General features: G+C 62.0%; 50 protein-coding genes (1 of these 50 cut by a window edge). 9 read left to right on the top strand and 41 right to left on the bottom strand.

Going from position 1 to position 57,671, the window contains the following annotated elements:
• The 7 genes from C5F71_RS12600 to uvrD form a co-directional block, all read right to left on the bottom strand.
• Nucleotides 1–1,415, bottom strand: partial view of a surface lipoprotein assembly modifier gene (locus C5F71_RS12600; protein WP_104911233.1) — the 5' portion only. Its footprint begins 85 nt before the window's first position; only the first 1,415 of its 1,500 coding nucleotides appear in the window; its start codon is at nt 1,413–1,415; its stop codon lies off the left edge, out of view.
• A 93-nt stretch (nt 1,416–1,508) separates the two neighbouring features.
• The gene (locus C5F71_RS12595; protein WP_166647881.1) at nt 1,509–2,270 is read right to left on the bottom strand and encodes a Slam-dependent surface lipoprotein; all 762 of its coding nucleotides are present in this window, start codon (nt 2,268–2,270) and stop codon (nt 1,509–1,511) included.
• Between the two features lie 87 nt (nt 2,271–2,357).
• The gene (locus tag C5F71_RS12590; RefSeq protein ID WP_256588135.1) at nt 2,358–5,423 is read right to left on the bottom strand and encodes a TonB-dependent receptor domain-containing protein; all 3,066 of its coding nucleotides are present in this window, start codon (nt 5,421–5,423) and stop codon (nt 2,358–2,360) included.
• Between the two features lie 172 nt (nt 5,424–5,595).
• The gene (locus C5F71_RS12585) at nt 5,596–6,576 is read right to left on the bottom strand and encodes a FecR domain-containing protein (RefSeq protein ID WP_256588134.1); all 981 of its coding nucleotides are present in this window, start codon (nt 6,574–6,576) and stop codon (nt 5,596–5,598) included.
• A 43-nt stretch (nt 6,577–6,619) separates the two neighbouring features.
• The gene (locus tag C5F71_RS12580) at nt 6,620–7,117 is read right to left on the bottom strand and encodes an RNA polymerase sigma factor (protein WP_029290050.1); all 498 of its coding nucleotides are present in this window, start codon (nt 7,115–7,117) and stop codon (nt 6,620–6,622) included.
• A 185-nt stretch (nt 7,118–7,302) separates the two neighbouring features.
• A complete protein-coding gene (locus C5F71_RS12575) occupies nt 7,303–8,169 on the bottom strand; it encodes a Tim44 domain-containing protein (RefSeq protein ID WP_104911231.1) in 867 nt (288 codons plus the stop codon).
• Between the two features lie 226 nt (nt 8,170–8,395).
• Complete coding sequence (gene uvrD, locus C5F71_RS12570; RefSeq protein ID WP_104911230.1) at nt 8,396–10,579, bottom strand: DNA helicase II; 2,184 nt, start codon at nt 10,577–10,579, stop codon at nt 8,396–8,398.
• A gap of 279 nt (nt 10,580–10,858) precedes the next feature.
• On the opposite strand from uvrD, the gene C5F71_RS12565 reads away from it, so the two are divergent.
• From C5F71_RS12565 to C5F71_RS29320, 3 genes are all read left to right on the top strand, one after another.
• Complete coding sequence (locus tag C5F71_RS12565) at nt 10,859–13,741, top strand: EAL domain-containing protein (protein ID WP_070996656.1); 2,883 nt, start codon at nt 10,859–10,861, stop codon at nt 13,739–13,741.
• 153 nt (nt 13,742–13,894) lie between these two features.
• Nucleotides 13,895–14,761 (top strand): transcriptional regulator HexR, encoded by an 867-nt coding sequence (hexR, locus tag C5F71_RS12560; RefSeq protein WP_029290040.1) that lies wholly within the window; start codon nt 13,895–13,897, stop codon nt 14,759–14,761.
• 341 nt (nt 14,762–15,102) lie between these two features.
• Nucleotides 15,103–15,300, top strand: coding sequence for a PA3496 family putative envelope integrity protein (locus tag C5F71_RS29320; protein WP_104911229.1), 198 nt, complete (start codon nt 15,103–15,105; stop codon nt 15,298–15,300).
• On the opposite strand, the gene C5F71_RS12550 is transcribed toward C5F71_RS29320, so the two are convergent.
• On the bottom strand, nt 15,230–16,204 hold the full coding sequence (locus C5F71_RS12550; RefSeq protein WP_029290038.1) for a LysR family transcriptional regulator: 975 nt from the start codon (nt 16,202–16,204) through the stop codon (nt 15,230–15,232). The two genes, C5F71_RS29320 and C5F71_RS12550, sit on opposite strands and share 71 nt — an antisense overlap.
• A gap of 195 nt (nt 16,205–16,399) precedes the next feature.
• On the opposite strand from C5F71_RS12550, the gene C5F71_RS12545 reads away from it, so the two are divergent.
• A complete protein-coding gene (locus C5F71_RS12545; RefSeq protein ID WP_029290035.1) occupies nt 16,400–17,815 on the top strand; it encodes an acetyl-CoA carboxylase biotin carboxylase subunit in 1,416 nt (471 codons plus the stop codon).
• 11 nt (nt 17,816–17,826) lie between these two features.
• Nucleotides 17,827–19,635: a sodium-extruding oxaloacetate decarboxylase subunit alpha gene (gene oadA / locus C5F71_RS12540; RefSeq protein WP_029290033.1), complete on the top strand. Its 1,809-nt coding sequence runs from the start codon at nt 17,827–17,829 to the stop codon at nt 19,633–19,635.
• 65 nt (nt 19,636–19,700) lie between these two features.
• On the opposite strand, the gene C5F71_RS12535 is transcribed toward oadA, so the two are convergent.
• Nucleotides 19,701–20,969, bottom strand: a complete 1,269-nt coding sequence (locus C5F71_RS12535) for an autotransporter domain-containing protein (RefSeq protein ID WP_104911228.1) — start codon at nt 20,967–20,969, stop codon at nt 19,701–19,703.
• Nucleotides 20,970–21,157: 188 nt separating this feature from the next.
• A complete protein-coding gene (locus tag C5F71_RS29075) occupies nt 21,158–21,412 on the bottom strand; it encodes a hypothetical protein (protein ID WP_177410388.1) in 255 nt (84 codons plus the stop codon).
• Here C5F71_RS29075 and C5F71_RS12530 point away from each other — a divergent pair.
• Nucleotides 21,311–22,585 (top strand): type II toxin-antitoxin system HipA family toxin, encoded by a 1,275-nt coding sequence (locus tag C5F71_RS12530; protein WP_104912616.1) that lies wholly within the window; start codon nt 21,311–21,313, stop codon nt 22,583–22,585. The genes C5F71_RS29075 and C5F71_RS12530 overlap by 102 nt on opposite strands.
• Nucleotides 22,586–22,593: 8 nt before the next feature.
• The gene (locus C5F71_RS12525) at nt 22,594–22,860 is read left to right on the top strand and encodes a helix-turn-helix domain-containing protein (protein ID WP_371128935.1); all 267 of its coding nucleotides are present in this window, start codon (nt 22,594–22,596) and stop codon (nt 22,858–22,860) included.
• Nucleotides 22,861–22,863: 3 nt separating this feature from the next.
• Here the strand turns inward: C5F71_RS12525 and C5F71_RS12520 are convergent, their stop codons facing one another.
• Complete coding sequence (locus C5F71_RS12520; protein WP_029290023.1) at nt 22,864–23,694, bottom strand: amino acid ABC transporter permease; 831 nt, start codon at nt 23,692–23,694, stop codon at nt 22,864–22,866.
• Nucleotides 23,691–24,512 carry an ABC transporter substrate-binding protein gene (locus C5F71_RS12515; protein WP_104911227.1) on the bottom strand — a complete coding sequence of 274 codons (822 nt, stop codon included), beginning with the start codon at nt 24,510–24,512 and terminating at the stop codon, nt 23,691–23,693. The genes C5F71_RS12520 and C5F71_RS12515 overlap by 4 nt, the downstream gene beginning before the upstream one ends.
• A gap of 111 nt (nt 24,513–24,623) precedes the next feature.
• Here C5F71_RS12515 and C5F71_RS12510 point away from each other — a divergent pair, with 111 nt between their 5' ends.
• A complete protein-coding gene (locus C5F71_RS12510; protein ID WP_092232259.1) occupies nt 24,624–25,523 on the top strand; it encodes a homocysteine S-methyltransferase family protein in 900 nt (299 codons plus the stop codon).
• A 100-nt stretch (nt 25,524–25,623) separates the two neighbouring features.
• Here the strand turns inward: C5F71_RS12510 and C5F71_RS12505 are convergent, their stop codons facing one another.
• From C5F71_RS12505 to C5F71_RS12495, 3 genes are read right to left on the bottom strand one after another with little or no spacing between them, the layout of a single operon-like run.
• A complete protein-coding gene (locus C5F71_RS12505; RefSeq protein ID WP_092232256.1) occupies nt 25,624–26,295 on the bottom strand; it encodes a GNAT family N-acetyltransferase in 672 nt (223 codons plus the stop codon).
• Nucleotides 26,296–26,331: 36 nt separating this feature from the next.
• A complete protein-coding gene (locus tag C5F71_RS12500) occupies nt 26,332–26,778 on the bottom strand; it encodes a GNAT family N-acetyltransferase (RefSeq protein WP_092232253.1) in 447 nt (148 codons plus the stop codon).
• Complete coding sequence (locus C5F71_RS12495) at nt 26,765–27,412, bottom strand: FMN-binding negative transcriptional regulator (protein ID WP_104911226.1); 648 nt, start codon at nt 27,410–27,412, stop codon at nt 26,765–26,767. Before C5F71_RS12495 ends, C5F71_RS12500 begins: the two co-directional genes overlap by 14 nt.
• A 101-nt stretch (nt 27,413–27,513) precedes the next feature.
• On the opposite strand from C5F71_RS12495, the gene C5F71_RS12490 reads away from it, so the two are divergent.
• The gene (locus tag C5F71_RS12490) at nt 27,514–29,040 is read left to right on the top strand and encodes a PLP-dependent aminotransferase family protein (protein ID WP_104911225.1); all 1,527 of its coding nucleotides are present in this window, start codon (nt 27,514–27,516) and stop codon (nt 29,038–29,040) included.
• 3 nt (nt 29,041–29,043) lie between these two features.
• On the opposite strand, the gene C5F71_RS12485 is transcribed toward C5F71_RS12490, so the two are convergent.
• The 26 genes from C5F71_RS12485 to C5F71_RS12365 all read right to left on the bottom strand — a co-directional run bounded on the left by C5F71_RS12485 (nt 29,044) and on the right by C5F71_RS12365 (nt 57,367).
• The gene (locus C5F71_RS12485; RefSeq protein WP_256588131.1) at nt 29,044–33,417 is read right to left on the bottom strand and encodes a dermonecrotic toxin domain-containing protein; all 4,374 of its coding nucleotides are present in this window, start codon (nt 33,415–33,417) and stop codon (nt 29,044–29,046) included.
• Nucleotides 33,414–33,662 carry a hypothetical protein gene (locus tag C5F71_RS29315; RefSeq protein ID WP_256588130.1) on the bottom strand — a complete coding sequence of 83 codons (249 nt, stop codon included), beginning with the start codon at nt 33,660–33,662 and terminating at the stop codon, nt 33,414–33,416. Before C5F71_RS29315 ends, C5F71_RS12485 begins: the two co-directional genes overlap by 4 nt.
• Before the next feature lie 120 nt (nt 33,663–33,782).
• Nucleotides 33,783–34,874 carry a polyamine ABC transporter substrate-binding protein gene (locus C5F71_RS12480; protein ID WP_070996675.1) on the bottom strand — a complete coding sequence of 364 codons (1,092 nt, stop codon included), beginning with the start codon at nt 34,872–34,874 and terminating at the stop codon, nt 33,783–33,785.
• Nucleotides 34,871–35,905: a histone deacetylase family protein gene (locus C5F71_RS12475; protein ID WP_104911224.1), complete on the bottom strand. Its 1,035-nt coding sequence runs from the start codon at nt 35,903–35,905 to the stop codon at nt 34,871–34,873. The genes C5F71_RS12480 and C5F71_RS12475 overlap by 4 nt, the downstream gene beginning before the upstream one ends.
• Before the next feature lie 136 nt (nt 35,906–36,041).
• Nucleotides 36,042–37,034, bottom strand: coding sequence for an AraC family transcriptional regulator (locus tag C5F71_RS12470; protein WP_029290004.1), 993 nt, complete (start codon nt 37,032–37,034; stop codon nt 36,042–36,044).
• A gap of 50 nt (nt 37,035–37,084) precedes the next feature.
• The gene (locus C5F71_RS12465) at nt 37,085–38,062 is read right to left on the bottom strand and encodes an asparaginase (protein WP_104911223.1); all 978 of its coding nucleotides are present in this window, start codon (nt 38,060–38,062) and stop codon (nt 37,085–37,087) included.
• Between the two features lie 77 nt (nt 38,063–38,139).
• Nucleotides 38,140–39,591 (bottom strand): sodium:alanine symporter family protein, encoded by a 1,452-nt coding sequence (locus C5F71_RS12460; RefSeq protein WP_029290000.1) that lies wholly within the window; start codon nt 39,589–39,591, stop codon nt 38,140–38,142.
• Nucleotides 39,592–39,959: 368 nt separating this feature from the next.
• Nucleotides 39,960–41,186: a hypothetical protein gene (locus C5F71_RS12455; protein ID WP_092232230.1), complete on the bottom strand. Its 1,227-nt coding sequence runs from the start codon at nt 41,184–41,186 to the stop codon at nt 39,960–39,962.
• Between the two features lie 582 nt (nt 41,187–41,768).
• Nucleotides 41,769–42,728 carry a PDR/VanB family oxidoreductase gene (locus C5F71_RS12450; RefSeq protein WP_092232227.1) on the bottom strand — a complete coding sequence of 320 codons (960 nt, stop codon included), beginning with the start codon at nt 42,726–42,728 and terminating at the stop codon, nt 41,769–41,771.
• Entirely contained in the window at nt 42,721–43,152 is a 432-nt protein-coding gene (locus C5F71_RS12445; protein WP_104911222.1) for a Rid family hydrolase, read from the bottom strand. Before C5F71_RS12445 ends, C5F71_RS12450 begins: the two co-directional genes overlap by 8 nt.
• Nucleotides 43,149–44,183 carry an aromatic ring-hydroxylating dioxygenase subunit alpha gene (locus tag C5F71_RS12440; protein WP_029289992.1) on the bottom strand — a complete coding sequence of 345 codons (1,035 nt, stop codon included), beginning with the start codon at nt 44,181–44,183 and terminating at the stop codon, nt 43,149–43,151. Before C5F71_RS12440 ends, C5F71_RS12445 begins: the two co-directional genes overlap by 4 nt.
• Nucleotides 44,184–44,204: 21 nt before the next feature.
• A complete protein-coding gene (locus C5F71_RS12435; RefSeq protein WP_029289990.1) occupies nt 44,205–44,432 on the bottom strand; it encodes a recombinase-like helix-turn-helix domain-containing protein in 228 nt (75 codons plus the stop codon).
• 1 nt (nt 44,433) lies between these two features.
• A complete protein-coding gene (locus C5F71_RS12430; protein WP_029289988.1) occupies nt 44,434–44,751 on the bottom strand; it encodes a hypothetical protein in 318 nt (105 codons plus the stop codon).
• A 2-nt stretch (nt 44,752–44,753) separates the two neighbouring features.
• Nucleotides 44,754–45,896, bottom strand: coding sequence for an FAD-dependent monooxygenase (locus C5F71_RS12425; protein ID WP_070996685.1), 1,143 nt, complete (start codon nt 45,894–45,896; stop codon nt 44,754–44,756).
• 13 nt (nt 45,897–45,909) lie between these two features.
• Nucleotides 45,910–46,875, bottom strand: coding sequence for a VOC family protein (locus C5F71_RS12420; protein ID WP_104911221.1), 966 nt, complete (start codon nt 46,873–46,875; stop codon nt 45,910–45,912).
• Nucleotides 46,875–48,368, bottom strand: coding sequence for an aldehyde dehydrogenase (locus C5F71_RS12415; protein ID WP_104911220.1), 1,494 nt, complete (start codon nt 48,366–48,368; stop codon nt 46,875–46,877). Before C5F71_RS12415 ends, C5F71_RS12420 begins: the two co-directional genes overlap by 1 nt.
• A 10-nt stretch (nt 48,369–48,378) precedes the next feature.
• The gene (locus C5F71_RS12410) at nt 48,379–49,182 is read right to left on the bottom strand and encodes an aspartate dehydrogenase (RefSeq protein WP_104911219.1); all 804 of its coding nucleotides are present in this window, start codon (nt 49,180–49,182) and stop codon (nt 48,379–48,381) included.
• A gap of 10 nt (nt 49,183–49,192) precedes the next feature.
• Nucleotides 49,193–50,875, bottom strand: a complete 1,683-nt coding sequence (locus C5F71_RS12405) for a thiamine pyrophosphate-binding protein (RefSeq protein WP_070996688.1) — start codon at nt 50,873–50,875, stop codon at nt 49,193–49,195.
• Nucleotides 50,868–51,665 (bottom strand): SDR family oxidoreductase, encoded by a 798-nt coding sequence (locus tag C5F71_RS12400; RefSeq protein WP_029289975.1) that lies wholly within the window; start codon nt 51,663–51,665, stop codon nt 50,868–50,870. The genes C5F71_RS12405 and C5F71_RS12400 overlap by 8 nt, the downstream gene beginning before the upstream one ends.
• A 1-nt stretch (nt 51,666) precedes the next feature.
• Nucleotides 51,667–52,500, bottom strand: a complete 834-nt coding sequence (locus C5F71_RS12395; RefSeq protein ID WP_029289973.1) for an IclR family transcriptional regulator — start codon at nt 52,498–52,500, stop codon at nt 51,667–51,669.
• Nucleotides 52,497–53,375, bottom strand: a complete 879-nt coding sequence (locus C5F71_RS12390) for an alpha/beta fold hydrolase (RefSeq protein ID WP_104911218.1) — start codon at nt 53,373–53,375, stop codon at nt 52,497–52,499. The genes C5F71_RS12395 and C5F71_RS12390 overlap by 4 nt, the downstream gene beginning before the upstream one ends.
• 4 nt (nt 53,376–53,379) lie before the next feature.
• Nucleotides 53,380–53,919: a cupin domain-containing protein gene (locus C5F71_RS12385; protein WP_029289969.1), complete on the bottom strand. Its 540-nt coding sequence runs from the start codon at nt 53,917–53,919 to the stop codon at nt 53,380–53,382.
• A 13-nt stretch (nt 53,920–53,932) separates the two neighbouring features.
• Nucleotides 53,933–54,697, bottom strand: a complete 765-nt coding sequence (locus C5F71_RS12380) for an SDR family oxidoreductase (protein WP_371923387.1) — start codon at nt 54,695–54,697, stop codon at nt 53,933–53,935.
• On the bottom strand, nt 54,697–55,470 hold the full coding sequence (locus C5F71_RS12375) for an ABC transporter permease (protein ID WP_029289965.1): 774 nt from the start codon (nt 55,468–55,470) through the stop codon (nt 54,697–54,699). The genes C5F71_RS12380 and C5F71_RS12375 overlap by 1 nt, the downstream gene beginning before the upstream one ends.
• 28 nt (nt 55,471–55,498) lie before the next feature.
• Entirely contained in the window at nt 55,499–56,491 is a 993-nt protein-coding gene (locus C5F71_RS12370) for an ABC transporter substrate-binding protein (RefSeq protein ID WP_104911216.1), read from the bottom strand.
• A gap of 39 nt (nt 56,492–56,530) precedes the next feature.
• A complete protein-coding gene (locus C5F71_RS12365) occupies nt 56,531–57,367 on the bottom strand; it encodes an ABC transporter ATP-binding protein (protein WP_050492657.1) in 837 nt (278 codons plus the stop codon).
• Nucleotides 57,368–57,671: the final 304 nt, after the last annotated feature.

Below are 57,671 nucleotides of genomic sequence, written 5' to 3'. Positions count from 1 at the left end.
TTGACCGTCAGACTGGGCACCACATCCATCACCGCCAGGCGTGGGGCGCGCAGGATAAAGGTGTAGCCCTGTTCATCGTCGCTGCGTCGGTCATCGACAATGGCGCTGTAGGCATCGTATTGGCGTTTGCGGTATGACGCGAACAGCACAGCGCTGACTCCCACCTCGAAATCCTTGGCGACGCCCAGCCGCACGCCTTTTTGCAGGTAAGCCTGGGTGCGATCCCGGGCGTTGCGCTGGCTCAGGTCGACGCCGCCGAACAACGTCCAGCGCTGGGGCAGGGCCTGCCACAGAGTGGCGTAGACCGAGCTAATGCCGCCGTCGAGGTTGCTGTTGAGGTCGTGCTTGTAGGCCATGTCCTTGTATTCGCCTTCCAGCTTGAACATGCGCGTAGCCGATAACGTGTGAATCCATTCGCCCCGCAACCCCCAGGCGCTGTACATGGCGTTGTCGGCGATGGTGTTGAACTCATACGATGGCCCGAGGGAGTACTGGTTTTTCGCATCGTGATAGCTGTAGCCGGCGTTGTTGATAAGGGTGCTTTCGTTGTACTTGCTCTCCTTTTCATACGCCTGGCCGTACAACAGCGAGCGCATGAACACCCCGTGATGACCGCTGAGGGCGATGCGTTTGTTGAGCGTGGCCTCGTAATCCGCGCCGTGGGCAGACACAGCCTTGGGCAGCGAGCGTTGGACCAGAATGGTTTCTTCGGCAGTGACGTAGCGATACGTCACTGTGCTTTCGGGGGACTGATTGAGGTTTTTGCCCCAGGTTGGGCCAATGGCGAAGGAGCCTTGCCAGTCTTCGCGGTGATCCAGGGCCTGCTTGAAACTGTCGACGGTCTTGCCCAGGCCCATGGCCTGCGCGTCGGAGGGGCTGAGGCCACTGCTGATCTGTTGGAATACGGCGTTGGACTCGCCATCCTTGCGGTTCTCGAACAGCACCCGCGCCAGCTCCAGGCGGCCCGGCAGGAAGTCGGACTGTATCGCCAGCAATTGGCGGTAATAATCTTCGGCTTGCTCCAGGTCGCCATCGGCGCGGGCCAGGCCACCCTTGGCATAGGCGGTGAGCATCGGATCGTGGCCGGGCAGGGCGGTGTAGCGTTTGAGATAGTCCCTGGCCTGTGGCCAGTTCTGGCGTGAGAGGGACACGTACACCGCGCGGCCCAATTCATCCAGGTTGTTGCCGACGGTGTAGTCCTGGCCGTCGATGTTCAAGAGTGGCGCGGCGCCGTCGCTGGGCAATTCATCCTTGAGCAACTCGCGCTCTTGCTGATTGGCGCGGTACTCGATGGTCTGGTTCAGACGCAAGCTGGTGTCCTGGTCGGCAGCAAATAGCGCAGGGGCCATGAACAGCAGCAGGGAAAAGGGTAAAGCGTGGAGCGTGAGGGATCGCTTGCAGTAGGGCTGGGGCATTACCGGGCTCTCGGGATCGCTTCAAAACGCCAAAAGCAAGTGCCTGGGGGCAGGCACTTGCTTGGGTGGTGCTACAACAGGTTCAACCGGCGATTACTTGGCGACGCCACCGAAAGCGGTGTCGTAGTTGCGATCGGAGAACTTGGCGATACCGGCCAGCGACGCGGTGGAGCCTGCGCCGAAGAAGCTGCCTTGGGTGGTGCCGGTTGAGAGGCTTGCATTAGTGACTGCATCGCGCGCTGCAGCGTTGCCGGCAAAGCTGGCGTCGGCGGTGTTGATGTTGGCCGCCAACTGGACCTTCAGCGTGCTGTTGCTCAGCGAACCGACCAGAGTCGGGGCCGCTGTGCCGAAGGATGCGGTCAGGTCGCCAGACAGCACGTTAGCCCCGGAGTAGTTGTTGATGCCCTGTACCGCGTAGGTCACGCTGGCCGTTGGCAGTACGCGGCCAGCGGTATCGCCGGAGTAGTACACGACACGGCTTGGGTCATTGTTAGCACCAGTCTGGGACCACTCTCCGTAGTACACCTGTTGGTTGGCAACTTGTTTGAAATCGAAGTTGCCCAGTGTGGAGTGAGAGGGTGGCATCATCGCGGTAGTAATAGTGGAGACGCCATTGGCATCGGTGGCAGCCATGCCTTTCAAACCACTGAAAGCGACTTTCGTGCCGTTGTAAAAAGCCTTAACGCCAATGGCCGGCTGGCCCGCGGAACCTGGGTGATTGGTTGAGCCTGAACCACTGGAACCGTCAACGACGATCGTGCCATCGTAACTTTGACCAGAAGAAGTGGCTGCTTGAGCAACGCCAGCCAGACCCAGAAGTGCCATTGCCAATACTGTGTAGTTGAAAGATTTCATTTCATCATCCATTGAGTGATTTAAATTAAGTCAACACGTCAAGCGTTTGCCAATTTCTTCTTAGCCTCCCATGCAATACCTCCAGGATTAAAAAGTAGCGGTGAAACCGAGCTTCAAAGTTCGACCCGGCGCAGGCATGGCCGAACGCGTCAGTGGGTCGATGTAATAAAGGTTGCTCAAGTTGGTGCCGGTTAACTCGATGGATGCGTCATCGGTCAACTTGTAGTTCACGTAGGCGTCATAAGTGACGATCTTGTCCCATGACATAGGCGTATTCAGGTAATAACTGACCATGGCGCTGTTGGGGTAGTTGTCATAAAACTTGTTTTCATGTTGGCGGTAATAAATAGCCCGTCCGCCCACTTCCAGCTTTCGATCAAGGAATCGCGCACCCAGACCAAGGTTGGCAGTCCACTCCGGCATTGCCATGCTCACCAGGTATCCGCCTACAAATCCGTCATCCACGCAGTTGGGGGTACTGCCGTCGGTGCTGACGGAGACAGCCGAGTTTTCATCGCAGACTCTGTTTTTCAGGACATGACCAATGCTCATGTCGGTGAAAAACCGTCCATTATCGTAGCGCCCTTGGAACTCCACACCCGAAGTGACCTGCTTTTCCAAGTTGCTGAAGCGCAGTTGTGGGTCGCGTTCGATCACGTTTTTGGTGGTGTTGTAGTAATAGCTCAGCTTGATGTCGGCGGTTTCGCTGCCCCCCCAGCCGGCCAGGTTATGGATGTAGGCGGCTTCGTAGTTGTGCGCATGCTCTGGCTCAAGCCCCCAGGGATTGATCGATGAGGAAAAGCCAATGGTGCTTTCAAACATGCTTGGGTAACGGATGGCCTCGCTGTAGCGCAGGTAGACCCGGCCATTTTCCGAGGTAAAGAACGTTGCAGAAAGCGAAGGTGTCCAGCCACTGTCTTTCTGGTGTTTGGCTTTGATGTCTTTTTCGTAGATCTCACCGTTTCCGGAAGAGCTGCAGGAAATGATATTTTCACCTGCATTCAAGCCGTTGATACACGGGTTGTTAGCGCGCGAATAGCGGCCTTTACCATCACTCTCCCAGTTAACCCTATGTTGGATTTCTTGAATGGGTGATGTTTCTCGTTTAATCACTTCTATATCGGCCAAACGCTCTGCTTCAGTAGCGCCGAAAACATCCCAGAAATCCTTCATGTTTTCAATTTTCTGATCAATGGTTGTTTTTAATTCGGCATCCGTCATTGTTTTGCGCGTGGTGTAATCCACCCGACGCCCGGTTTCTTCAAACTGCGTTGTTATTCCGCTCTTATCCTGAGCACTTTTCAAATAATCATCAAATGCCCAATAAGACGAATATCGCATCCCCGCCTCAAACTTGGCGAAGCTCACGGGACGCCAGTCGAACTTGAAGTTGTACTCCTGCTCTTCACGGCGGCCGGCGCGAGGGTACATGCGCAACGTGTCACTGATGATGGGGTCGTAATAGTTGTCGTTCGAGCCCAACTTTTCATGCTGGTAACTACCACCCAGCGTCAGATCGAGGCTGTCGAGCAACTTGAACTTGTTGCTTGCGGTCAGGCCGATACGATCATGCTTGGAGTTGGCCAGGGCGGTATTACGGTACACCGGGTCGGCGAGGGTGGTTTGATTGGGAACGCCGCCGCTGCTGTAGGTATCGCTGCGGGTGTTGGTCATCCACAGGTTGGAATAGAAATCCACCCACGGGTTTCCCTCGGGCTTGAGGTTGTATTCCAGGTTGTAGGCTTTGCTTTGCACATGGCTCAACGGCCACTGCGGCACGCCGTTGGTGGCGGCGTCGTAAGTTGTGCCGGGTTTAAAGAACGAGATCCGTGATGGCAGGATCTCGCCATACAGCGCATCGGTGTCGCGGTAGCCGAACTCCAGGGACTGGTTTTCATCGATCTTGAATTTGGCCTTGCCCAGCCAGGACTCCATCTTGCTGGAGGTGTTGGGGACTTCATCGCCCGGTTTGTAGATGGTCGCGAGGTTGGGAATGTAATCAAACTGTCCGTTGACTTGCTTTCCACTGGAGTAGAAGTCGCTCTTGTTCTTGCCCGCGTAGTGGTTACCTTTTTCGCGAAAGGCGTAGGCGGCCAGTAGTTCGAATTTTTCCTGGCGGGTGGCCAGTGCCAGGCGGTAGGCGGAGTCATCGCTGGACAGCAGCTTGTTACTGCTGCTGGTGCGTGGGTGTTTGTACAAAGAGTGATCGTAATAGCCCCTGATAGGCGAGTATTCATAGCCGGGGCTGGGCATTTGTCCGGTCATCAGCGTCGGCAGTTTGGGCGACACCGAGTTGTTGCTGCCTTCTATTTTAAGTTCGCCACCATATTCTTGGTCCTGCTTGAGCACGTCGTCGACGTTCAGGGTGCTGGCCACCACCGCGCCGCCGATGCCGCTATAGACGTTGCGCTCCAGGTTCGGGCCCTTTAACACCTTGATGCTACCGATCAGGTTGGGGTCGATGTAGTTGCGGTTGTTGGCGCCCATATAGCCGCGATAAGCGGTGATTGCCTGCTCGGTGCCGTCGATGGTCAGCGGCACGCGCCCCGGGCCCTGGATGCCGCGGATGTTCGGGTCCAGCGCGCCGCTGTTACGCGAATCGCCGCTGTACACGTTAAGCATGCCCTTGAACATATCGGCGGGGGCCGCGCCTTTGTAGCGCTCGATCTGCTCCTTGCCGGCGTAGACCGTGGAGATGTCCTGGTCGTAGACGTCGTTGTAGCCCTTTTCGTCGCGCGACTGTTTGCCTTCCATGCCCAGCACATAGGTGGGGTGCAGGTCGCCAGGCAGGATGCCGGCCGAGTTCGGCCCGGGTTGTACCTGGATGATCGGGCGGTCGGACGGGCCGCCGAGGCTGTAGGTGACACCTTGATTGGCCAGCAATGTTTGCAACGCTGCGTCCAGGGACAGGCGACCCTTGACCGGGTTGCCGTAGCTGTTGGTGAAGTCGTTGCTGCCCAGGTAAAGCTCGACACCGGCCTGGCGCGCCAGCAGCACCAAGGCCTGATCCAGGGCCAGGGTAGGCACGTCGAAATTATGTACAGCAGTGGCCGGGGCATGCGCTGCACTGGCGGCTGGGGCTGCCCGCACCGGGCTGATGGTCGCGGCATCGGCGACCAGCGCAATGGCGGCCAACCGAATTCCCAGGCTCAACCGGGTGCGTTTTGTTGCCTTGCACTTTTTGTTGTTCTCTTGCGTCTGCAAAACCGGCCTCACTAAAGTAAATAAGATTTATTCACATGTAGTAGAAACGGCCCAGCTGCAAAAACGCGATAGATCGTTATGATCTATGTATAGAGTTTTTTATCTTGATTTTTAAGGTTGATCAGTAGATCAGTGTCAATCCAGGCAACTCGACAATCCGCCCATGGGCTTGCGCCACCAGGTGCTTGAGCGCTTCGTTCAGGTTATCCAGGCGCATCACCGCACTGATTTTGACGTTGCGCAGCGCCTCACCTTTGACCAGCACCAGTCCAGGTCGATAGCGATTGATGCGGGCAGTGGCGTCGGCCAGGGACTCACGCTGGAACACCAGCCGTCCTTCCTGCCAACTGGCCAATTCCTCGGGGCTGGTGCTCAGCGGTACAAGGCCCGATTTCGGGCTGAAACGCAGGCTGTTGCCCTGCTCAAGCAATGCCGAGCCGGCGGCCTCATCGCGGCCGTGATCGGTCAGGTTGACCTCGACCCGGTGCTGCAATACGCCCACCCAGCCTTCGCGATCCTTGCCAATGCCCACTAGATAACGGGTGCCGCGTGCCGTGATATCGGCTCCGGGTGCCTGGACGGTGAAGGGGCGACGCTCCTGTTCATTCATCGGCGCAGGTGTGAACACGGCTTCGCCCTGGCTCAAGCGTACGCGCCGGGTCTGGTTGTCGTAGGCCAGGTTGAGAATGCTGTGGCTGCCCAACTGCACCTGGCTGCCATCGGCCAGGGTGATCTGGCGTACTTCGCCAAAGCCGGTGTGATAGTCGCTGTTCAGGGCTTGCACCCAGAAAGGTGGCGCCAACAGCATCCAACAGCCGATTGTCAGTGCGGCCAAGGCGCTGCCGCCGACAACCGGCATGCGCAGCCAGGCGGACCGCGGCGGGCGCTGGGGTTTTACATAACCGGGACGTTGCTTGAGCTGTGCGGTGGCCTGCCACGCACGATTGGCGCGCTCGGCGGCGGCGGCGTGCAATGGATCGGCAGCCAGCCAGTGCTCAAAGGCCTCGAGTTCACGTGCCGAAAGCTGTCCTTGGCGATGGCGCATCACCCAGTCGGCAGCTTTGCGCTCTACCGGGTCGATAGTCTGTGGGGAGGCGTTCACGGTTGGGTCTATTTACCTTTTGGCTCTTTGTCGTACACAAGGCTCAGCCCTCTTGGCCAGGTTCCAGCGCCCGACCAATCCTGGCCAGGGCCATTGCCATGTGTTTTTGTACAGAGCTTGTGGATATCCGTAAATAGCGCGCGGTCTCTTTGTGCGTCATGCCCTCGACACGGCAGAGCATAAATACGTCGCGGGTACGGGCAGGCATGCGCTCAAGCAGGCTTTCCAGGTGTTCCAGTTCGAGTGCGCCGAGTGCCTGTTCTTCAGGGCAACTGGTCTCATCGACCAACGTGGCGAAAAAGGCCGTGGGGTCGTTGTCATAGCGCTTTTCACCAAAGCGGCGGTGATGGTCGATCATCAGGTTGTGCGCCACCCGAAACAGATAGGACGGTGCGCACAGCACGCGTTCCAGGCTCTCCAGCTGGGCGATGCGCAAAAATGTGTCCTGCACCAGGTCGGAGGCCAGGCTGGGGGAGCACTTCTTGCGCAACAGGTAACGATGCAACGCAGGGGCGTGTTGAGTGAACAGTTTTTCCAGCACGGCGGCACTTTCCTATGCTCGGGCAGAACCGGGGAGGGCGAGTATAATGAGAGTCATTCTCATTAATCCAGTAAAACTCCGCACTGAGTTTTCCACAGTCAAAAAAACACCCCGACGGTGCAGGCTCTTGGGAGCGCTGCACCCGACCGGGGTGTTTGTTACAGCAGGCTATGCGCCTTTGCGGATCAGCCGTTCTGGCGGATACCGGCTACCAGCCAAGGCTGGTTTTCGCCTTGCGGACGTTCCATGTTCCAGCTTTCGCTGAACACTTCGCCCTGGTCGAAGCGCGAAGTCTTCGACACACCGCTGAAGGTCAGGGTGGCGATGGTCTTGTCGGCGCGGTCATCCACACCTTCCAGTTGCACACGCAGGTCGTCGATGTAGGTCGACTGGAATGCGTCGCCCAGTTCGGCACGTTCGCGCTTGAGGAACTCCAGCAATTGCGGGGTCACGAACTCGGCGATCTTGTCCATTTCGTTGGCGTCCCAGTGTTGCTGCAGGGACTGGAAGTGGTTGCGGGCCGCTTCGACGAAACGCTCTTCGTTGAACCAGGCTGGCGCGTTGATCACCGGACGAGCGGCAGCAGCAGGTGCCGCCGAGCCGCCGAAGATCGAACCCATGGCAGGCTTTTGCTCGAACACTTCACGCTGCATCGGCGCGCCGGCTGGAGCCAGGTGCTCCTGCTGCTTGCGGCGACGGGCGGCGATAAAGCGGAAGATCACAAAGGCGATGACCGCCATGATCAGGATGTCGAAGATCTGCATGCCCTGGAAGCCGCCGCCCATGAACATGGAAGCGAGCAGGCCACCGGCAGCGATACCGGCCAGAGGGCCCAACCAGCGCGAAGCACCGCCGGCCTTGGCAGCAGCGCCTGCGGCACCTGCGGTGGCAGCCGCTCCGCCCATGCCGCCAGCGGCGGGGGCCATTTGGCTGGTCTGATGGCTCGGCGCTGCGCCGGAGCTTTTGCCGCCACCAAAGCGTTTGGCGTTGGCGTCGAGGCTCATCGTCAGGCCGATGCACAACGCCATGGCGATGCTAAGAAAACGTTTCATAAAGGGAATTCCCATTTGTGGATTGCACGCGCGCCATGTTGCACAGGTGTACTGACAGTGGCTAGCGACATAATGTTTCGGGCTTTTGCGTAAGGCCTAATCCGAATGCTCCGTAGGAGGTATTCGTACACGGTGTAGGAGCGAGCTTGCTCGCGAAAAACCCTAAGACACCACGTTCATTCAGGATGCCCGCGTTATCGTTGACGATCTTCGCGAGCAAGCTCGTTTAGACCGCTTCAAGCTTGGCGTAGCCCATCATCAGCCACTTGCTGCCTTCAGCGAAGTTCACCTGCACGCGGGCCTGGGCCCCGGCGCCTTCGAAGTTGAGGATCACCCCTTCGCCAAAGATCGCATGCCTGACCTGCTGGCCAAGGCTGAACGGGGTTTCGGGAATTTCCGAACCGGCAAACATACTGCTGGAATTCTGTTGCTGGCCCCCGCCGAACGGCCGGCTGACGCTGTTGGACAAGCGTACTTCCTGAATCAGCCCCTTCGGCACTTCCCGTACGAAACGCGACACCTTGTTGTAGGTCTCGCTGCCATACAGGCGACGCGTCTCGGCGTAGGTCATCACCAGGTTCTGCATCGCCCGGGTAATGCCAACGTAGGCCAGGCGGCGTTCTTCCTCAAGGCGACCGGGCTCTTCCAGGCTCATCTTGTGCGGGAACAGCCCTTCTTCCATGCCCACCAGGAACACATAGGGAAACTCCAGGCCCTTGGCACTGTGCAGTGTCATCAACTGCACGCTGTCTTCGTGTTCGTCGGCCTGGGTATCGCCGGCTTCCAGCGATGCATGGCCGAGGAACGCCGCCAATGGCGACAGGTCGGCATCTTCCTCGCTGTTCTCGAAGGCGCGGGCGGCGCTGACCAGTTCCTCAAGGTTTTCTACCCGAGCCTGGCCTTTCTCGCCTTTTTCCGCTTCGTGATAAGCGATCAGGCCCGACTGCTCGATCACCGTCTGGGTCATCAGGTGCAGCGGCATTTCCAGGCACTTGGCGGCAAGGTTGTCGATCAACTCGACAAACCCGCCCAACGCCCCGGCAGCGCGACCTGTCAGGCCTTTATTGACGATCAGCAGGCGCATGGCCTCCCACATCGACACATCGCTGTGCCGTGCGTGTTCGCGGATCGCCTCGACGGTTTTCTCGCCAATGCCCCGGGCCGGTACGTTGATCACCCGCTCCAGCGCCGCATCGTTGCCGCGACCTTCCAGCAGGCGCAGGTAGGCCATGGCGTTCTTGATTTCCGCACGTTCGAAGAAGCGCTGGCCGCCATAGATGCGGTACGGGATGCGCTCGCGCAGCAAGGCCTCCTCGAGTACCCGCGACTGGGCGTTGGAGCGGTACAGAATGGCGATATCGCTACGGGCCAGCCCGGTTTTCAGGGCGCTTTCAATGGTTTCCACCACGTAGCGCGCTTCGTCGTGTTCGTTGAAGGCCGCGTAGAGGTTGATCGCCTCGCCTTCGCCGCCGTCGGTCCACAGCTCCTTGCCCAGGCGCCCGGTGTTATTGGCAATCAAGGCGTTGGCGGCCTTGAGGATCCCGGCGGTGGAGCGGTAGTTCTGCTCCAGGCGAATGGTCTCGGCATCCGGGAAGTCGTCGGAATACTGGTAGATGTTCTCGATTTTCGCGCCGCGCCAGCCGTAGATCGACTGATCGTCGTCGCCCACCACCATCAGGCTGTCGCCGCCCTTGGCCAGCAGGCGCAACCAGGCGTACTGCACGGCGTTGGTGTCCTGGAACTCATCCACCAGAATGTGCCGGAAGCGCTTCTGGTAATGGGCCAGCAAACCGGGGGTATCGCGCCACAGGTCGAGGGCCCGCAGCAGCAGCTCGGAGAAGTCGATGACCCCGGCACGCTGGCAGGCCACTTCATAGGCTTCATAGATGCTGCGCATGGTGGCCAGGAACAGGTCGCCACTGGCCTGTATATGTTGCGGGCGCAGGCCTTCGTCTTTCTGGCCGTTGATAAACCATTGGGCCTGGCGCACCGGCCAGCGTTGCTCATCCAGGCCCAGCTCGCGGATCACCCGCTTGACCAGGCGTTGCTGGTCATCGCTGTCGAGAATCTGGAAGGTCTGGGCCAGGCCCGCTTCCTGCCAGTGGGCCCGCAACAAGCGGTGCGCCAGGCCGTGGAAGGTGCCGACCCACATCCCGGCCGGGCTGATGCCCATCAACTGCTCGATGCGGTGGCGCATCTCGGCAGCGGCCTTGTTGGTGAAGGTCACCGACAGGATGGAATGCGGGGACGCGTTCTCGACCTGGATCAACCAGGCGATACGGTGCACCAGCACTCGGGTTTTACCGGAGCCAGCACCGGCCAGGACCAACTGACGGCCAACGGGGGCTGCTACGGCCTGGCGTTGGGCATCGTTGAGGGAGTTCAGCAAAAGGGAGAGATCATCGCGCATCGGCGCATTCTAGGGTGCCGGGGGAAGGGGGGCAAATCCCATTGCCGGATGGTCGGCACAAAAAAACAGCGGCGATCTACAATCGGCAAATAATCGATCCACAGGGATGACCGGTAAGTCATCGCCTGCAGCCCGCGCCCTGTCTTGTTCAGCCCCTCTGGGCCAAAGGTTTGCGCGGGTTTATTCGCGGATTTTTATGATCCAGAGCAGTTTGGTCTGCACGCCTGCTTGTGTATGCTCCGTCGACGTTTCGGGCTCACCATTATAAGAACACTGCCTATGACCCTCAGCACTGACCTGCCTGGACCTTCTCTCGCGCCGGCGCAGGTTGTCCGCAAGCACTACGCCATGGAGATGGCGGTCGAGCGCACGCGTCTGTTGTACCAAGGTTCGTTGCTGCCCACCTTATTGATGCTGGTTAACGGCCTGGTCTGCGCCTGGTTGCTCTGGAGCCCGCAGCGCTATGTGCAAGTCGGCAGTTGGCTGGTGTGGTTGCTGGCCCTGGTGGCGTTGCGCGTGATCCAGGTGGCGGCCTTCGATAGCGCCCTGCCCAGCCGGCAGGCGCAGCCGATCTGGCGACGGATGTTCATGCTGGGCTCGGCAGCCAGTGGCCTGACCCTGGCAAGCGCGGCCATTGCCCTTGTACCACTGGACAGCTTCGTGCAGCAGGCCTGGGTGTTTGGCCTGATTGGCGCGGCCACTTTATCGGCCAGCGTGGCCTACGCAGTGAGCCTGCCGGCGTTTTTGTCGTTTGCCTTGCCCTGCCTGGTCCCCACCATCCTCTATTTATTCTGCAGCGGCGAACCGCAATTGCAGGGTTGGAGTTACCTGGGCCTGATCCTGCTGGCGTCCTTGAGCCTGGTGGCATGGCAGGTCAATCGCCTGATCCAGCGCGGCTTGCTGCGGCGCTTCCAGAACCAGGCCCTGATCGAGCACCTGCAGCAGGCCCGCCAACGCAGCGAGCAGTTGAATCAGGACCTGGTGCGCGAGGTCGAGCAGCGGCGCCAGGTCGAGCAGGAGTTGCGCGAGGCCCAAATCGGCCTGCAACACCGTGTCGAACAGCGCGGCCAGCAACTGGACGCCGCCAGCCTCGCCCTGAGCAAGAGCGAGGCGCGCCTGGCCATGGCATTGCAGGCCAGTGAACTGGGATTGTGGGACTGGAACCTGCAAACCGATGAAGTCCATCACACCCAGCTCAAGGAACTGTTCGGCCTGGAGCCTGAATACGTCACGGCGATGCTGCGCGACCTCAAGCCTCGCCTGCACCCGGACGACCTGCCACTGCTCAAGCGCGCATTGGTGGAGCACCTGAAAGGTCGCAGCGAGGACTATCAGGTGGAGTACCGCGTGCGCCACGGCGACGGGCGCTGGGTGTGGATCGAAGATCGCGGGCGGGCCGTGGAGCGTACCGCCAGCGGACGCGTGACACGCATGCTCGGTACCCGGCGCGACATCAGCGCCGGCAAGGCGGTGGAGGAGCAGTTGCGGCTGGCGTCCACGGTGTTCGAGGCGGCCAGCGAAGGCATTGTGATCCTGGACCCGGAATATGTGCTGATTGCGGTCAACCAAGCCTTCAGCCGCGTCACCGGCTTTGATATCGACGACATGCTCGGGCGCAACGTCGTGGAATTGCCGTGCAGCCGCGATGCGCGCCGACACTTCCCGGTGATTCGCCAGGCCCTGTTGAGCCACGGCAGTTGGCAGGGTGAACTGGTAGAGGCACGCAAGAACGGCGAGCTGTACCCGCAATGGCTACAACTGAGCGTAGTGCGTGATGTTCGGGGAAATGTGAGCCATATCGTGGGCTTCTTCGCTGATTTGTCGGCGCGCCGCGAGTCCGAGGAGCGCATGCGCTACCTCACCCATTACGACGAACTGACGGGGCTGGCCAACCGCTCGCTGTTCCGCGAGCGCCTGCGCGAAGCCCATCAACGGGTACGCCAGGGCGGTCGTAGCCTGGCGTTGCTGCATATCAACCTGGACCGCTTCAAGCTGCTCAATGACAGCCTGGGCCATGAAATCGCCGACCAATTGCTGCAGAAAATGGCCCGGCGCCTGATCAACGCCTTACCGGAAGCCGACACCATCGCGCGGTTGTCCGGCGACGAGTTCGCGGTGTTGTTCGACGCTTATGGCAGCTTGTCGAGCCTGGCGCGCGTGGCTACCCGGCTGCTGGCCAAGCTGCGGGTGCCGGTGGCGGTGGAGGGCCACGAATTGGTGGTCAGCGCCTCAATCGGTGTCAGCCTGTTACCGGATAATGCCCGGGAAATTTCCGCGTTGGTCAGCCAATCGAACATGGCCATGCAGCACGCCAAGCATTTGGGCGGCAACAACTTCCAGTTCTATACCGACAGCCTGCAGGCCAGCACCCTGGAGCGTCTGCAGTTGGAAAACCAACTGCGCAAGGCTATCGATGAGCGCCAATTGAAGGTGTTCTACCAACCCAAGCTGTGCCTGGCCACCGGCAAGATGAACGCCGCCGAGGCGCTGGTGCGTTGGGACCACCCGCAATGGGGCAGCGTGCCGCCCGGTGATTTCATCGGGTTGGCAGAAGAAACCGGGTTGATTGTGCCATTGGGCGAGTTCGTGCTGCGCCAGGCCTGCTGGCAGGCGTGTGAATGGCAGCGCCAAGGCCTGGCGCCGATTCGCGTATCGGTCAACCTGTCGGTGCACCAGTTGCGCCAGGGCAAATTAGTCAGCCTGGTGCGCCAGGTGCTGGACGAAACCGGGCTGGCCCCCCAGTACCTGGAGCTGGAACTCACCGAAAGCCAACTGCTCGACAGCGTCGAGCACATCATCGCCACCTTCCAGCAATTGCGCGACCTGGGGGTGAAACTGGCCATTGACGACTTTGGCACCGGCTATTCGTCCCTCAGTTACCTCAAGCGCATCCCGGTGGATTACGTGAAGATCGACCAGACCTTTATTCGGGGTCTGGGCCAGGGGCGCGAAGACTTGGCGATTACCCGGGCGATCATCGCCATGGCCCACGGCCTGGCACTCAAGGTGGTCGCCGAGGGCGTGGAGGACCAGCAGCAGTTGGATTTCCTGCGCGCCGAAAATTGCGATGAAGTGCAGGGCTATTTGATCAGTCGGCCGATCGAGGCCGAAGGGTTGGCGGATTTGTTACGAAAAAATGCAGATTTTCCTGACTGCCAGTGAGGCGCCATCGGCTGCTACATGGCATATGCCCGCTGATTCAGGGGGCAGTAGGGCGATTTAGTGATGCATCGAACGGGCAAATCAACAATTCTTGTAGTATAACTACAAGCTTGCTACATCCCTGGCGTCTGCCAATAACAAGAGTCCTGCCCTTTGAACCTGTTGCAACATATCGCCCAGTCGCGCCACCTGTTACGCAAATCGGAACTCAAGGTTGCCGATCACGTGCTGCTTGACCCTGCGGCCGTGATGCACAGTTCCATGGCTGACCTGGCCCACAGCGTAGGCATCAGCGAGCCGACCATCGTGCGCTTCTGCCGCGCCATCGGTTGCTCGGGGTTCCAGGACTTGAAGCTGAAACTGGCCCAGAGCCTGGCGGCCGGTGCCAGCTTCGGCCAGTTCGCAATTCACGAAGACGACTCCGTCGCCGACTACAGCCTGAAAATTTTCGACACCACCCTGCACACCCTGATGGAAGTGCGGGAGAAGCTCGACCCGATCGAGCTGCAAAAAGCCGTGACCGCCATGTCCCAGGCCCAGCGTGTGGAGTTCTACGGCTTTGGTGCGTCCGGCGCGGTGGCGGCGGATGCCCAGCACAAATTCTTCCGTTTGCTACTGACGGCGGCGGCCTACAGCGACCCGCATATGCAGGCAATGTCGGCGGTGACGTTGAAGCCCACCGACGTGGCGATCTGTATTTCCCAGTCGGGTCGTTCCAAGGATTTGCTGATCACCGCCAACCTGGTGCGTGAAAGCGGCGCATCGCTGATCACCCTGTGCCCGAGCCAGACGCCCTTGGCGGAACTGTCCACGGTCAACCTGGCGATCGATGTACACGAAGACACCGAAATCTACACCCCGCTGACCTCGCGTATCGCCCACCTGGTGGTGATCGACGTGCTGGCGATGGGCGTGGCAATGGCGCGTGGCCCGAGCCTGGTCAACCACCTCAAGAGCGTCAAGCGCAGCTTGCGCAGCCTGCGGTTGTCACCCAAGTCCGTCAAAGCCCTCGACGACTGACTCGACCCCTGGCAAACAGGCTTGCTGTGACAAGCGGGCTTGTTGTGGCGAGCGGGCTTGCCCCGCGCTGGGCGGCGAAGCCGCCCCAAAACCAGGCAACGAGGAATGTCTGACACACCTCATTGTTCTTGAATGGGGCTGCTACGCAGCCCAGCGCGGGCGATGCGGCGTTCCGACAAGCCCGCTCGCCACAGCAAGCCCGTTCACCACAACAAACCTCTTCATCACAACCACCCCGCTCACCACAGGTCAGTATTCATCGTCCTGTAACCCCCGCGCCGCCAAACCGTCATCCCCCGCGCCCATCCTGAACTCCCCGTACTCGCATTGGGAGACTCGAAATGGCCCGGCACTACGAAGACAGCACCAGCACCGTCAAGACCCGTCGTCAGCAGGAAGACCAGCGCCGCATGGCGTTCCGGCGTGCAATTGAAGATCACTGCGAGCAGCGTCAACTGCTGCAGAGCATCAGTGACTACCCGGAGTTGCACTGGCAGGCACCCGCGGCTGCCCAGCGAAGCGTTCAGCCAGCGCGCTGATCTGCACCCGCTCGCTGCGGATAAAGCCCAGGAACGCATGGGCCACCGGTGACAGGCGTTTGGCCTTGGCCTGCACCAGGCACCAACTGCGGTACAGCGGCAGCTCTTCCACCGGCAGCTCCTTGAGCCCGCCGGTGGCCAGTTCCAGGTTCAGGGCGTGGCGTGTCAAAAGCGCCACGCCCAACCCCGCCACCACGCACTCGCGCTGTGCCTCGGCCGAGGCCACTTCCACCGTCTGGGTGAAGTGCACGCGCTTTTCCTTGAAGTATTCCTCGCAGGCCAAACGCGTCCCGGAGCCGGGTTCGCGCAGCAACAGGGTGTAAGGCTCCAGGTCTTGCAGGCGCAGCGGCCCTTGCAGGCTCAGCGGATGGTCCGGTGGGGCCACCGCCACAATCGGGTTATTGAGAAACGGCAGGAACTCCAGGCCCATGTCCTGAGGCACCATGGACATGATCACCAGGTCATCACGGTTGTCCGACAGCCGGCGGATCACCTGGGCGCGGTTGACCACTGTCAGGTGCAACTGCACCTCCGGGTGCTGGCGCTTGAAGGCGGCGAACAAGTGCGGCACGAAGTATTTGGCGCTGGACTCCACCGCCAGCTTCAATTGCCCCTGCAGCGAGCCCTGCATGTCCGAGAGCTGCATATCGAGGTTTTCCAGGCGCCCGAAAATGTCCCGGCTGGCCCGTTGCAGGGCTTCGGCCGCTTCGGTCATGTAGAGCTTTTTGCCCACGTAGTCGAACAGCGGCTGGCCGACCAGCTCTTCGAGCTGGCGAATTTGCAGGCTGACCGCCGGTTGAGTGAGGGACATTTCTTCAGCCGCGCGGCTGTAGGAGCGCAAATCGCAGACCTCATTAAAGATCTGCAATTGACGTAATGTCATACGCATCAATGACTTACGCATAATTCAAAAGGGCTCGCCGGGGTCTGTGCGCTCAACTATAAGTCTTTACTTATACACAACCCAATAATTATTGATTTTTGTTAATCCCTAAGTGCGCATAGTGTGTATCTCGCGACTGGCTTGAAACATTTGGTCACGCGCCGACCTGGTCTAGCAGGTCGATGAATGCAGCAATCGGCTCAAGGGAAATTCCAAGTGATAACAAAGATCCTGATCGCCAACCGTGGTGAGATTGCCGTCCGCATCGTGCGGGCCTGTGCCGAAATGGGTATCCGTTCGGTGGCGGTCTATTCCGACGCAGACCGCCATGCCTTGCACGTCAAGCGCGCCGACGAGGCCCACAGCATTGGCGCCGAGCCCCTGGCCGGCTACCTGAACCCGCGCAAGCTGGTGAACCTGGCGGTGGAAACCGGCTGCGACGCATTGCACCCCGGCTACGGCTTCCTGTCGGAAAACGCCGAACTGGCGGATATCTGCGCCGAACGCGGTATCAAATTCATTGGTCCATCGGCCGAAGTGATTCGCCGCATGGGCGACAAGACCGAAGCGCGCCGCAGCATGATCAAGGCGGGTGTGCCGGTCACCCCCGGCACCGAAGGCAACGTTGCCGACATCGCCGAAGCACTGACCGAAGGTGACCGCATCGGCTACCCGGTGATGCTCAAGGCCACCTCCGGTGGTGGCGGGCGCGGCATTCGTCGTTGCAACAGCCGTGAAGAACTCGAACAAGCCTTCCCCCGCGTGATCTCCGAGGCCACCAAGGCCTTCGGCTCGGCGGAAGTGTTCCTGGAAAAATGCATCGTCAATCCCAAGCACATCGAGGCGCAGATCCTCGGCGACAGTTTTGGCAACGTGGTGCATCTGTTCGAGCGCGACTGCTCGATCCAGCGCCGTAACCAGAAGCTCATCGAAATTGCCCCAAGCCCGCAACTGACCCCCGAGCAGCGCGCCTATATCGGCGACCTGTCGGTGCGCGCGGCCAAGGCCGTGGGCTACGAGAACGCCGGCACCGTGGAGTTCCTGCTCGCCGAGGGCGAGGTGTACTTCATGGAGATGAACACCCGGGTCCAGGTGGAACACACCATCACCGAAGAAATCACCGGGATCGACATCGTCCGCGAGCAGATCCGCATCGCGTCCGGCCTGCCGCTGTCGGTAAAACAGGAAGATATCCAGCACCGTGGCTTTGCGTTGCAGTTCCGCATCAACGCCGAAGACCCGAAGAACAACTTTTTGCCCAGCTTCGGCAAGATCACCCGTTACTACGCCCCCGGCGGCCCGGGTGTGCGGACCGATACGGCGATCTACACCGGCTATACCATCCCACCGTTCTACGACTCCATGTGCCTGAAACTGGTGGTGTGGGCGCTGACCTGGGAAGAAGCCATGGACCGCGGCCTGCGTGCCCTGGACGACATGCGCCTGCAAGGCGTGAAGACCACCGCCGCCTACTACCAGGAAATCCTGCGCAATCCGGAATTCCGCAGCGGCCAGTTCAACACCAGTTTTGTGGAAAGCCACCCTGAGCTGACCAACTACTCGATCAAGCGCAAACCCGAAGAGCTGGCCCTGGCCATCGCCGCCGCCATCGCCGCCCACGCAGGCCTGTGAGGAACATTCCAATGTCTAAGAAAATCTTCGTAACCGACACCATCCTGCGCGACGCCCACCAATCGTTGCTGGCGACCCGCATGCGCACTGACGACATGCTGCCGATCTGCGACAAGCTCGACAAAGTCGGCTACTGGTCCCTGGAAGTCTGGGGCGGCGCGACCTTCGACGCCTGCGTACGTTTCTTGAAAGAAGACCCGTGGGAGCGCCTGCGCAAACTGCGCGCCGCGTTGCCTAACACCCGCCTGCAAATGCTTCTGCGTGGCCAGAACCTGCTGGGCTACCGCCACTACAGCGACGATGTGGTCAAGGCCTTCGTCGCCAAGGCCGCCGTGAATGGCATCGACGTGTTCCGCATCTTCGATGCCATGAACGACGTGCGTAACCTGCGCGTGGCCATCGAAGCGGTGAAAGCGGCGGGCAAGCACGCCCAGGGCACCATCGCCTACACCACCAGCCCGGTGCACACCATCGAGGCATTCGTGGCCCAGGCCAAGCAAATGGAAGCCATGGGTTGCGACTCGGTGGCAATCAAGGACATGGCCGGCCTGCTGACCCCGTACGCCACCGGCGAGCTGGTCAAGGCGCTGAAGGCCGAGCAGAGCCTGCCGATCTTTATCCACTCCCACGACACCGCTGGCCTGGCCGCGATGTGCCAACTCAAGGCCATCGAAAACGGTGCCGACCATATCGACACCGCCATCTCCAGCTTCGCCTGGGGCACCAGCCACCCGGGCACCGAGTCGATGGTCGCCGCCCTTAAAGGCAGCGAATTCGACACCGGCCTGGACCTGGAACTGCTGCAGGAAATCGGCCTGTACTTCTACGCCGTGCGCAAGAAGTACCACCAGTTCGAAAGCGAATTCACTGCCGTCGACACCCGCGTGCAAGTCAACCAGGTACCGGGCGGGATGATTTCCAACCTGGCCAACCAGTTGAAAGAGCAGGGCGCCCTCAACCGCATGAGCGAAGTGCTGGCCGAAATCCCGCGGGTGCGCGAAGACCTCGGCTTCCCGCCGCTGGTGACGCCAACCTCGCAGATCGTCGGCACCCAGGCGTTCTTCAACGTGCTGGCCGGCGAGCGCTACAAGACCATCACCAACGAAGTGAAGCTCTACCTGCAGGGCGGCTACGGCAAGGCGCCGGGCACCGTGGACGAGAAACTGCGGCGCCAGGCCATCGGCAGCGAGGACGTGATCGACGTGCGCCCGGCCGACCTGCTCAAGCCGGAAATGACCAAGCTGCGTGGCGAAATCGGCGCATTGGCCAAGTCCGAAGAAGACGTGCTGACCTACGCCATGTTCCCCGATATCGGACGCAAGTTCCTCGAAGAGCGCGAAGCCGGGACCCTGAGCCCTGAAGTGCTGTTGCCAATCCCTGAAGCCGGCGGCGTGGCCCGTGCCGGTGGTGAAGGCGTGCCGACCGAGTTCGTCATCGACGTACACGGCGAAAGCTACCGCGTCGATATCACCGGTGTCGGCGTCAAGGCCGAAGGCAAGCGTCACTTCTACCTGTCCATCGACGGCATGCCGGAAGAAGTGGTGTTCGAACCGCTCAACGAATTCGTCGGCGGCGGCACCAGCAAACGCAAGCAAGCCAGCGAGCCGGGCCATGTGAGTACGGCCATGCCGGGCAATATCGTGGATGTGCTGGTCAAGGAAGGCGACGTGGTCAAGGCCGGCCAGGCCGTGCTGATCACCGAAGCGATGAAGATGGAGACCGAAGTGCAGGCGGCCATCGCCGGCAAGGTCAGCGCCGTTCATGTGGCCAAGGGCGACCGGGTCAACCCGGGCGAAATCCTGATCGAAATCGAAGGCTGATACACAGCCTTCGACACTACCGCTTAATCCTCGGGGGGCATGTGCCCCCTTTTTTTGCGCAAAATTCAGAAGGTCAGGGTCCATTGGCCCATGACTGCCTGGCTGGTGCTGCGGGCGCCAACGTCACCGGTGTAAGTCAGGCCGACGCTCTGCGTGGCCGACACTGCCAGCCCCAGCCCGGCCTGCAAGGCCAGGCTGTCGCGGTTCAGCGCGGTGCCCTGGATGGTGAAATCGCTGTTGAACGCGTCCTTGTCCACCCATGCGGAGGACTGGCGCACGCTGCTACCTACATCGCCGTACAGATGCTTCCAGCTCGCGCTGACGTGAGGTTTGAGGCTCATCTGGTTGTCCAGCGTATAAAGGCTGCTCATGCGCAGACCGAGGGTGGTGCTCAGATTCTGCTGGGTTTGCTCGCCGACGTTGAGGGCGCTCATGCCGCCTTTTTCTTTGAAGCCTTCGCGGTGGTAGCGCTGATAGCCTACGCCGGCGAACGGTTCGACGGTGAAACTGCCGTGGTCCACGCGATAGCCCAGCTCGCTGAGAAGCGTCTGGCTTTGCGCGGTGTACTTGCCCTTGAGCTGCTCCCGATAGTCGATGAAATCAAAGTCGACACTGCGTTTGTTCTGGCCGGCGTGGCTGCTATGGATCGCTCCCAGGCGCAGCGCCAGTGGCCCGTCCTCGCGCACTGCGTAAGCCCCCAGGTGCCAGCTGTCCAGCCCGGCCTTGAAGCGTTTGGCGCTCAGGTCGCTGGTGGATTTTGCGCCCACGACACCCACGCGCCAGGCAGGGTCCACGGCCCAATCGGCCCCCAGCACCAGGCCTCGGGTACGTTGCTGCAGGCCAGCGCTGCCGTGCTGCCCGCCCAGGCTGGCGCCGCTGCCCAGGCCCTGGAACCAGAAACGCCCGGGGGCATCGCCGTTCCCCTCGCGCATCACCGACAGCAGGCTGGCGTTCAGCGGGGCCAGGCTGTTCTGGGTGGCGCTGCCCAGGTTGGCGTTCTGGCTGCCGGCCAGTTGTTCAAGCACCGCGCCGAGCCTGTTGGGCGCCAGGTTGCTGAAGTAGTGGTAGTCATGGGTAATCAGCTCCAGATCGTAATCGCTCAGAACGCCTGGCTCCCACAATGCGTCTATGGCGTTGTCCAGTACCTGGGCGACGCTGCGGCCGTTGTGGGTAGTGGCGTAGTCGGCGAAATAAAAAGCGCTGGCAGGTACGGGATGTGCCTGCTCGCTGTCGCTGGGTGGCTCCATATCCCCGCGTGCGGCAACCATTGAAATACTGGCAGCGTTCAGCGCGAAGGTCATGACTATGGCAAGTCGCTTGGATGTGTAGGGCATACGGTCCCAACCTCTGATATGTGAGGCAGGGAATTTAGCGAGGTGGCCGGCGTACAACTGTCAGCGGCGGCGTGCGTAGTGCGCGGGAGATGTCTTTAGTCCGGAGCGAATGTACGCGTGCTCAATGTAGGTGAGCTGGTTTGCATTTTATTGCGTTTTTTAACCCGCTTAAGCGCAATAAATGCATTTTATTGCGTAAATAAAGCGGGCTTGGCAATCGCGCATGCACTATATTGCGTAATCAAGCCTGCTTCATTCGCCGAAGGTGCATTAAATTGCCAACGGAAGCCATTCACTCCCTGATGTTGCAAATCTTTAATGCCGGCCATTGGCACGACGCAATGCGGCTGGAGTTTTCCGAGCCTCAAAAAGGTTTTGATGGACCCTGTCGGTTTCATTATCGGCAGGACTATCTCGTGGAGCACCTTGGCGACATTGGACAAGGTTTTTGTTCTGCGGTGAGTGGGCGGTTTCCTCTGGAGTGGGATGTCACCTTCCTCAAGACGGCTCCTGCCTTCTTGCATGACATTGCACCGGCGGGTGCGGCGAAACGCTTCCTGCTGCAGCGAATGGGCGCGGGAAAGCCGGACGATGTCAGCGTCGACTTGTTTCTGCTGGGCCGCTGCACGCCGTCGCCTATTGGCAACCTGCGCATCAAGGAGTCCGCCCAGGCATTGGGTGTCAGGCCCGCCGTGGGCTTCAGCCGTCACGATGTGGTCAGTCGCGACAATGGCTTCCTGGAATACGCCTATGAGCAAGGCGCAGCCATTGGTGGCGCGACCGGGGCGGGCGGCGAAGCACCGAAGTTGCTGATGGCCGAGCATCGCGACGGTCTGCTGTATCCGGACGCTGTTCTTCCCGACGCCGAGGTCGCCCAACACTGGTTTATCAAGTTTGCCCGCAATGGCGCGACCCTCAACGACCAAGCGATCCTCAGGAGCGAATTTCACTACTACAAGGCGCTGCAGGCGCTGGGTATCGAAACCGTCGCCGCCCAAGGGCTGGCGTTGGAAGAGGCGCACAAACCCAGCCTGTGGATGCAGCGTTTTGACCGTAACGTCACGTCGGCGGGCGTCGAGCGGCTGGCCGTCGAGTCGATCTATTCACTGGCGGGGGTCGTTACGCCGGGCAGCTATTTGGATCATCTGCACGTCGTGCAGATGCTCGCCGAACACTGGCGACAGGTCGGGCAGGGTGACGGCGTTGCCGACTTGGTCGCCGAGTATTTGCGGCGAGACTTGCTCAACAAAATCCTCGGTAACTCGGATAACCACGGGCGTAACACCTCGATTATCCGCGAGCGCAACTCCATGCGTCTGGCGCCGATTTATGACTTGGCCCCCATGGTCATGGATGCCGAAGGCATCACCCGCACCACCAAGTGGCCCAAGGGCCTGGAAGTGGCCGGTGAAATTGACTGGCAAGGGGTTTGCGGCGCACTGGAGGGCCTGGTTGATCCGCAGCAAGCCTTTGAACGACTGCGCGCCGACGCCGAACACTTGCGGGCGTTGCCGGACATTCTGGTGAACAGTGGTTTGCCCCAGGAAACCTGGAAGCACCCCGCGATCGCGCTCGGCAAACTGGATCAACGTCTACAGCAATGGGGGCTGCGATGACTGTCAGCATGGATACACGCGCCCTGCTGATCCAGGGCATCGAGCAGGGCCTGGCCCAGGGCACCCTGCAAATCGGTGAAGCGGTACGCCGTCTTCGCGTTGAAGTCACGGGCCTGCACCAGAGCCAATTTGCCAGGATGTGCAAGATTTCCGTGCGCACGCTGGTGCATATCGAGCATGGCGAGGGCAATCAGACGCTCAAGTCGTTGAACGCTGTGTTCCGTCCGTTCGGCTTGCAGATGGGGGTGGTCAGGGTGCGACGTTCGCTGGGCTGACGCTTAGCCGCGTCGTACATAACCCTTGCCGTAGTGGCGCTCCATACGGGCCTGGATCAGTTCCAGGCCGATGGACAACACCCAGTAAATGATCGCCGCAGTGGTCAGCATCTCGATGTAGCGATAACTGGAGCGGCCATAGGATTGCGCCAGAAACATCACTTCCCAGACACCCATCACCGAAATCAGCGACGAGTCCTTGAGCATCGAGATGAACTGGTTAGTGGTGGGCGGAATGATCGTACGCATGGCTTGTGGCAGGGTGACATGCCAGAAGATCAGGCTGTCACGCATGCCCAGGGCCAGGGCGGCCTCACGTTGGCCATGGGGCACGCCGAGAATACCGGCACGGAAGATCTCGCTCAGGTAAGCCCCGTAGTTGAGCGACAAGGCGATGATCCCGGCGGCGATGGCGCCCGGGACCAGGCCCAGTTGCGGCAGGCCCAGGTAGATCAACAGGATCTGGATCAGCAACGGTGTGCCGCGAAAGAACGACGCATAGAAGCTGGCAATGCCAAAGGCCACGGCGCTTTTCGACAGGCGTCCCAGCGCGGTGACAAACCCCAGCACTGACGAGGCCGCGATCGAACACAGGCACAGAAACAACGTCAGCGCTGCGCCTTGCAGGAAGCCGCTGGGCGCCAGGCTCAGGCCCAGCAGGTTGGGCAGCTTGTCGAGGATGATCGAGAACTTCAGGTCAAAGCTCAGGAAAAAACTCGCGAACAGGGCGAATAGCACCGCCCAGGTCAGGTACAGGCGGGTGCGGAAACCGAAGAGGCGTTGTAGCCGCGATTCGCTAGCCACCGGCTTGGGAGGTGGGGGAAAGGCGGTCATTGGCTGATATCGGCGCCGATCCATTTCTGCGACAGCTTGCTCAAGGTGCCGTCCTGTTTCAGCTGGGCGAAGACTTCACGCACTTTGCTGTCCCACTGCGGGTCGCCTTTCTCGATCGCCACCGAATTGGGTTCTGAGTACAGCGCTTGGCCGGCGAGCTTGAAGCGTTTGTCCTCGGTCAAGCGCGGCTGGGCGGTGACCAGGTTGGTGAGGATTGCATCCAGGCGTACCCCTGCACCCAGGCCGAGGTCCTGGAAGGCTACGTTATCGGTGTCGTAGGGCGCGATCTGCACGTCCTCGAAGGGGTACTGCAATTGCGTGTCTTCGGCGCCTTCGATCACCAGGTTTTTGTTCAGGTAGCTTTCATAGCTGGAGGCGCTGGTAAGCCCGACCTTCTTGCCGCTCAAGTCCTTGGCGCCATGAATGCGCTCGTCTTGGGCATTGACCACGATCACCGCCGGTGAGGCGTAGTACTGCACCGGAAAGTCAAATACCTCGGCGCGGGCTTTGCTCGGGGTCATCGAACAGATGCATATATCGTAACGGCCGCTCCAGCGACCGGCTGCGATCACATCCCAGGAGGGCGTTTCCAGACGCAGCTTCACGCCCAGTTTTTGCGCGACCGCCTTGGCCACATCGACGTCGAAGCCATCGAGTTGGTTCTGCTCATTGAGAAATGAGAACGGCGGGTAGCTTTCCATCAGCACGCCGACCAGTTCCTGCTTTTTCTCGATGCGCTCCAGAGTGGCACCGCCAAAGGCTTGGGTAGAGGCGGCCAGAATCGTCAGGCCGAGGGCCAGCAGCGGTGGAAATTTCACGATGAATACCAATAAAAAAGAGGTTGTTAATAACCAGAAGGTGCGTATTAAATAGTTATAAGAACGACTCTGATAGTGAGTTATTTTCATAAGCATATGAGTAAAAGGCATATGGGCTCAGTACACACAGTGATTCTCGACGGTGGCATGGGCCGCGAACTGCAGCGCCGTGGCGCGCCGTTTCGCCAGCCGGAGTGGTCTGCGCTGGCCTTGAGCGAAGCCCCGCAAGCGGTGGAAGCGGTGCACGCGGCGTATATCGAGAGCGGCGCCAATGTCATCACCAGCAACAGCTATGCGGTGGTGCCGTTCCATATCGGCGAGGCGCGGTTTGCCGCCGAAGGCCAGGCCCTGGCGGCCTTGGCGGGCGAACTCGCGCGCCGGGCGGTGGATGCCTCGGGCAAGGCGGTACGTGTGGCGGGCTCCTTGCCGCCGTTGTTTGGCTCCTATCGCCCTGACCTGTTTGAAGCCGATCGCGCCCTTGAGCTGCTGGCGCCGCTGGTAGCGGGCCTGGGGCCTCATGTCGATCTGTGGCTGGCGGAAACCCAAAGCTCCATCGTCGAAGCCCGGGCCATCCACGCCGGCCTGCCCGATGACGGCAAACCGTTTTGGCTGTCGTTTACCTTGCGCGACGAAGACGCCGATGAGGTGCCGCGCCTGCGTTCGGGCGAACCCGTGACAGACGCAGCAGAAGCGGCGGCGCAGTTGGGTGTGCAGGTGTTGTTGTTCAACTGCAGCCAGCCGGAGGTGATTGGCGCCGCGATTGACGCTGCGCGGCAGACCTTTGAGCGCCTGGGGCGCGATATCCATATCGGCGCCTACGCCAACGCCTTCCCGCCGCAACCCAAGCAAGCCACGGCCAACGATGGCCTGGACCCGCTGCGCGAAGACCTCGACCCGCCCGGTTACCTGCATTGGGCGGCTGACTGGCAGGCGCGCGGTGCCAGCCATTTGGGCGGTTGCTGCGGGATTGGCCCGGAACACATCGCAGTGTTGGCGCAAAAGCTGGCCTGACCCCAGCGCCATCCAACGAAACCCTTGTGGGTGCCTGACCCACCGCCATAGCAGCCTCGTCGAAGCTCGACAGCTTTGATCTGTACTGCCTTGAGGGGGATCAGGCCCGGCACTCTGCCAGGCTTCTCACTTGCCCGTCGGTGGTCTGGTTGGCATCGGCAAGCCACGCTTCAAACCCGGCACCCACTGTCGGCCACTCTCCATCCAAAATCGAATACCACGCCGTATCGCGGTTCTGTCCCTTGACCACCATGTGCTGGCGGAACACCCCTTCAAAACTGAAGCCCAGGCGTTCGGCTGCGTATTTGGAGCGGGCATTGGCGTTGTTGCACTTCCATTCCAGGCGGCGGTAGCCCAGTTCAAAGGAATGCCTGGCCAGCAGGTACACCGCTTCGGTGCTTTTCGGTGAACGCTGCATCGGGGCGCCAAAGGTGACGTGGCCGATTTCGATGCGGCCCTGGGCCGGGACGATGGACATCAGGCTCAGAATCCCTTGTACCTCGCCGCTGGCACGGTCGATCACGCTGAAAAAGTACGGGTCGCTGTTGAGCGCGTGATTGTTCAGCCAGGCATCGAAGGCCGCGCGCTCGAGAAATGGGCCGTATGGCAAATAGTCCCAAAGCTTGGGGTCGGCGCCCGGGCCTTGCAGGGCTTGCCACAGGCCATCGGCGTGGCGAGGTGGATCGAGTTTTTCCAGGCGAATGAAACGCCCCTCGATCAGTTGAGTGCTGGGCGCCGCGACGCCTTTCCAGTCTGCAAGTGAAGTCGACATGCTGTTCTCCAGGGGAGTTGTATTGAGGCCTTGGGTTCAGAGGCCTTTACGAAACTGGATAAAACCAGGGCGCTCAGCAATACGTTCGTATAACGCAATCGCCGTGGCATTGCTCTCATGGGTCAACCAGTGGACCTTGCAGCAACCATCGGCCTTGGCGGTGGTGTAGACGAATTCGATCAGTTTGCGGCCGATCCCACTGCCGCGTTGCGCCGGTTCTACCAGCAAATCCTGCAGGTAGCAGGAGTTCTCGATGCTCCAGTTGGAGCGATGGTAGATGAAATTGACCATGCCCAGCGCCTTGCCATCCTGCCAGGCCAGGGCCGAGTGCGTCGGCTCGTTGGGGTCGATCAGGCGTTGCCAGGTGCTGGCGCTGACCGTGTCTGGCAGCTCGGTGTTGTAGAAACGCAGGTACGCCTGCCACAGCGGCAACCAGGCGGCATGATCGGCTGCGCTGACCGGGCGGATTTCAATCGGGTGCATGGGGGGCTCCTTGGGGGATGAAGCGGGCGAGGGTCTGGTCGCGTACATCGGGGCTGGCGGCCAGCCCGTCACGCACGCCGGCAATGTCTGCTGCGCTGCGGTTCTGGCTGAGTTTGCGCTTGCCCAGCAAACGCTCGATGGGCAGGGCGAAACCGACGATGGCCTTGAGCATGCCTTGAATGTAATCGTCCGGCGCGTCGCTGACTTTCCAAGGCTGCGCGCGCGCCGATTCATGGCGGTCGGTCAGGGCGCTGACCAGTGCCAGCAGGCGCTCGGTGTCGGTGAACACATCGGCCTGGCCGTAGGCATGCACCGCGAGGTAATTCCAGGTCGGCACCACTTTGCCGTGTTCCGCCTTGGCCGGGTAAAAGCTCGGGCTGACATAGGCCTCGGCACTGGCAAAAATCACCAGGGCCTGGCTGCCGCTCTGCAGGTCCTGCCATTGCCGGTTGGCCTTGGCCAGGTGCCCGTAGAGGGTGCCATGGGGGCCCTCGTCGGGCTTGAGCAGCAGCGGTAGGTGGCTGGCTTGCAGGCCTTGTTCGCCAACGGTCACCAACTGGGCCAAGCGCGTGTGTTGGATCAATTGGTGCAGTTCAGGCAAATCGTCGAGGGCAAAGGCGCGGGGTGTGTACATGGAGATTTTCCTTGGCGAATGCCAGCATCCTAGGCAGGCTAATGGTTCGTTGTAAGAGCCATCTTGTGCTCATTTCATAGGACCAATGCCGGAGCTGCCACATGCCGCCCATCGAGCCCCCGCTGTCTTTCAACCCGGCAGGCATTGAGCTGGACCGCCGGCAGGGCCTGACGCGCCAGCTTTACCTGGCCTTGCGCCTGCGCATCCTCGATGCACGCCTGGTCAGCGGTACGCGGCTGCCAGCTAGCCGTGATCTGGCGGCGGCGCTGGGGATTTCCCGCAACAGCGTGGTGCGCGCCTACGATCAGTTGTATGCCGAAGGTTTTATCGAGGGCCGGGTAGGGGATGGGACGTATGTGGCGCAGTTGCCGGAAAAATTATCCACAAAACTGTCCACAGGGTTTTCAACAGGCTTATCCCCAGCCTTATCCACAATTGATGCCGATCCGGCGGCAAATTCTCGCAAAAAAGTTATCCACAGCCCGGCTTTGGATCGTTTGCAAACCCACCATTTACCCCTGCCTCCCAGTGGACCGCCCCGGGCTTTTCGGGTGGGCGTGCCGGCATTTGACCTGTTCCCTTTTGACGTGTGGGCCAAGCTGAATGCGGCTTTCTGGCGCAAGCCGGACTTACAGCAACTGTGCTATGGCGACCCGGCCGGCGATGAGCGCCTGCGGGGCTTGATTGCCGCCTACTTGCGCAACGCCCGGGGCCTGCAGTGCAGCGCTGCGCAAATAGTGATCACCAGTGGCGCGCAACAGGCAATCAGCCTTTGTGCACAGTTGCTGGTGCGGCCGGGAGATGGCGTAGCGATTGAAAATCCCGGCTACCGCGCCGCCGGTCACGCCTTCGCCATTGCTGGCGCACAGATGCAGGGTGTGACGGTGGATGCAGAAGGTATCGACTGCACCGCGCTGGGGGCCAATCGTGTGGTCTACGTCACGCCCTCCCATCAATACCCGCTGGGGGTGGTCATGAGTCTGGCGCGGCGCCTGGAGTTGCTGGCCTGGTCCGAGCGCAGCGACGGTTGGATCGTCGAGGATGATTACGACGGCGAATACCGCTACAGCGGCGCCCCCCTGGCGCCCTTGGCCGCGCTGGATCGCAGTGGTCGGGTGCTGTACGTCGGCACCTTTGGCAAGGTTGCGTTTCCGGCGTTGCGCCTGGGCTATCTGGTATTGCCGCCGGGGCTGGTGGACGCGTTCGCCCGGCGCCGTGCGGTGGACGTGCGCCATTCGGAAGTCAGCACCCAGGCAGTCATGGCTGAATTTATGGCCAGCGGGCATTTCCAGCGACATATCCGGCGCATGCGCCGTGCTGCGTTGAGTCGGCGCAATGCCCTGTTGGCGGGCTGGCCGCAGGGTGTGCCCGGCATGGGCAGCCTGCCCGTTGTCACGGCGGGGCTGCACCTGACCGTGCGGGTGGACAGCCTGGCGCGGGAGCGGGAATTGCTGGACCTGGCCGCCAAAGCCGATGTCGAAATCAACGGCTTGAGCAGCTATTGGTTGCCCGACTCCCTTGAGCCGCAGGACCAGCGTGCCGGCCTGGTGCTGGGTTTTGCCGCCGTGCCCGAAGAGGCCATCACCCAGGCCCTGGCGCGGTTGCGCAAGGCCTGGCGGGCCGACTGAGGGTCAGGTGTTGAAAAACAGCTTGTTGGCCAATGGCAGGCGGATTTCGCTGCGATAAATCGCGATCTGGTCACGGTCATTGCTACTCGTGGCCTGGAAGGCGCCGCCGAGTTTCTGCTGCTCACGGGTCTTCAGATGCCCGGCGGTATAGTCAGGCAGCGCTGCTTGCGGTGACCCGTAGTGAAAGTGCGCGTACCACAGCACCTCGTGGGTTTGATGGTCACGTACCTCGTATTCGTCCAGGTAGTTCTTGCCCGGTCCTTTGAGGCGCCGGCGGTTGACGACCTTGGCAATTTCCACCAGCCCCTTGTCGTACAGCCATTCGACTCGGGCGGCCGTGGGCGGTTGTTGCTTGGTCATGCTGATGCGCGTCTGTGTGCCCTGTTCGTAAAGGCGCTCGGCCGTGTCGTTGAGTTGCTTGTTGAGGGTGGCAGCGGAAGGGCGGTCACTTTCGGTCAGATTGAGCTCGGTGAGCGCCTGCTCAATCGTGCTGACCGCACGCTCCATGCGGGCGGCATACTGGTGGAACATCTCTTCGATTTCCACCGGGATCCGCCCGGCTTTTTTTGAGTGGGAGATGATGCGTTGGCTCGCCTTGGGTTCGCCTTCGAGCACGCTTTTGCCCGCGTTGATGCTGACGCCCAGGTCCACCGCCGGAGGCGGCCGCGAGGTGCTGGCCTGCTGCTCGCGCTCGACCCAGACCCCCGGGGTTTTTTCGTGGAAGGTGGCAATCACCTTGCCCGTCATGGGTTCCTTCACGTCCACCAGATCGCTTTGGGTTTCCCGAGGCTCGCCCACCACCACGCCGTCGAAGCGGGTCTTGATGATTTTCTTTTTCGGCGTTTGCACAACCTTGGCGGTCTCGGGCTTGGGTTCCAGGGCTTTTCTTTCGCGCAAGCATTGCGCCAGATTCTGCTCCGCGCGCCGGGCGAACTCGTCGATGTGCTGGCGCAGGCTCTCCAGCGGCTCGCGCAGCACCTGCTCCGGGTGCTCGGCGTGCAGGTCCAGCAAGCGCTGGTCGTTGATCGCAAACTGGTCGAGCAGGCTGTTGAGCGCTTCGATGCGCTCATCCAGGGAGCTTTCACTGATGGTGCTGGTCATTTCGATCAGGCTCTGGATGTGAACGTCCGCCGCCTCGCTGATGTCATGCAGGCGCGCGCGCGCATCGACAAAGGCCTCGCCCTTGCCTTCCTTGATGCACAGGTAGCGCTGCAGGGTGATGTTGTAAGCCTTCAGGTCCGGCAGGGCGAGGTTGGGCAGCGCCTGCATCGTGGCCTGGATCACCCTGGCGCCTTCGATCCCGAGGTTTTCCAGTTGGCGAAAACGGGTGTCGATGTATTCCAGGCGCTGGATCATATCCACGGTCAAGGTCGACATGGCCTGTGCCTGCGCGGCTTGCTCCCTGGGGTTGGGCGCTCCCTCGGTCTCTATCGCGGCCAAGGTCGAGGACAGCAGGGCGCGAAACGGCTCCAGGCGTTCGGCGATGACGGAGCGGGTCAGCAGCACCTGCTTGTTCAGGTAATCGATCATGTAGCCCTGATAATTGGGCACGGTGTCGATAATGTTCAGGGACCGCAGTTGACGGATCGGGACCTCGTATTCGGCCCTGCGCTCGTCGGCCTTTTCGATGAAGGACTCGCGGCGTTCCCCGGTGGAAGGGCCCGCTCCGGTGCCGATCTCGGCGTAGGCAGCAGAGATCTGCGATTGGCGGAGATTTTCAGTGGCGTCAAAGCGATTGAGTTTGTCCTTCAGGTCGCTGATGCGCGAAGGTTTTTCGGCCTGGGCGGCGCGTCGGCGGTTCCTGAAGCCACCCCCGCGCAGGCGCAGGCGGGTATCGATAAACCACTGGCCGGCCAGGTTGGACTGCAGCAAGGGGCCGGTGCGCGAAGGCGTGTTGGGGTCGATGATCACCACGTTGGAATGGCTGTCGACGTTGACTTCGAACCAGCGCTCTGCCACCGGCGCATACCACTTTTCCCCCTGCGGATAGAGGTGCAGGTGCAGGCCCGGCGTCTTGTTCTGGGCGCCCAGCCCTGTGGGCCTGCTGACTTTGAAACCGTCGAGCGTCGCGGCCAGCCTTGTGGGAAGGCTGTTCAGGGCACCGCTGGTGTACAGCGTGCCTTGATGCCGCGCCTGCCGCTCGGGTTCGCTGAGGTTGGGCTGTTTCACCACTACCACCTTGCGAACCGGTGTGGCGGGTTCTTCGACCGGTACCGGTGGCGTTGCCGGTAGACGTTTGAGGGGTTCGACCTGCTTGGGCGGATGGCGCAGGGCGACGTGCAGGATCAGCGCCATACCCAGGTTCAGCAACAGATCGGCCTCGGCAGCCCAGGAGGCCTGCGGGTCGTCGAGCTCCTGGGCCTGCTCGATGGTCTGCAAGTCGTCCATGATTTGCCAGATCCACGCGGCGATTCCCAGCGTGCGCCCGAAAAAAGGCAACACCGCGCTGAAAATCTGCCAGGCCGCCTGGCGGTAGGACGCCCAGCGTTTCTGCACATTGGACACCGATTGCCGGGTCGCCAGTTCGACCAGCGCGTTGGCATTGGCGGTGAATAGCGTGTGCAGGGTGTCATTGCCCAGCACCTCATCGCTCAAGGCGATGGGGCCACTCATATACAACAGGGTCTGCGACTCGATCAGCCCCCTCACCACCGTCCAGGGCGAGGGCAATTTATAGGGGAACACGTATTGGGCGTAGTTGAAGCGTGCGCCCTCCGGTAGCCAGGCCAGTACCGATTCGCGCAGGTCGTGGTCATGTTTGATGGCGTAAAGCAGGTTTTGCCGGGACGGGAATTGAATGAGCGACGGGTTCAGCAACGGCCGGTACAGCAGGCAGGGGCCACGCGTGTGATCACGGGGGCCGATCACAAACATGTTGGCGACGACATCCTGTTTGGGTGTGGGGCGCAGTGTCGGCACAAAGCCCAGCGCCCGGATGACGATCTCTTGCCCTTCGACCTTGCGCTCATGTGGCTCCACCTGCATGGCTGCGGCGACGTAGCGAAAGCCCTGGCCGTCGATGCCGTGCTTGTGCTGAACCTTCCACTGCAGGGCCTGCAGGGGTAATTGCACCTGCAGGTGCATGGCGTACAGGGTCTGTCGGCGCTTGGATTCCAGGGGGTCATCCAGCAGCTTCTGTTTGATCAATGCCGGGTAGTGCTTGCCGATGTCGAGGTCTTCGATCACGCCCTTGAGGTAGCTATAGGACAGCCACGTGGGTGCCTGGCTGCCTTTGTAGAGCACACGGGCCTGGCCGGTGGGAAGGCCGGCAAGGTTTTCCAGCGCCAGGTCTATCAGGCCGCGGCGGGTAATGGTGTTGGGGCCTGGCACGACAAAGGTGCCCCACACTTGCGGGCTTTCGATGATGATCTCGATGTCGTCCACCTCAAGATGGGTACCCTCTCGATGGGCCTGAATGCGGTCCTGCAACTGTTGCCGGGCGTAGGTGCGGATTGGCGCAATGCCGTCGTTGAACAACCGGCCATGGTTATGGCTGTGCAGTTCGGCCAGGTCCACCAACAGGCGGCTGTAAAGGGATACGTCGAGGTCAGAAGCATCAGCCAGCCAAGGTGGAATACGCTCATGGATGTGGCGGATATTGGACAGTTCGTGATCGCTCAACTCTTCAATGCCCGGCAGGATGCGGGCGATGATCGGGCTTGGCTCACCATCGTCTGCGCTGCCCGGCGAATCGGTGTCGACCAAAGCGCCAATCACCCCGAGCTGCATGGTGATCAAGGCACAGGCCTGGTTGTCGAAATAGTTTGCCGGGGGTTCGTACAACCGCCAGTGCAAGGACAGGTCCGGGTGGGTGCGGGACAGTGTGGCGGGTAGGGCTTGCTCCAGTTGTTCGAGGGAGTCGAACCGTTGATAACCTTGCGCCAGCGAGTGCATCAGAATCAGAGGGCGTTGCTCATGCTCGCCGATCAGCACCGCCGTGCCCGAGAGGCCGAGGTGGCATGTCTGCCCGTTACTCAGGGTATCGATGTCGATCAGGTAGGCGCGGGATTTGTACGGATCTTGAGCGGTGCGTGTGGCGTGCTCGGGGTACTGGAAAAATATTCTGGCCATCGCGCATTCCTGCGCGCTCCAGCCTTCATGCTCGGTGACGCTCCAGACTCTGCGCAACATGTTGGAGAAGGCTTTCCAGCGTGGGCCTGTACCGGTGTTGGAGGTATTCCAGTAGTCCAGTTGCTGCTCTTGAAAGGCACTGAACAACAGGCTGGACAGCTCGTTTATCAGGCGTGCGATGGCATCGATTTTCACCGGCAGGTGAACGGGTGGCTGTGCCGAAGGGTCCAGCGTGAGGAAATGCTCGCCGTCGATGTAGTCCACCGGTTCGGGCGACAACGCCTGGCGCGCCAGAATGCTGGTCAACGACTCGCAAAGGGGCGCAAGCGGCTGCATGTTGCTGACGGTAATACGCCAGCGGGGGTGACCACCACCGCCAGGTCCGGGTCGATATCCAGCAGCGGGTATTGCTCCTTGAGCGCCGAGCGCAAGGTGGCGGCGGCAACGTCCCGGCTCGAAGGGCCGGTCGTCAGTTGAGTGAGCAGGTCGTAGGTACTGGGGGGGCGATTGTTCGCGTTGCTCTGGTTAGCGGTAGGGGATTGATTGGGCATCTTCAGCTCCTTGATGGTGGACAGACCTTCAGAGACGCAAGGTACTGACCGCAGGCGCTGCGATGACGGTAGATAGTTGCGGCCCACCCCGGTTCGGCGGTGGGCGGCAAGGGGGCAACCTCAGGTGCCGGACTTGATCCGCGTCCAGGCGCGGGTCCTGGCGCGTTCTGCCTTGCTGTCCAGGGGCTTGAGGGTATAGAGCGTCGCCATGGCGGCTTCGGTGGGGTACAGGTTGGGGTTGTTGCGTATGGCCGGGGCAACCTGCGCGGTGGCGTCCTTGTTGGGGTTGGGGTAACCGACAAAGTCACTGATGGGCGCAATCACCTGGGGCTGTAGCAGGTAGTTGATAAAGGTGTAGGCGTCCTGCGGATTCTTCGCCCCCTTGGGAATGGCAAGCATGTCGAACCAGATCGGCGCGCCTTCCTTGGGCAGGCGCATGTCGACGGTCACGCCATTGTTGGCTTCCTTGGCGCGGTTGGCGGCCTGGGAAAAGCTGCCGGAATATCCGACCGCCACGCAGATGTCGCCGTTGGCGATATCGGCCATGTACTTGGATGAATGAAAGTAGGTGATGTACGGGCGGATCTCGAGCAGCAGGGCCTGGGCTTTTTCATAGTCCGCAGGCTTGTTGCTGTTGGGGTCCAGGCCCAGATGCTGCAGGGCCAGTGGCAGGATCTCGGACGGCGAGTCCAGCAGGGCGACGCCGCACTGCTTGAGTTTGCTGATGTTCTCTTGCTTGAAGATCAGGTCCCAGCTGTCCACCGGTGCATCGGCGCCCAGGGCGGCCTTGACCTTGTCCGGGTTGAAGCCGATGAGGATGGTGCCGTACATGTAGGGCACCGCGTGTTTGTTGCCGGGATCGTTGGCCTCGATCAGCTTCATCAGCTTGGGATCGAGGTGGTTCCAGTTGGGCAACTGGCTGCGGTCCAGGGGCTGGAACACCCCGGCCTCGATCTGCTTGGCCAGGAACACATTGGACGGCACCACCACGTCATACCCGGAGTTGCCGGTCAGCAGCTTGGCTTCCAGGGCCTCGTTGGTGTCGAAGATGTCGTACACCAGTTTGATCGCCGGGTTCTGCGCCTTGAACTCTTCCAGGGCCTTGGGCGTGATGTAGTCGAACCAGTTGTAGACCCGCAGGGTTTTTTCGTCGGCGTGGGCGGCGGTGCTGAACACGGCAGCGCAGAGCATAAGCGACTTGAGCATGTTCATTGGGCTGCCCCCTCAAAACCTTCGAGCACGTTGACGGCGTTGATGCCGATTTCTGCCACTGCGTAGCCGCCTTCCATCACAAACAGCGTCGGCTTGCCCAGGCGCGCGATACGCGCGCCCATGGCCAGGTAGTCCGGGCTGTCGAGCAAAAATTGCGAGATGGGATCGTCCTTGAACGTGTCCACGCCCAGGGACACCACGATGATCTCGGCGCCATAGCCCTCGATCTTGCGGCAGGCCTGTTCCAGCGCAGCGCTCCAGGTGTCCCAGGCGGAACCGGCCGGCAGCGGGTAATTGAAGTTGAAACCCTCGCCGGCACCTTCGCCCAACTCATCGGCATACCCGAGGAAGAACGGAAACTCGGCCTGCGGATCTCCATGGATCGAAGTGAACAGCACGTCGCTGCGCGCATAGAAGATCGACTGGGTGCCGTTGCCATGGTGGTAATCCACATCGAGGATCGCGACCTTTTTACAGCCCTGGTCGATAAAGGCCTGGGCGGCGATGGCGGCGTTGTTGAGGTAGCAATAACCGCCCATCAAGTCGCCGGCGGCGTGATGCCCTGGCGGTCGGCACAAAGCAAAGGCGCTGTGGGCGCCCTGTTGAATCGCCTGTTGCGCCGTCAGTGCGACCTGCGCCGCGCTGTAGGCCGCCTGCCACGTACCGGCGGTAATCGGCGCACCGCCGTCGAAGCTGTAATAGCCCAGTTGGCCGTGCAGGCTGGTGGGCAGCACGCGGCGCAAGGTGCGGGCGGGCCAGGTGTAGGGCAGCAGGTCGCCGTCCTGGCCCATTTCTACCCAGCGGGCCCACGCGCCCTGGAAGAAGTCGAGGTAGTCGCGGCTGTGGATGCGTTGCAATGGCGCCAGGCCAAAGTCCTGGGGCGCTTGCACCGGGCCCAGTTCACGGGCCTTGACCCGTTGCAGCACGTGATCGGCGCGCGAGGGCATTTCAAAGCAGGGCATCAATTGCCCGTCCATCAATTCGCAACGGCCGTGGTGCAGGTGGTGATCGTCCGAGTAGATCGTCAGCATTTTTGTTGTGCTCCGCAGGCTGCTTGGGATGCCTTGCAGTGTTGCGGGGTACACCGGTTTGGAGAACGGCAGGAGCGGCCAAAAGGGGATAAATATGGCCAGATTATCTGTCCGTAATTCGCCCCTCCATGGAGCGTCATGCTCGAAATTGACTCGGCGCCACGCCGCTCCAGCGTACAAAGGCATGCCGGAAGCTCGCGGTCTCGCTGAAACCCAACTGCTCGGCGATGCGGTAGATCGGCCACTGGTCTTGCGCCAACAGTTGCTTGGCGCGCTCAAAGCGCAGTTCGTCCAGCAGCTCCTGATAGCTGCAGCCCAGGTCGTGCAGGCGCCGGCGCAGGGTGCGCGGCGAACAGTTCATCTGCTGGGCCAGGCCATCGAGCCCCGGTGCGGCGTGCAGTTGCGCCGTGAGCAATTGGCGGACCCGCCCCAGCCACGCCTCGCGCCCGGTGAATTCGGTGTTCTGTTTGCGGCAGCGCTCGGCCATGGCCCGGTGGGTCACGGTGTCGGCCAGGGGCAAAGGTTGGGCGAGCCAGCGCTGGTCAAAAGCGAACGCATTGGCCGTGGCCTGGAACTGCAAACGGCAGTCGAAGCACTCGGCGTAACGCGCCTGGTAATCCGGCGCAGCATGCTCAAAGCGTGCACCCAACAAGGGCAGCGGGTGACCGAGCAGGTCGTCGCAGATCACCTTCAACGACCCCAGGCACAGCTCCACATTGAACGCGGTCAGCGCCGGGCTCTCTCGGTAATCGCTGGCGGTGAACCAGATACGCTCGCCGTCTTCCACAAGGCTCAGTTCGAACAGTGTTCCCAACAGCGCCGGATAACGCAGGGCCAGGCGCAAAGCGTCACCGAAAGTGGCACTGGTGAGCAGGGCATAGCCGAGCATGCCGTAGGCCGATACGTGCATGCGCCGTCCCACGATCAGCCCGATATCGCGCTGCAAGGCCACCGCATTGGCGCACACCTGCATCTCCTGGTGCGTGGCGATGCGTGTGTCGGCGCGGCTCAAGTCCGCCGCACAGATACCGCTGCCGGCCAGCAGCGCTTCGGCGGGCAAGCCTTCGGCCTTGAAGGTGCTGAGTACCAGGGAAACGGCATTGAGGGTGGTGAGGTGGGAGTGCAGCATGGGAACTTCCAGCCAGGGGATGGCTGGAAGTGGAGCAAGTTATATGCCGCTCAGCGCAGTTCGCCGCACAGGTCTAGTTCGACCAGGCGCCGCACTTCGTCGTTGGACAGTCCGGCGCCGAGCAGGGCCTGCAGTTTGCCGAACACGGCTTCGCGGGTCATGCCACCACCGGACAACACACCGACCCCACGCAAGCGGCTGCCCGCTTCATACACGTCCAGTTCCACGCCACCTTCATGGCATTGGGTGATTGCCACGACCACGACGTGCCGATCCTGCGCACGCTGCAGGCTGGCGAGGAACGCCGGGTTATCGCTCGGCCCGGTGCCACTGCCAAAGCATTCCAGCACCAGCGCCTGGATGCCACTGTCCACCAATGCATCCAGTTGCCCGGCATCAATGCCTGGCACCAGCGGTAGTACGCCGACATTGGCCAGGGCCTTGGGCTGGCGGTAGTCCAGGGCGGCGGGCAACGCCTGGGCCTTGGCCACGCCACCGTTGCGCTGCAACGCGGCAAACGGATGCCGGCCAAAACTGCGGATCTTCGCGCAACGGGTCGGCGCCATCAGTGCGCCGTGGAAGTACAGGTGCACACCCGGTGCCAGGCCGTCGCCCAACGCCGCCAGGGCGCCGCTGACGTTTTCCCAGGCATCGCTGTCGGGCACGCCGGCTGGCAGCATCGAGCCGGTGAACACCACCGGCGCCGGCAGGCCCAGCAGTTGGAAGCTCATGGCCGCCGCGCTGTAGGCCAGGGTGTCAGTGCCATGCAGGATCAGTACGGCGTCGCAGCCTTCGTCCACGGCTTCGACCACGGCGCTGTGCAGGCGCTGCCAGTAGGCGGGCGTCATATTGGCGCTGTCGATCAGCGGCGCCATTTCCCTGAAACGCCAAGTGGGCGCTGGCAGGTGGGCAAGTTGTTCGCGCATGCGCGCTTCAAAACCCGAAGCGGGCGCCAGGCCGTTGGCGCTGGCCTGCATGCCGATGGTGCCGCCGGTGTAGAGCACCATGATGTGATTGGCTTTGGACATCGAAGAATCTCCTGAACGAAAAACGCCGCCGGGCCCAGAGCATGCCCAAGGCCGGGCGGCGTGTCATCTGTCTACGCTCAGCGTTGCACTTGGGCGTTCAGTGGCGCGGTTGCTTGAGCGGTTGGCTCAGGCTGCACCGGGTTGGCCGGCCAGGCCTTGCGGTCCAGGTCCAGGTCGGGGAACTGGCTGGAGTCGAACACCGGGGTCTTGATGCCCGCCGCGCGCTGGTTGTCGTAGTCGTTGAGGATGCGCATGGCGATCTTGAACAGGAACGCCAGGGCGAACAGGTTGACGAACGCCAGCATGGTCATGGTGATGTCGGCGAAGGCGAACACCGTGCTGAGGTTCTCGATCGAGCCCCAGAAAATCAGGACCAGCACCAACGCGCGATAACCGATCAGTACCTTGCGGTTGTTACCCACCAAAAAGCGCAGGTTGCTCTCGCCCAGGTAGTAGTTGTACATGATCGAGGTGAACACGAACAACGCCAGGGCTACCGAGATAAACATCCGCCCCCAGTCACCCACCACGGCCGCCAGGGAGTTCTGGGTCAGGGCAATGCCGTCGCCTTCAAAACCTGGGGTGTAGAAGCCCGACAGCAGGATCAGCAGTGCGGTGCAGGTGCAGATGATAAAGGTGTCGAGGAACACGCTGAACGCCTGCACCACGCCCTGGGCAACGGGGTGTTCCACCGAGGCCACGGCTGCCACGTTGGGCGCGCTGCCCAGGCCTGCTTCGTTGGCGAACACGCCGCGCTTCACGCCCATGATGATCGCACTGCCCACCAGGCCGCCGAAGGCCTGGTCCAGACCGAAGGCGCTCTTGACGATAGTCGCGAGCATGGCCGGTACCTGGTCGAATTGCAGCACGATCACGTAGACCGTCACGGCGATGTACACCAGGGTCTTGACCGGCACCAGCAGGTCGGCGATCGAGGCGATGCGCTTGATCCCGCCGATAAACACCAGGCCCAGCAAGACCGCGAGGGCCAGGCCGGTGTAGGTGGTGTCAAAGCCAAACGCGTTGTTCAGCGAGTGGGTCACGGCATGGGCTTGCAGGCCGTTGAAGGCGAACCCGAAGGTCACCAGCAGCAGGAACGCCATCACCATGCCCAGCCAGCGTTTCTGCAGGCCGTGCTGGATGTAATAGGCCGGGCCGCCACGGTAGGTGCCTTCGGCGTCGGTGCGTTTGTAGAGCTGGCCGAGGGAGCACTCGATAAAGCTCGAGGACATGCCCACCAGCGCGGTGACCCACATCCAGAACACGGCACCCGGCCCGCCCAGGGTCACGGCAATGCCGACGCCGGCGATGTTACCGGCGCCCACCCGCCCGGCCAGGCTGAGCATCAGCGCCTGGAACGAACTGAGTTGGCCGGCACTGCTTTTCAGGCTGTCGCGAAACACCGCGAACATGTGAAAGAAGTGACGAAACTGAACGAAACGCGAGCGGATCGTGAAGTAACCACCGAGCCCGACAATGAGCACGATCAGTACTTTTCCTGAGAGGAAGTCGTTAATGACTTCTAGCATGGAGTATTCCTCGCTGTTTTTTGTAAAAGCAAAAGCCGGACGGCTCGACTCCAACCCATTTCGCAGACAGCACGATAGGTGGGGCGAGTGGTCGTCCCGGTTCCAAGTCGCGGGTTGTTATTAGTTCGGCGTTCGCATGCGGCTGGCGGCCGTGCATGCGAAGAGGGGCGGCACTATACCTAGGTGCGCGCCAGCCGTCTGCAAGCAGCGCAACTGGGCGAGGAATGGTAGGCGGGCAAAGGGCTGAACCGTTTCACTATTGTAGGAGTGAGCTTGCTCGCGAAAAACGCCCAGGCACCGCGTTTTTCCAGGATGCCGGCGTCATCGTTGGCGATCTTCGCGAGCAAGCTCGCTCCTACAAGGGGGCGTCAGAAGTAATAACCAATGTTCACATTGGTGCGGTAATACCATTCGTTGCTGCCCACCGAACTGGTGTTGGTAAAACCGCTGCCATTCTCTGCACCGCCATAGGGGTTGGCGTTGCGCGCCCAGGTAAAGTCGACCCAGGCCATCACCGGCATCGCGAGGAACTGCGCGCCCACGGTGAACATCTGCGAATCATCCCAGGCGCTCTTGTCTTTCATCATCCGACTGTAGTCGGTGTACAGCTTGACCTTCTTCAACTGCCCCAGGGTCGGGGTGTAGACGTCATAGCCGAGGTTGACCGAGGCCAGGCTGGCCTTGGAGGCGATCAGGTACGCCGGGGTCAGGCCGTTGCCGCCCATCAACACCGAATCCTTGCTGACGCCGGCCGGGTTTTCGGGATCGTATTCGTAGCGGATGGCCTGGGTGGTGACCGTCCACAGCCCCTTGTTGATGATGGCGTGTACGCCCGCGGCCCAGTAGTCGCCATCATCCTTGGTAGTGGCGTTGTACAACTGGGCGGTGGCCAGCGAGGCGCCGATCTCGGTCTTCCAGCCATCGCTGTTGAAGGTGCGCGCCACGCGGGCGTTGAGCTGGTTGCGTTTCTCGTTGTCCTGGCGCGATTGGGTAAAGGCAATCGCATTGTCTTTCAGGTCGGCGTAACGCCCGACCTCAGGCGAATAGCGAATATCGCTGGGCAACATGCGCGGGAAGAAGCCCAGTTGCACGTCCCAGTCCTGGTCCTTGTAGCTGTACTTGAGGCCGGTGCCGGCACTTGAGGCGTAGCCCATGAAAAATGGCAGGTGGTAACTCCAGCCAAATTGCGGATAGGGCTCCAGGCCAAACGGCTTGAACGGCGCCCCCAGTTGCAGGTTGGAGTTGGCGTTGAGCCGATAACCGACAAACCCCCGGTCGATGGAGCGCTTGCCGTCGTCCTGGAACCAGTAGCCGATATCGCTATAGAGGCTCTTGTAGGTGGCCTGCACATCCAGGCGGAACGTGTCGAAGAGAAACCGGCCATTGTTCTCGGTGGTGTCCCAATGCTCGTCGCGATAGTTGGTACGCAGCGCACCGCCGATATCCAGGCTGCTGTCACCGCTATCGCTGCGCCAGGAAATATGCGGGAAAGGTTTTTTGGCCGCGTTGGCCCGCACCGGCTCGGAAGGAATGGGTTCTGCGGCGAAACTGCTGAAACTGGCAAACATCAATCCTGCACACAAGACGCGCTTCATAGAGACCTCTCTACCGGGTGATCGGCAACACTCGTCCGCTTGCCTTTAAAGGCAACTAAGGAGGGAGCGGGTCTTACCGGGTTTAAGTGTTGGTTATTATTGTTTTATCGGCGAAACGCCGTTTAATCAGTGAATGCACAGGAGTAGAGCAGGAAGTGTGCCAGGCGGCCTGTTAGTTTGTTTTTTATAAAAATATCATTAAAAACAATTGTTTATATGGGAAACAAAGCCGTTTGTATAACCCATGAAACAACCCGCAAGTGCGGTAACAAAGTTGCCCGTGATAGGTGCGTCTTTATTGCACGCTGCCAATGAAATGGGCACTTGTGTGTTTACGGATGAATAATGATTTGCCTATTAATGTGTTCGATAAACGGCTACCTGACATTTTGGCGAGGTGCCTTCTGTGGCGAGGGGGCTAGTCCCCCGTTGGGCTGCGAAGCAGCCCTAAACCCAGTCACCTCGGTCTGTCTGACAGTGGGCAGTGAGTTGCATTGGGGGCTGCTTCGCAGCCCAGCGGGGGCGTTACGGCGTTCCGGCAAGCCCCCTCGCCACAACAAGTCATCACAACGAGCCTGTAGGCTAGAGGTCGAGCACCAGCCGTTGGCTCTTGCAGCCGGAAACACACACCATCATCGATTTGTTCGCTGCACGCTCGGCCTTGGTCAGCACGCCGTCGCGATGGTCGATCTCACCTTCCACCACTCGCGTCTCACAGGAACCGCACACCCCTTCGCGGCAGCTGTGATCGATATCGCAGCCGGCTTCGAGCAGTACATCCAGCAAGCTCAAACCAGGCTCCACCGACAGGGTCTTGCCGGACTTTTTCAATTCGACGCTGTAGCGGTTCTGGGCATCTGCGCTGGGCGGCAGTTCGGCGGCGGTAAACCGTTCGATATGGGCGTGGGGATAACCCAAGCGCTCACAGGTGCTCTCGAAGGCATCCAGCATCGGCGTTGGGCCGCAGCAATAGAAGTGCGTGTCCGCAGGCTGGCCGGCGAGGTAGGCGGCGAGGTCCGGCGGCACGCCTTTTTCGTCGTTGAAGTGGTACACCACCCGCGCATCGAGCCCGTTCAAGGCTTCCACCAGCGCCGCTTCCTGGCGCGAGCGCGCGCAGTAGATCAGCTCGGCGGATTTTCCCTGGGCCAGCAGTTGGCGGAACATGCAGTAGATCGGCGTAATGCCAATGCCACCGGCCACCAGCACGCTGTGGCTGGCGCTCAGGTCCAGTGCGAAGTTGTTGCGTGGCGCCGAGATCGACAACGGCATGCCGACCCGTAGTTGGCTGTGCACATATTCCGAGCCGCCGCGGCTGTTGCGGTCACGCAGGATGCCCACGGTGTAGCGCCCCTGGTCGCTGGGAGCGTTGAGCAGCGAGTAGCTGCGCACCAGGCCGTTGGCCAGGTGCAGGTCGATGTGCGAGCCGGCCTCGAACGGCGGGAACACGGTATCGCCCAACGGCCGCAGCTCCACGCTGATGATGCCTTCGGCTTCATAGCGCAAAGTGTGCACGCGGGCGGTGAGCAGGGAAGGCTTAGACATCATTCACCTCTGTGACGGTACGCAGGTCGACATCGAGCCGGGCGCTGGCCTCGATCTCGACCCGTAGTTCAGGAAACACCAGCGCGCTGACGGCCACCAGGGTCGACGTGGGAAATACTGCCTGGCCGGCGAAAAAATCCCGCCGGGCGCGGCCCACCTGGTCCTTGTCGGCGATATCGGTGAGGTACACGGTCAACCGGTGGATATTGCCGATATGCCCACCGGCCGCTGTCACCAGCGCCTGGATCTTGCCCAGCACCACCAGGGTCTGGGCGTAGCAATCCAGGTTCGCCTCGCGGCTGGCGGGGTGCGCGGTCATCCCTGACATCACCACATCGCGGCCGATCAGCAGGGCGTTGGACCAACTGGCGCCGGCCGGCTCGGCCACGCCTTGGCATTCAACCCGTCGCACGGCCTGGCTCATGACAGTTGCTTCGCGTCGATCAGTTCAAGCTGGGCCTTGGCCGCGTTCTTCAGGTAACGGCGCATGCGCACCACACCCAGGTCGTGCTGGTAGAGGTTTTCGCGCTGGTTGGCGTCCGGCTCCATGAACTCCAGCAGCACCCGATCCTGCTCCAGCACTGCCCAGTGCCGCGCTTCCAGGCGGTTCTTGTAGAGGAAGCGCCAAGTGTCGCGCTGCCAGCCGGTCAGCGGCCGGCAACGCCAGTGGAACACCGCTGACAACGCGCGGCTGCTCGGCGTGTAGCTGCCGATAATGGTGAAATTGCCGCCCGGGCCGCCGGTTTTCGGGTAGGGGATTTCCAGGCGCAGCCAGTGGCAGCCGTTGTCCATGAATTCGGTCCAGTCGAAGTTCACCCCGCGCTGGCCTTCCTTCTCGAAAAAGAACCCGTTGTCGGTGTCGCGGGTGACGAACTTGGCGGTGGCTTCGCCTTCGCTCATCGAGTGCGACATCTTGTGCAGGTAGGTGCCGTGCATCGGGTCCATGACGTTGTCGATCACGTAGCGATAGTCACCTTTCCACTCGGTGTAGCAGACGAAGCTGCTCCACTCGGGCGAGGTCAACTGCTCGGGCAACACCAACTCGGGCGGCGTCTCCAGGTGCGGGTCGGCGGCGTTGAACAGAAAGATCGCACCCGCTGCTTCGCGGGTATGGAACATACGGGTCGGGCGGCTGCCTTCAAGTTTGCAGCCGGGGCTGCCGGGGACCTTGGTCACCGTGCCGTCACAGCGCACTTCGATGCCGTGATACGGGCACTGCAGGCGATCGCCCAGGATCGGGCCCTGGGACAGCGGCGCACCGCGATGGGGGCAGTGGTCTTCCAGGGCATGTACGCGGCCATCGTTATCGCGCCACAGGGCGATCTTGTAGCCGAGGCGGCGCACCGACACTGGCTTTTCGCCGAGCAGGTCCGAGGGTAATACCGGGAACCAGAGGTCTTTTAGGCCATTGGCCAGATGGTTTTCAACAGGGTCGACGGTCAATTGCATAGTCATTTTTTTATTCCTTCTGCCGGGTCATTCGCCCAGCCGGGCCATCAGGGTTTGATAGGCATCTGCCGTCCACTCGCCGCTGGTCAGCGGGCAGGGCGGGCCGGCCAGGTTGAGGTGGGCGAGCAGCGCCGCAAGCTCAGTCACGCCGTTGCCGAAGGCGCGTTCGATGGAATCGCCCAGCAGCTCTTCAAACTGGGTATTGGGCCGTTTGCGCGCCTGATGGGGCTCGAGGAATCGTTCGGTAGTGCTCATGTCATTGACCTCCGTTGCGTACCCGTTCGCGGATCGTTTCGCGTACCGGGATAAAGTCGTATGTCGGGAAAACTTCAGTGCTGAACACGCCCCACGCCGAGCGTTCCAGCTCCACGTTCAGCGCGGGCAGCAGGCTCGGCGGCAAGCGCAGGGTGACGATCTGGCCCAGGCCCATGGCCACGGTCCAGCTCACCAGTTCCACGCCTTGGGGCGGAAAACGCTCCCACCACTCTTGCTGCTTCATATGGCGCTGAATGTCTTCGAGGTTCTTCGATTGGTCGTGCTTGAGCAGCACAGTCACCAGCAAGGTTTCGTTCATGTTCAGGCCGCGCTTTGTGTGGGCACGGTCCAGGCGTCGTAGCCATAGACCCAGTCGGCATTACCGCCGTCCTTGAGCCACTGGTTGCCGCGCGAGCCGATCTGGATCTGGCTGGTACGTTCCAGGCGCGCCTGCTGGTACGCCTGCAATGCCTGCGCGACCTGTGCCGGGCTGTCGAGGTCTTGCAGGTAGCGACCGAGTACCACTGCATCCTCGATGGCCTGGCCGGCACCCTGGGCCATGAACGGCATCATCGGGTGACAGGCATCGCCCAGCAGGGTGATCGCGCCCTTGGACCAGAACGGCAGCGGGTCACGCTCATACAACGCGGTCTTGAGTACATCGCTGCACGCCTCCAGCAGGGCGCGGGCGTCCGGATGGAACGCTTGATAGTGGCTGCGCAGCTCGTCGGCATCGCCAGCGCTGGTCCACGACTCTTCGTGCCAGCTGTCCTGGGCGGTGGTGGCGAAGATAAAAATGTCTTTACCCTGGTTGAGCGGGAACGTGACGATCTGGCTCTGCGGGTTGGGGCCCCACCACTTGGTGAACGCCTGGATATTCGGCACATGGGCCACCAACTCGGCCGGCACTACGGCGCGGTACGCCACCACCCCGGTAAAGCGCGGATGCTCTTCGCCGAACAGCGCGTTGCGCACCACCGAATGAATGCCATCGGCGCCGATCAGCACATCGCAGCGGTGCTGGCTGCCATCCTTGAAATGCAGGTGGATGCCGTCGTCAGTCTGCTCGACCCGTTCGGCGCGCTTGGCAAACTGCACCTGCTCCAGCGGGAACACCTCGGCCAGGGCCGCCAGCAGATCGGCGCGGTGGATGGTCAGTTGCGGGGCGCCGTATTTCTGCTCGGCGGCATCGGACATTTCCAGGCGCGAAGTCTCTTCGCCGCTGTCCCACATCCGGCTGATGCGGTGGGTCGGCCGCGCGGCAGGGATGCGCACGGCGGCGCCAATGCCCAGGCCATCCAGCGCCCGTACCGCGTTGGGGGTGAGGTTGATATCGGCACCGACCCGCAAAAAGGCCTTGGACTGTTCGAACACGGTGACCTGGTGGCCGGCGCGGTGCAGGGCGATGGCGGCGGTCAGGCCGCCGATACCGGCACCGGCGATAGCAATATTCAGGGAAGGCATGGGCGACTCCTGCTCAGGATTTGGGTTTGTCGGTGAGGAACTTGCCTTGCGGCGCCTCGACGTGTTGCTGGCGTCGGGTATTGCCGTCGATGCCACCGGCAATCGCCCACTCGGCGAACACCGTGGGGCCCGGCTCAAAGGTGCGTGGCTGCCATTCGCCGGTCAGTTGGTCTTCGTCGGCGTAGTACTCCACCAGCGCGCCGGCGGGGTTCTTGAAGTACCAGAAAAACGCTGAAGACACCGGGTGGCGCCCCGGGCCGATTTCGGTCGGCCAGCCGCTGCGCGACACATGCATGCCACCGCCGAACACCTCGTGTACGTCGCGTACGGTAAAGGCCACATGGTTCAGGCCGGCCCGTGGCGCCGGCAGTTGCAGCATGAACAGGTCGTGATGGCCGCCTTCTTCGGCGGTGCGCAAGAACGCCCCGCGATCCGGGTAGCGGTCCGAGGCCTGGAAGCCGAAACGCTCGTGGTAGAAGGCTTCGCAGGCGTTCACATCCTTGACGAAAAACACCACGTGGCCGACTTCAATCGGCGTGGCGCGTTCATAGATCGGCGCGGCCTTGTTGATCCGGCCCTTGGTCTGCCAGGTGTTGTGGCCGCTGCACTCGATCTGCAGCTCGCGCTTGCGCGTCACTTGCAGGCGGATCGCCAGGCCGTTGGGGTCGGTGCAGCCGATGCGCCCGTTACCTTCGACAAAACCCGGATCGTTGGCGATGCGTTCGGCGTACAGCGCAAGGTCCGCTGCGTCGGCCACGCCCCACACCACTTCGCGCACGGTGGAGCCGGCTTCGATGGCGGGCGGCAGGCCCGGTTTGTTCAGGTCGGCGAGTACTACGCGGCAGCCGTTGAGCGTTTCGAAGATCACTTCGTCCGCCTGGGTGCTGACCTGCTTCAAGCCCCAGTCGCTGAAAAACCGCACGCAGGTGTCGAGGTCCTCGACGCCATAGGTGACTTCATCAATACCTAAAACGCTCATCACGCTACCTCGTGTGGCACACCGGCCCAGGCCAGTGGCTGTTGGTTCATGCCCCAGTAGAGGCTCTTCTGTTCCATGTATTGCAGGATCCCCAGGCGCCCTTTTTCGCGGCCCAGGCCGCTGTCGCGCCAACCGCCGAACGGCGTGGAGATCGAGAACTGCTTGTAGGTGTTGATCCACACCGTGCCGGCCTGCAAGCGCCGGCCCAGGGCCCAGGCGCGCTTGTAGTCACGGCTCCAGATGCCGGCGGCGAGGGCGTACAGGCTGTCGTTGGCCTGCTCCAGCAGTTGCTCTTCATCGTCGAATGGCATGGCCACCAGCACCGGGCCGAAGATTTCTTCCTGGCACACCTGCTGTTGGTTGTGCAGGCCCTCGAGGATGGTTGGCGGGTAGAAGTAACCCTGGTCATACAGCCCACCGCTGGGGCGCTGCCCGCCCAGGCGCAGGCGCCCACCTTCGGCCAGGCCGAGGGCGACATAACGCTCCACCGATTCACGATGGCCGGCGCTGATCAGGGGGCCCATCTGCGTGTTTTCGTCGGCCGGGTCGCCCATGCGCAGGTTGGCGGCGGCGGCCACCAGACGCTGCATAAAGGGTTCGTACAGGGGGCGCGCAACAAACAACCGCGAACCGGCAATACACGCCTCGCCCGAGGAGCTGAAAATGCCGTACAGCACACCGGCCACTGCGTGGTCGAGGTCGGCGTCATCCAGGACGATAGTCGGCGACTTGCCGCCCAACTCCAAAGACACCGGCATCATCTTGTCGGCGGCGATATGGGCGATGTGCTTGCCGGTGCGGGTGCCGCCGGTGAACGACACGCGCTTGACCAGCGGGTGGCGGGTAAGCGCATCACCGAGCAATGAACCCTTGCCCGGCAACACGCTGATCAGGCCCTTGGGCAGGCCGGCCTCTTCACACAGGCGCGCCAGGCGCAGGGCCAGCAGCGGGGTGATTTCTGCCGGCTTGATCACCACCGCATTGCCCGCGGCCAGGGCCGGGGCGACCTTTTGTGCCTCGCTGGCAATCGGCGAGTTCCATGGGGTGATCGCGGCGACCACGCCCATCGGTTCGTACACGCTCATGCTGACGAAATCACCGCGCGACGGGGTGATGGTTTCTTCCAGGGTTTCGCAGGCAGCGGCGAAGAACTGGAAGGTACCGGCAGCACTCGCTACCAGCGCCCGGGTTTCATTGATCGGCTTGCCATTGTCCTGGCGTTGCAACTGCGCCAGCTCTTCACTGTGCAGGCGGATCAGCTCGGCAATGCGGTACAGCACGGCGGCCCGTTCGTGGGGTTTGCGCTGGGCCCAGCCGCTGTGCAGGAACGCCTGGTGCGCGCCCTGGATGGCGTCTTCCACATCCTGTAGATCGGCGGCATTGAGCCAGGCTACGGGTTCGCCGGTGGCCGGGTAGTGGCTGGCGTAGCGCTCGCCACGACCCTGGCGCCAGTGGCCGGCGATGCAGATCGGTAAAGTCTGTTCGAGGGTCATCGACGGGCTCCTAGATTGAGATGGCATGGGCGTGGTTGCCCAAGGCACGGACCACGCTGTACACGGTCAGCGCCGAGGTCTTGGGGTTGGCCAGCAGCGGCTTGCCGCGCAGGCTCAACTCGAAGCGGCCAAAGGCGCCACGGGCTTCGAAGTGGTGGACGTTTTCGTCGCTGTGGGGGTCGGCGATCAACGTCACATGGGTGCGATCCAGGCCCAGACCGGCCAGGGACAGGGTGGCGGCGACGTTGGCGTTTTTCGGGTACAGCCGCGCCGCTTCGCGGGCGCTGCCCTGGAAGATCACCGTGGCTTCGCTGATGGAATCCAGATCGCAGGCCTGCTCGCCGGGGGTGTTCTTCCAGGCCCGGGCCGGCTTGCGCCCGGTGTAGTTGACCGAGTCCAGGCCGCCAACCTTGGCCGCCGACAACGCATCAATGCCGCCAATCGCGCCGGGCAGCAGTTCGATGCGGGTCTTGCCGCGTTCAGCGGCGGCTTCCAGGCGCTCGACCAGGCCCACTTCGGACAAGGCGCCGACCGAGACGATCAGGCAGGCAATGCCGCGCTCCAGGGCCGGCAGCACATGTTCCTCGATGGCTCGGTGGCCGGCGCACTCCACCAGCAAGTCCGGGCGGGCGTCGGCGGGCAATGCCGTGAGCACCTGCGGCGGCTGTTTGAAACTGGCCAGGCGCTGACGTACCAGGGCTTCGGAGCCCTGGGACGCGATGACGTAATCCACGCACAGCTGCGGATCGTTCTCCAGCAGCTCCAGCACGCCGACGCCAATGGCGCCGCAGCCGATCATGGTGATATGCAACATGCGACGATCCTCAGGCGGTGGCCTTCTGGGCTTTGGTTTCGCTGTTGGGCGGGCCGGCGAACTGGGTGGCGAAGTTGCCCACGCTGAGCATGTCCACTTCCAGCAGGAACGGGCCGGGCTGGCTCAGGGCGCTGTCGACCACCTTGCCGAAGTCCTTGAGGTCGGTGACCAGGCCGTGGCGCAGACCCATGGATTCGGCGAGCTTGGTGTAGTCCGGGGTGTGCAGGTCGACGTAGCAATGGCGGCTGCCGTAGACCGCGTCCTGGATATTGCGGATCACCCCGTAGCGCTGGTCGTTCATCAGCAGGATCACCAGGTTGGCGCGCTCCTGCACCAGGGTCGCCAGCTCACCGAGGTTGAGGATGAACCCGCCGTCGCCCGCCAAGGCAAACACCTTGCGCTCGGGCGCGGTTTCAGCCGCTGCCACGGCCGCACCAATACCCATCGCCAAACCCTGGCCGATGCCGCCACCGAGGGCGTGCACCCCGGCGCGCGGGTGGTACAGGTTGAGCAGGCGGTTGCCCCAGATGCTGTTGGACAGGGTCACATCGCGCACCCAGGAGAAGTTGCGCCCGGTGCTCGCCTGCAATTGCTCGACCATCGCCGAGTACGGTCCCAGGTCCGCCACCAGTTGGCTGCGCGACTGCTCGCGCACGGCCTTGAGTTCGCTGAGAAACTGCGGGTCGGTGTGCAGGCGGCCTTCCAGGCGATCAGCCAAGCCGGCCAGGGCCAGGGCTGCATCGCCGCAGATAAACAGTTCGCTGGCATAGCTGCGGCCTTCGATGGCCGGGTTGGCGTCGATGCGCAGGGTGTTCTGCGGCAGCTTGAGCGCGTACTTGAAGGTCTCGTTGCTGCGCAGGCGTGAGCCGGCGATCAGCAGGGCATCGCAGGTTTGCAGGAACTGCTCGACCCGCTTGTTTTGCGAAAAGGCTCCCAGGCAACGCTCGTCGTCTTCATTGACCACGCCACGGCCCTGGGTCGACGTGATCACGCCCACACCCATCGCCAGCAGGCGTTTGACCTGCGGCCCGGCATGCCGTGCACCGCCACCGAGCCAGAGCATTGGGCGCTTGGCATTGGCCAGGCGCGCGGCCACCAGGTCGAGGGCTTCCGGCGGCGGCACGGCGACCGGGATCGGCAGCGGCGACAGGTCGGTGGGCATCGGGATAAAGGTCGACTGGATGTCGATCGGGATCTCGACGCTGACCGGGCCGGTCGGCGCGGTGAGGGCGGTCTGCACCGCGAGCTTGAGGGTGCTGATGGCGGTCTCGACGCTGCGCACGCGGAAGGCGGCCTTGGACACCGCCTTGAGCATGTTCAACTGGTCGCGGGCTTCGTGGATATAGGCCAGCTCCTGGTCCAGGTACGGCGTCTCGATCTGCCCGGTGATGTGCAGCAGCGGCGTGCCGGCGGTCTGTGCTTCAACCATGGCGCCAGCGGCATTGCCGGCGGCGGTGCCGGTGGAGGTCAGGCACACGCCCAGGCCTCCGGTGGTGCGGGCATAGGCATCGGCCATGTTGGCGGCACCGGCTTCACCCCGGGCCATGACAAAGCGGATGTTGCCGCGCACGGCGAAGGCATCGAGGATTGGCATGTTGTGGATCGAGATCACGCCAAACGCGGCCTTGACGTCGCATTGTTCGAGGAAGGCGGTGATGGCAGCGCCCACGGTGACAGTGTTTTCATTACGCATGGCGGGACAGGCCTCCGGATACATCGATATGGCTGCCTGTGGTGTAAGCCGACAGAGGCGAGGCCAGAAACAGGATCGCGCGGGCCGCTTCAAGCGGCAGGCCCAGGCGCCCCAGGGGAATATGTTTTTGTTGGGCCAGGCGGGCGGTCCATTGCGCCCAGTCGAGGTCGCGTTCTTCACGCGCTTCGAAGCGACGGCGCCATTGCCCCGATTCCACCAGGCCAATCAGGATGCCGTTGACGCGGATGCCCTGGGGGGCGAATTCGGTAGCCATCGAGCGCACCAGGTTCTTGATCCCGGCGCGGGCGGCCGAGGTGGCGACCATGTGCGGCTCCGGCTGGCTGGCCAGCAGTGAGTTGACGCAGACGATGGCGGCGTCGGCCTGGTTTTGCAGCTGGGGCTTGAAGGCACGGACCGGGTTGATCACCGAAAAAAACTTCAGGTTCAGTTCTTCGGTCCAGGCGCTGTCGGTGGTGTCGGCAAAGGTCGAGACCCGGCCTTGCCCGGCGTTGTTGATCAGCACGCTGGCGGCGCCAAGCGCGGCCTGGCTGGCGCTGGCAAAGGCGTTGACCGCTTCGCCATCGAGCACATCGCACACCTGGGCCAGCAGTTGGCCTTGGGGGAAACGCTGGCGCAGGTCGTTTTCGGCGCGTTGCAGGCGCTCTGCATCGCGGCCGCAGAACGCGACGCTGGCGCCGGCTTCCAGCAGCAGTTCGACGCACGCCAGGCCAATGCCCGAGGAGCCTCCGGTGACGATTGCGGTGCGGCCCTGCAATGGATAAAGGCTCATCTCAATCTCTCATCAAGGCAGTGACGCGGGGCTGGCCGCTGTGGGCGCCGCCGTTGTAGTTGAGCAGGCGCGACAACTCGTCGGCGCTGCGCCGGACCTGGGTCAACAGCTCTTCAAAATTCACATGACCGATTTGCGTGGTGGGGATGGTCACGCCAAGGGCCGCCACGATGTCGCCGCTCTGGTCGCGTACGGGGGCGGCGACGGTGGAAATCGCCGACTCAAAGAATCCTTCGCCGCTGACAAAACCGCGTTGGCGGTCAGCCTGGAGCAAGTCGAACAGCTCCATCACGGTTTTGGGTGTGCAGTGGGAGTGCTGTTCCAGATGCTCCTCGGGGTACAGCTCGCGCAGTTCGGCCAGGGACAGGTCTTCGAGGAGGATGCGCCCCAGCACCGTGGCATGGGCCGGCAACCGGGTGCCGACGTTGACCGCATTGGAGAACACCGACGGCGGCGAGACCTTGGCCACGTACACGATGGAACGTCCGTCGCGCACCACCAGGTTGCTGGGGTAGTTCACCCGGTCGCACAACCGCGCCAGCAGTGGCTGCCCCAGTTCGGTCAGCTCCAGCGACGCGAGGTACTCGAAGCCCAGGCGCAGCACCGACATGCCCAGGCGGTATTCGTTGCCGCTGCGGGTGACGAAGCCCATGGTTTCCAGGGTGGTCAGCAGGCGGAAGATGGTCGAGCGCGGCAGCGCCAGGCGCCGTGCCAGCTCCGGCGCCGTCAGGGTGCGGTTGCGCCGGCTGAACTCGCAGAGCAGCAGCAAGCCGCGCTCCAGGCCCGGCACGATGTATTTGTCCTGGGCATCCTTCAGCAGATCTGAGTCGTTCATAAGGTTCTACCTGTCAGGGATTGTTTGAGGGCGTAGGCCAGGCGACCGGCAACCACCAGCGGTTGTTCGATGGGGCTGGCATGGCCTGCGTCGGCGATCAGGTTGAAGCTGGCACCCAGGGCCTTGGCCACGCCCAGGCAGGTGTCGGGGGTGGTGATGGCGTCGGCTTCGCCGCAATGCACGTCGCAGGGCATCGCTGGTTGGCCGTGGCGCAGCAGGTCGTCGCCGCACAGCAATTCGATGGCCTGGCGATAACCCAGCGGGTTCAGGCGCGCCATGTTCCAGTGGACCCAGGCCAGTGCTTCGGGCTGGGCACGCGGTGACAGCATGTGCGCGCTGCGTTGTGCGGCCAGCCCGGCGATGCCCAGGCGTTGCAGGTTGTCCAGGCGTTGCTGGCGTACTTGCTGGCGCTGCGGGCTACGTTCGGGCGCGCCATAGCCGCGAGCGGGGCTGATCAGCACCAGGCGGCTCACGCGTTTGGCCTGGGCGCTGCGGGCCAATGCCAGGGCGGTCAGCGCGCCCAGGGAATGGCCGACCAGCACGCACTCATCCACCTGCAGCGCATCGAGCATCTGCACCAGGCGCGCGGCGTATTGCTCGGCCTTGGGCACTTGCGACTCCAGGGGGCTGGAGTCGCCATAACCCGGTGCATCCCAGGCGATGACCCGAGCCTGGGCCGCCAGATGCTGTGCCACCTGCAGCCAGGACGCCGCCCCGGAGCCGATGCCGTGCAGCAACACCACCGCAGGCCCCGTGCCACAGACACGCAGGGCCTGCTGGCCACCTGCTGAGGCGACCAGCTGCTGGGGGAAATCGCGCTGCAGTTGGGCTTGCAGGTGGGCCGTCGGCGCGGCTTGAGTGAGTCCTGGCAACATGGGCTTACCCGCGCTTGATCGAGGCCAGAGGGTGCTCTGGCGGATAGGTCGGGGTGATCGGCTTTTTCGCGCCGAGCATCACGCACATCAGCGCGTCTTCGTCGCCGATGTTGATCTCTTCGCGGTACACGCCAGGCGGCACGGAAATCACGTCACGGTCGGTGAGGATGGTTTCGAAACGCTCGCCGTCCTTTTCCAGCACCACTTTGAGTTTGCCGCGCAGCACGAAGAACACTTCTTCGACGTCAATGTGCAGGTGTGGTGGGCCCTCGTGGCCGGCCGGGATGACCATGGTGGAAAAGGTGAAGTGCTCCGACGGGATGGTGTTCATGTCGGTGCTGATGCCGGTACCGCCGGTGCCGATGTAGCGCATTTGCGCGCGGCGGAACTTGGGGTCGTAGTCGGCCTGGAACTTCAGCGCATCCCAGTCGTACTTGCGCGTCTCGTAGCGGGCGATACGCGTGCTCATCCAGCTTTCCAGGCTGGCGCCGGCAGGGCGATCCCAGCTTTTTGGGGTGTCGTTTTGGGCAGATAGATCAGTCATGACAGTCTCCAGATCAAGGCATGACGAACCCGCCGTTGACCGGCAGGGTTTGTCCAGTGATAAAGCGGGCAAGGTCGGACAGCGCGAACAGCACGGCGCCGCTGACGTCTTCGGGCAATTGCGGGCGCTGCAGGGCCCGCTGGTCGTTGTACAAACGGTGGCGCGCCTCGGGCACGTAGGCGGTGGCTTCCACCAGCACCAGGCCGGGGGCGATGGCGTTGACGGTGATGTTGTCGTTGCCCAGTTCCCGCGCCAGGCTGCGGGTCATGGCGATGATTGCGCCTTTGCTGGCGACATACGCCAACAGGTTCGGCGCGCCCCACAGCGGGGTGTCCGAGGCCAGGTTGACGATGGCGCCCTGACCGCTGTCGCGCAGGGCCGGCAGGCAGGCGGTGGTCATCAGCCAGGTGCCGCGCACGTTGACTTGCATCACCTGGTCCCAGGTGTCGATGCTCAGCTCTTCGCAGCTCTTGCCGCCGGAGTTGGTGATCGAGGCGTTGTTGACCAGGCCGTCGAGGCCGCCGAGCAGGCTGATCGTCGCGTCGATACAGGCCTGGATCGATGCGGGTTGTGCCAGGTCCACCGTCACGGCCTGTACGTCCAGGCCCAGCGCTCGTAATTCGGCGGCGGCCTGCTGCACACGTTCGTGCAGCACATCGGCGATCACCACACGGGCGCCGGCCTGGCCGATGGCCTGGGCAAAGGCATAGCCCAGGCCACGGGCACCGCCGGTGACCAGCACGCGGCGGCCTGCAAGCAAAAGGTCATGGCCGCTCATCATTGAGTGCTCAACATGGCTTTGGGCATGTAGTGCAGGACGCGTTTTTCCGCCCACACCACCGCACCGTAGGCAATCACCCCAATCAGGGTCAGCGCCACAATGGCGACGAACACCCCGGCGGTGTTGCCCTGGCCCTCGGCGTCCACCAGCAAGAAGCCCAGGCCCTGGTTGCCGCCCACCAACTCACCGACGGTGACGCCAATCACCGCCAGGGTCGAGGCGATACGCAGGCCGGAAAACAGTGCGGCCATGGCCGACGGGAACTCCACCAGGCGGAAGATCTGCCAGCGGCTGGCGTTCATGGTGCGTACCAGGTTGATCATGTCCGGGTCGACGGTGCGGATCGCCGAGAGCACGTTGATCATCACCGGGAAAAACACAATCAGGATGGCGATCAGGATCTTCGGGTAGATGGTGTAGCCCAGCCACATCACGAACAGCGGCGCAAAGGCGACTTTGGGGGCGATCTGCAACGCCAGGATGTACGGCGACAACATGGCTTCGGCGGCCGGCGACAGGCCCAGCGAGACACCGATCATCACCCCCAGCAGGGCGCCGAGGGCGAAGCCGACGACGATCTCCAGGGCGGTGATCAGGGTGTGTTGCAGCAGGCCGCCGGTTTGCCACATCACCAGGCTTTCCTGGGCCACGCGGCTGAGTTTGGGCATGACGAACTCGGGCATGCCGAGCAGGCCCGGACCCCATTGCCACAGCACCAGGAACAGGATCAGCAGCGCGACGCTACCGAGCACGGAGTTGTTGTTTTTCATCGTGTGCGTACCTCAATGTCCCGGTGCTTCACTGTGCGGCGACCGGGCTGTCGACGAATTGGTTGGTGAAGAGCTCTTCAAGCGGGGTCGCCTGGGTGACGATGCCTTCGCTGACATAGAACTGGCGCACCTTGTCCAGATGCTCCGGATCGATGTGGCCGAGCACGGCTTGCTTGGCGTAGACGTGTTCGACGTAGAGCTTGAAGATCTTCTCCAGCGAGTCTTCCTTGCCGGCGTAGGCCGGTACCGCCTTGGCGAAGGTCACGGCGGCGGCGCGCGGGTCCTGGATGATGTCGCGCATGCCTTGTAGGGTGCCCTGCACCACGCCGCGCACAACCTGGGGCTGGTTCTTGATGGCGTCGTCAGAGGCGAGAATCGCCTGGGCCATGCTTTCGAAGATCTGGTCCTGGGGGATCAGCTTGATCTGCACCCCGGCTTCCTGGGCATTGATCACCCAGTCCGGTACGCCGGCCATGGCCTGGGCCTTGTTGGCGGAGAACAGCTGCCAGACCCCGGCGGGGCCGGCGGCCTGGATGTCCACGTCGTTCTTGCCCAGCCCGGCTTTGCGCAGCGAGGCGAGCAGGGCGTAGTAAGTGGTGTCGGAGTACGACATCACCGTCATGGTCTTGCCCTTGAGGTCGCTGATGCTGTTGATGTTGTCCTTGGCATTGGTGGCGATCATCGTCACCCCGCCGTCACCCAGCACCGCCACGGCGCGCACCGGGATGCCATTGGCCCGCACCACGATCGGCGTGTCACCGATGGCGCCGCCGATCAGCGCGTTACCGGCGCCGATCTGCTTGGCCACGTCCACGCCACCTTTGGCGGCGATAAAGGTCAGGTCCAGGTTCTGGGCGGTGTAGTAGCCCTTTTCTTTGGCGATGATCCACGGTGCGAACGCGGGCGAGTTGGGCGGCGCCGGCAGCAGGTAAGTGACCTTGGTCGGCTGTGCCTGGGCGGCGCAGGCCATACCGAGGCCCAGGCTGAGGGCGCAAAGACGTTGAAACAGAGACTTGAGCATGGGGACTCCTGAATCGGTTGGGGGCCGCGAGGGCGGTGATCAGTGCAGTTCGGTGTCGGCGCCGACCTGGAGCAACTCCATCAGGCGGCCTACCAGCGGGCCGATTTCCGGCAGCTTGCGGCGCTCCAGGGGGTTGTCGCGAAACGGCAGGTCAATGCTGATTTCTTCGATGATCGTGCCGGGGCGCGCGCTCATGACCAGCAAGCGGTCGGACATGGCGATGCCTTCGATCAGGTCATGGGTGATGAACAGGGCGGTCTTCTTTTCGTCGAACAGCATCCGTGCCATGTCCTGTTGCAGGATCATCTTGGTCTGGGCATCGAGGGCCGAGAACGGCTCGTCGAGGAACAGCACCTGTGGGTCGATGGCCAGGGTGCGAGCCAGGGCGGCGCGCTGGCGCATGCCGCCGGAGAGCTGGAACGGGTAGTGATCGGCGTAACCGTTGAGGTGGCAGCGGTCGAGCAGGTCCAGGGCCACCTTCTGCCGGGTGGCGGCGGGCACGCCCTGGATCTCCAGGCCCAGCTCCACGTTGCGGCGGATGCTGCGCCAAGGCATCAGCAGATCCTTTTGCAACATGAACGCGACCTGCGGCACGGGCCCGGTGACCGGCTCGCCACCGACGAACACTTCACCTTCGCTGGGCCGGTACAGGCCCGAGCCCATATTCAAAATGGTGCTCTTGCCACAACCGGATGGGCCGATGATCGACACCACTTCACCCCGGCGAATCTTGAAGTTCACCTCGCGAATGGCGAAGGGCGCGTCCGCTTTACCCTTGGCCGGGAAACATTTACCGACATTGCGAAATTCAATTTCAGTCGGCTCCAGCTCCTCCTTGAGAGCGGGGTTATTCCATTGGGGCGTCACGGCGTACATCTCTTTCACAGCCATCAGGTAGGTTCTCTGGTCTGTTTTATAGGTGATACGCCGTTTAGTGCATGAACAATGCCAGGGGGTTATTTCCTACAGTTTTTTAGTAAATGTCTTTTGATATCAGTTGTTTGGATATAAATAGTTGCAGGCTTAATGTTTCATATATGAAACGTTGGTTCTTATATGGCACGAAATTGCACACTGCCCGGGCATGTTTTGGGAAGTTGCGAGAACTCGGTGCTTTTTCGGGTAACGCGGAGAAGTTACGAAGGGGCTTATTTGTTTTATATATAAAACGCAGCTGTGC

Origin of the sequence: Pseudomonas sp. LG1D9, assembly GCF_002949995.1 — a bacterium.
Lineage (GTDB): Bacteria > Pseudomonadota > Gammaproteobacteria > Pseudomonadales > Pseudomonadaceae > Aquipseudomonas > Aquipseudomonas proteolytica.
Note: the sequence above shows the minus strand (reverse complement) of the source record. Positions and strands in the feature narration are given on the sequence as shown.

Bases quoted from the DNA above. Each gene is read 5' to 3' on its own strand.
- C5F71_RS12595 (WP_166647881.1), bottom strand. From the start codon at position 2,270: ATGAAATCTTTCAACTACACAGTATTGGCAATGGCACTTCTGGGTCTG.
- C5F71_RS12575 (WP_104911231.1), bottom strand. From the start codon at position 8,169: ATGAAACGTTTTCTTAGCATCGCCATGGCGTTGTGCATCGGCCTGACG.
- uvrD (WP_104911230.1), bottom strand. From the start codon at position 10,579: ATGCGCGATGATCTCTCCCTTTTGCTGAACTCCCTCAACGATGCCCAA.
- C5F71_RS12565 (WP_070996656.1), top strand. From the start codon at position 10,859: ATGACCCTCAGCACTGACCTGCCTGGACCTTCTCTCGCGCCGGCGCAG.
- C5F71_RS29320 (WP_104911229.1), top strand. From the start codon at position 15,103: ATGGCCCGGCACTACGAAGACAGCACCAGCACCGTCAAGACCCGTCGT.
- C5F71_RS12550 (WP_029290038.1), bottom strand. From the start codon at position 16,204: ATGCGTAAGTCATTGATGCGTATGACATTACGTCAATTGCAGATCTTT.
- oadA (WP_029290033.1), top strand. From the start codon at position 17,827: ATGTCTAAGAAAATCTTCGTAACCGACACCATCCTGCGCGACGCCCAC.
- C5F71_RS12535 (WP_104911228.1), bottom strand. From the start codon at position 20,969: ATGCCCTACACATCCAAGCGACTTGCCATAGTCATGACCTTCGCGCTG.
- C5F71_RS12530 (WP_104912616.1), top strand. From the start codon at position 21,311: ATGCGGCTGGAGTTTTCCGAGCCTCAAAAAGGTTTTGATGGACCCTGT.
- C5F71_RS12525 (WP_371128935.1), top strand. From the start codon at position 22,594: ATGGATACACGCGCCCTGCTGATCCAGGGCATCGAGCAGGGCCTGGCC.
- C5F71_RS12520 (WP_029290023.1), bottom strand. From the start codon at position 23,694: ATGACCGCCTTTCCCCCACCTCCCAAGCCGGTGGCTAGCGAATCGCGG.
- C5F71_RS12510 (WP_092232259.1), top strand. From the start codon at position 24,624: ATGGGCTCAGTACACACAGTGATTCTCGACGGTGGCATGGGCCGCGAA.
- C5F71_RS12505 (WP_092232256.1), bottom strand. From the start codon at position 26,295: ATGTCGACTTCACTTGCAGACTGGAAAGGCGTCGCGGCGCCCAGCACT.
- C5F71_RS12500 (WP_092232253.1), bottom strand. From the start codon at position 26,778: ATGCACCCGATTGAAATCCGCCCGGTCAGCGCAGCCGATCATGCCGCC.
- C5F71_RS12495 (WP_104911226.1), bottom strand. From the start codon at position 27,412: ATGTACACACCCCGCGCCTTTGCCCTCGACGATTTGCCTGAACTGCAC.
- C5F71_RS12490 (WP_104911225.1), top strand. From the start codon at position 27,514: ATGCCGCCCATCGAGCCCCCGCTGTCTTTCAACCCGGCAGGCATTGAG.
- C5F71_RS29315 (WP_256588130.1), bottom strand. From the start codon at position 33,662: ATGCCCAATCAATCCCCTACCGCTAACCAGAGCAACGCGAACAATCGC.
- C5F71_RS12480 (WP_070996675.1), bottom strand. From the start codon at position 34,874: ATGAACATGCTCAAGTCGCTTATGCTCTGCGCTGCCGTGTTCAGCACC.
- C5F71_RS12475 (WP_104911224.1), bottom strand. From the start codon at position 35,905: ATGCTGACGATCTACTCGGACGATCACCACCTGCACCACGGCCGTTGC.
- C5F71_RS12470 (WP_029290004.1), bottom strand. From the start codon at position 37,034: ATGCTGCACTCCCACCTCACCACCCTCAATGCCGTTTCCCTGGTACTC.
- C5F71_RS12465 (WP_104911223.1), bottom strand. From the start codon at position 38,062: ATGTCCAAAGCCAATCACATCATGGTGCTCTACACCGGCGGCACCATC.
- C5F71_RS12460 (WP_029290000.1), bottom strand. From the start codon at position 39,591: ATGCTAGAAGTCATTAACGACTTCCTCTCAGGAAAAGTACTGATCGTG.
- C5F71_RS12455 (WP_092232230.1), bottom strand. From the start codon at position 41,186: ATGAAGCGCGTCTTGTGTGCAGGATTGATGTTTGCCAGTTTCAGCAGT.
- C5F71_RS12450 (WP_092232227.1), bottom strand. From the start codon at position 42,728: ATGTCTAAGCCTTCCCTGCTCACCGCCCGCGTGCACACTTTGCGCTAT.
- C5F71_RS12445 (WP_104911222.1), bottom strand. From the start codon at position 43,152: ATGAGCCAGGCCGTGCGACGGGTTGAATGCCAAGGCGTGGCCGAGCCG.
- C5F71_RS12440 (WP_029289992.1), bottom strand. From the start codon at position 44,183: ATGACTATGCAATTGACCGTCGACCCTGTTGAAAACCATCTGGCCAAT.
- C5F71_RS12435 (WP_029289990.1), bottom strand. From the start codon at position 44,432: ATGAGCACTACCGAACGATTCCTCGAGCCCCATCAGGCGCGCAAACGG.
- C5F71_RS12430 (WP_029289988.1), bottom strand. From the start codon at position 44,751: ATGAACGAAACCTTGCTGGTGACTGTGCTGCTCAAGCACGACCAATCG.
- C5F71_RS12425 (WP_070996685.1), bottom strand. From the start codon at position 45,896: ATGCCTTCCCTGAATATTGCTATCGCCGGTGCCGGTATCGGCGGCCTG.
- C5F71_RS12420 (WP_104911221.1), bottom strand. From the start codon at position 46,875: ATGAGCGTTTTAGGTATTGATGAAGTCACCTATGGCGTCGAGGACCTC.
- C5F71_RS12415 (WP_104911220.1), bottom strand. From the start codon at position 48,368: ATGACCCTCGAACAGACTTTACCGATCTGCATCGCCGGCCACTGGCGC.
- C5F71_RS12410 (WP_104911219.1), bottom strand. From the start codon at position 49,182: ATGTTGCATATCACCATGATCGGCTGCGGCGCCATTGGCGTCGGCGTG.
- C5F71_RS12405 (WP_070996688.1), bottom strand. From the start codon at position 50,875: ATGCGTAATGAAAACACTGTCACCGTGGGCGCTGCCATCACCGCCTTC.
- C5F71_RS12400 (WP_029289975.1), bottom strand. From the start codon at position 51,665: ATGAGCCTTTATCCATTGCAGGGCCGCACCGCAATCGTCACCGGAGGC.
- C5F71_RS12395 (WP_029289973.1), bottom strand. From the start codon at position 52,500: ATGAACGACTCAGATCTGCTGAAGGATGCCCAGGACAAATACATCGTG.
- C5F71_RS12390 (WP_104911218.1), bottom strand. From the start codon at position 53,375: ATGTTGCCAGGACTCACTCAAGCCGCGCCGACGGCCCACCTGCAAGCC.
- C5F71_RS12385 (WP_029289969.1), bottom strand. From the start codon at position 53,919: ATGACTGATCTATCTGCCCAAAACGACACCCCAAAAAGCTGGGATCGC.
- C5F71_RS12380 (WP_371923387.1), bottom strand. From the start codon at position 54,697: ATGAGCGGCCATGACCTTTTGCTTGCAGGCCGCCGCGTGCTGGTCACC.
- C5F71_RS12375 (WP_029289965.1), bottom strand. From the start codon at position 55,470: ATGAAAAACAACAACTCCGTGCTCGGTAGCGTCGCGCTGCTGATCCTG.
- C5F71_RS12370 (WP_104911216.1), bottom strand. From the start codon at position 56,491: ATGCTCAAGTCTCTGTTTCAACGTCTTTGCGCCCTCAGCCTGGGCCTC.
- C5F71_RS12365 (WP_050492657.1), bottom strand. From the start codon at position 57,367: ATGTACGCCGTGACGCCCCAATGGAATAACCCCGCTCTCAAGGAGGAG.